Raw genomic sequence first — 41,506 nt, forward strand, 5'->3', positions numbered from 1 at the left:
GACAGGCGATAGGAATACACCGGGCGTTCGGCCTGCTTCGGCACGAAGTAATACATCATCCCCAGGAAGCCTGCGGTGAGGAAAACGCCTACGGCGTTGTGCCCGTACCACCATTGCACCATCGCATCCGTGGCCCCGGCGTACACCGAGTAGGATTTGGTGAAGCTCACCGGCAGTTCCAGGTTGTTGACGATGTGCAGGATCGCCACGGTCAGGATGAACCCGCCGAAGAACCAGTTACCGACATAGATGTGCTTGGTGTTGCGCTTGGCCACGGTGCCGAAGAACACGATGGCGTAGGCGACCCAGACGACGGTGATCAGGATGTCGATCGGCCATTCCAGCTCGGCGTACTCCTTGGAACTGGTGTAGCCCAGCGGCAGGCTGATGGCCGCCAGCAGGATCACCAGTTGCCAGCCCCAGAAGCAGAACGCGGCGATTTTCGGCGCAAACAGCTGGGTCTGGCAGGTGCGTTGCACCGAGTAGAACGAACTGGCAAACAACGCGCAGCCGCCGAAGGCGAAGATCACCGCGTTGGTGTGCAGCGGGCGCAGGCGGCCGAAGCTGGTCCAGGGCAAATCGAAGTTGAGCTGTGGCCAGACCAATTGGGCCGCGAGAAAAACCCCGAGCCCCATGCCGACGATGCCCCACACCACCGTCATAATGGCGAATTGGCGGACCACCTTGTAGTTGTAGGCGGTACTGATAGAAGTGTTCATGGTTCCCCATCCACGGTTCAGCCGAAGTGAGCGCCTGCGCAAGGCAGTGCGGCGTTCTTCGCCTGGAGTTATAGGCAGACTAAAAGCGAGGCAAGCATGGACAAACAGCACAAGGCCAGTATTGACGGGGATCAATGGGCGCGGTGCGTGGAGCAACATGGCTGGTTGTGGACGGCCGCGCGGCCCGGGGTGTGCGCCGAACCACCGACCCTGATCCTGGCCCACGGTGCCGGAGCGCCGATGGACAGCGGCTTCATGGAGGAAATGGCCGCACGCCTTGCCGCACAAGGCGTCAACGTGTTGCGCTTCGAGTTTCCCTACATGGCCCAGCGGCGTCAGGATGGCGGCAAGCGTCCACCGAACCCAGCGCCCAAGCTGCTCGAATGCTGGCGAGAGGTGTACGCCAAGGTGCGGCCTTATGTCGCTGGGCGGCTGGCCATTGGCGGCAAGTCCATGGGGGGGCGCATGGCGAGCCTGCTGGCCGATGAGCTGGGCGCCGATGCGCTGGTATGCCTGGGCTATCCCTTCTACGCGGTGGGCAAGCCGGAGAAACCGCGGGTCGAGCACTTGGCGGCATTGAAGACCCGCACCTTGATCGTCCAGGGCGAGCGGGATGCGTTGGGTAATCGGGAGGCGGTGCAGGGCTACGCCTTGTCACCGAGCATCGAGGTGTTGTGGTTGGGGGCGGGGGATCATGACCTCAAGCCGCTGAAGGTTTCGGGGTTTAGTCATGAGCAGCATCTGGAGGCGGCGGCGCAGGGAGTGGCCAGTTTTCTGTCCCAAGATTGATGGTGCCCGGGCGGGCCTCTTCGCGAGCAGGCTCGCTCCCACAATTGGAATGCATTTCAATGAACAACCTGGAACTCCTGTGGGAGCGAGCCTGCTCGCGAAGGCGATCTTCCAGGCAATAAAAAACCCGGAAGCTTTCACTGTCCGGGTTTTTAGTTTGCCAATCGAAGTCAGCGGTTGAACCGCTCCACCAACGAATACTGCGTATTGGCCGTGCGGGTCAGCTCTTCGCTGAGCAGCGCCGAGCTGTGGGCCTGTCCCGAAGTCTGATCGGCCAGTTCCGAGATATTGCTGATGTTGCGGCTGATCTCCTCGGCCACTGAGCTTTGTTCCTCGGTGGCGGCGGCGATCTGGGTGGTCATGTCCGTGATATGCGCCACGGCTTCGCTGATGCCCACCAGCGCCTGGTCCGCTTCCATGACCCGCGCCACGCCTTCTTCGGCCTGGCGGTGGCCGGCGTCCATGGTTTGCACGGCGTTGGTGGCGGTCTGCTGGAGCTTGGCGATCAGCGCGTGGATCTGCCCGGTGGATTCGCTGGTGCGTTGCGCCAGTTGCCTTACCTCGTCGGCCACCACGGCAAAGCCGCGGCCCATCTCGCCGGCACGGGCCGCTTCGATGGCCGCGTTGAGGGCTAGCAGGTTGGTCTGGTCGGCGATGCCTTTGATCACGTCGACCACGCCACCGATCTCGTCGCTGTCCTTGGCCAGTTGGGTGACGGTTTGACCGGTCTCACCCACCACCACCGATAGCCGCTCGATGGCATCGCGGGTTTCCCCGGCGATGTCGCGGCCGCGGCTGGTCAGGCGATTGGCTTCCTGGGTGGCATCGGCGGTGCGCTGCACGTGGCTGGCGACCTCCTGGGTCGTTGCTGCCATCTGGTTGACGGCCGTGGCGACCTGTTCGGTCTCCACCCGCTGACGTTCCAGGCCGCTGGAGCTGTCGTGGGCCAGGGTATTGGACTGGCGAGCCTGGTCGTTGAGGTGCTCGGCGGTGTCCTGCAGGCGGGTCAGGCAGGTTTTCAGGCGCGCTTGCTGGCTGAGGATCGACATCTCCAGGCGTGCCTGGACGCCGCGGCTGTCGGTGTACATCCGGGCGATCAGCGGGTCGGAGGTGGTTTGTTCAGCCAGGCGCAGGAGGCGCTTGATCCCGCGTTGCTGCCATTGCAGTCCCATCAGCCCCAAGGGCACCGACAGCAGGGCGGCCAGGGCAAAGCCCCAGGAAGAATTCAGAAACGCGCCGACGACGAAGCCCAGCTGGCTGACCAGGATGAACGGCAGCCAGTCCTGCAGTATCGGCAACCACTTGTCGCTGCCCGGCACTGCGGACTTGCCCTGGTTGATGCGTTGATAGAGGGCTTCGGCGCGGCCGATCTGCTCAGCGGTGGGCTTGACCCGCACCGACTCGTAGCCGACCACCTGATTGCCCTCGAACACGGGCGTGACATAGGCGTTGACCCAGTAATGGTCACCGTTCTTGCAGCGATTCTTGACGATGCCCATCCATGGCAAGCCTTGTTTCAGTGTGCCCCACATGTGCGCGAACACGGCGGAGGGGACATCGGGATGGCGCACGAGATTGTGCGGCGCACGAATCAGTTCTTCCTTCGAATACCCGCTGACTTCAACGAAAGCATCGTTGCAGTAAGTGATCACACCTTTGGTGTCGGTGGTGGAAATCAATCGTTGCTGGGCCGGGAAGGTCCTTTCGCGGTGTGTGACGGGGTGGTTGTTACGCATGGTGTGTAGATCCGCAAGGCTTTGAAAGGTTGTCGGCGTTGTCAGGTTTTAGTTGAAGTTATTTTTGCCTGTCGCTATCACGCCAGCATCGGGTAGGTAAAGAGGGCGAAATGAAGCAGGTTGAGCAGAAAATGCGTGGCGACCGCCGCGCCCAGGCCACCAAAACGATACGCCAGGCCGTAACCGACGCCCGCCAGGCCTGACAACAGCACCCATTGCCAGCCCGCGCCGGCGTGCACCAGGCCGAACAGCAGCGAGGCCAGGAGCAGCGCCAGGTTGTCGCCCTGGGCCAGATGTTTGAAGCGTCGACTCAAGCCCCCCTGAATGTAGCCACGAAACAGCGCTTCCTCCACGATCGTGACCAATAAAAGATTATTAGCGGTCCACAACCAGGCGTGATCCGGCCACTTCGGCGCCCAATGGACCATGCCCAGCAGCACGGCCCCGCCGAGGGCCAGCACCGCGCTCAGCCCCAGGCCCAGCGCCGTGGCCTGGACGGACAGGCGCAGTGAGCGCCGGCCGACGATCCAGGGGCAGGCCAGCAATAGCCAGAAACCGATCAGCGGCTTGTCCTGGTTCAGGTACATGGCAAACGGCACGGCGTCATCAGTCAAACGCTGGGGTGCGATGGCCCGGCCGTTGAAGAAGCCAGGCATCCAGTGCAGGGCCAATGCCAGGGCCATGACAATGAACAGCGCATGCCCGAGAAACTGGCCAACCGGTGTTTGTTGCTGGCGAACCGCATACCCGGCGAACAGCAGCAGCGCCACCGAGATGACCGCGGTCCAGGCCAACTGGCCGTAGAGCAGCGCCAAGCCATAGCCGGTGGAAAGAAGGGCCAGGTGAAGCCAGGATAGAGCGGGCATACAACATCCTTTTAGCGGGAGAACTCTGGGCGAGGGCGGCCGTCGGGTCTTCGACGCCACTGTGTCGCGCAAAGAGCACATTTGTGTCCATGCAGATTCATGCGCAGGAAGGGCTGGCGGTTGGCTGGCGCGGTTGTGTGGGTGCTGGCGGGATTATAGGCGGGCTGATCCAAAAACAGTGCCTGTTAAATAGCAGTCAGTCAGTTATAAAACCTGTGGGAGCGAGCTTGCTCGCGATGGCGGTGGATCAGCCAACATCAATGTTGACTGAACTGCCCCTATCGCGAGCAAGCTCGCTCCCACAGGTCCTTGTCCAGGCTTGTATTCGCCATGGAGGCGGTTTTTTCAAGCAGCAATCAATTGTCGCAAGACATAGTGAAGAATCCCGCCGGCCTTGAAATATTCCACTTCATTCAAGGTATCGATCCGACACAACACTTCGATTCGCTCCTGGCTGCCATCCTCCCGGGTGATGACCAGGGGCAGGTTCATGCGCGGCGTCAGTTCGACGTCATTGAGGCCGAGGATGTCCAGGGTTTCCTTGCCCGTGAGGTTCAGGCTCTTGCGGTTCTGGTCGAGCTTGAACTGCAACGGCAGCACGCCCATGCCCACCAGGTTGGAGCGATGGATGCGCTCGAAACTCTCTGCGATCACCGCCTTGACCCCCAGCAGGTTGGTGCCCTTGGCCGCCCAGTCCCGGCTCGAACCGGTGCCATATTCCTGGCCGGCTATCACCACCAGCGGCGTGCCCGCGGCCTGGTACAGCATGGCGGCGTCGTAGATCGGCATGCGTTCGCCATTGGGAATGTAGATCGTATTGCCGCCTTCTTCGCCGTCGAGCATTTCGTTGCGGATGCGGATGTTGGCGAAGGTGCCACGCATCATCACCTGATGGTTGCCACGCCGTGAACCGTAGGAGTTGAAGTCCCGTGGCTCCACGCCCTGTTCGCGCAGGTAACGACCGGCCGGGCTGTCGGCCTTGATGTTACCGGCCGGGGAGATGTGGTCGGTGGTCACCGAGTCCCCCAGCAGGGCGAGCACTCGGGCGCCCTCGACGTTCCTGACCGCCGGTGGCGGCCCGCCGATGTCGTCGAAGAACGGTGGATGCTGGATATAGGTCGAGTCGTCCTGCCAGACATAGGTGGCCGCTTGCGGCACCTCGATGGCCTGCCATTGCTCGTCACCGGCAAACACGGCGGCGTATTCCTTGTGGAACATGCTGGTGTTGACCTGGGCCACGGCGGCGGCGACTTCCTGGCTGCTGGGCCAGATGTCCCGCAGGTACACCGGTTTGCCGTCCCGGTCGTTGCCCAGCGGCTCGCTACTGATGTCGATGCGCACCGTGCCGGCCAGGGCATAGGCGACCACCAATGGCGGTGAGGCCAGCCAGTTGGTCTTCACCAGTGGATGCACTCGACCTTCGAAGTTGCGGTTGCCCGACAAGACCGAGGCCACGGTGAGATCGGCTTTCTGAATGGCTTTTTCGATGGGGTCCGGCAACGGCCCGGAGTTGCCGATGCAGGTGGTGCAACCATAGCCCACCAGGTCGAAACCGAGTTTATCCAAGTATTCGGTCAGGCCGGCCGCGTTGTAGTAATCGGTGACCACCTTGGAGCCCGGCGCCAGGGAGCTCTTGACCCAAGGCTTGCGAACCAAGCCTTTTTCCACGGCTTTTTTCGCCAGCAGCCCGGCGGCCATCATGACGCTGGGGTTGGAGGTGTTGGTGCACGAGGTGATCGCAGCAATCACCACCGCGCCGTTTTTCAGGCGATGGGTGTGGCCTTCGTATTCGTACTCGGCTTCGCCTACCTGGTCGGCGTTGCCCACCGCGACGCCACCGCCGCCTTCCCTTTCCAGGCGGCCTTCTTCCTTACTGGTGGGTTTGACCTGCAACCCCAGGAAGTCGCTGACGGCCTGGCCGACATTCGGCAGCGAGACCCGGGCCGGAGGGCGTTTAGGGCCGGCGAGGCTGGCCTAGACGCTGCCGATGTCCAGTTCCAGCGTGTCGGTGAACACCGGTTCCTGGCCGGGCAGACGCCACAGGCCCTGGGCCTTGCAATAGGCCTCCACCAGCTTCACGGTGTCAGCCGGACGCCCGGACAGGCGCAGGTAGTCCAGGGTCACCTCGTCCACCGGGAAGAACCCGCAGGTGGCGCCGTATTCCGGGGCCATGTTGGCGATGGTGGCGCGGTCGGCCAAGGGCAGGTCGGCCAGACCGTCGCCATAGAACTCGACGAATTTGCCCACCACGCCTTTCTTGCGCAGCATCTGCGTGACGGTCAGCACCAGGTCGGTGGCGGTGATGCCTTCGCGCAGCTTGCCGACGAGTTTGAAGCCAACGACTTCGGGAATCAGCATCGACACCGGTTGACCCAGCATCGCTGCTTCCGCCTCGATCCCCCCGACGCCCCAGCCCAGTACGCCGAGGCCATTGATCATGGTGGTGTGGGAGGCGGTGCCCACCAGGGTGTCCGGGAAGGCGTAGGTGCGGCCGTCCTCTTCTTTGGTCCACACGGTGCGCCCCAGGTATTCGAGGTTGACCTGGTGACAGATGCCGGTGCCCGGCGGCACCACGCTGAAGTTGTCGAAGGCGCTCTGGCCCCAGCGCAGGAAGGCGTAGCGTTCGCCGTTGCGCTGCATTTCGATGTCGACGTTCTGCTCGAACGCCTGGCTGCTGGCGAACTTGTCCACCATCACCGAGTGGTCGATCACCAAGTCCACGGGGGACAGCGGGTTGATCCGCTGGGGGTCGCCGCCGGCCTTTTCCACAGCGGCGCGCATGGCGGCCAGGTCGACTACGGCGGGCACGCCGGTGAAATCTTGCATCAGCACCCGTGCGGGGCGGTATTGGATCTCGCGGTCGGAGCGGCGCTCCTTGAGCCAACCGGCCAGGGCCTTGAGGTCGGCGCCGGTGACGGTTTTTTCATCTTCCCAGCGCAGCAGGTTTTCCAGCAGCACCTTCAAGGACATGGGCAGTTTGTCGAGGTCGCCCAGGCTTCGGGCGGCATCCGGCAGGCTGAAATAGTGGTAGGTCCTGGCGTCGACTTGCAGTGTTTTAAGGGTTTTCAGGCTATCGAGGGACGGCATTGAAATCACTCCTTTGAGTCCGCACGGCTACGGACTGACGGAACGGACAGAGCCTTTAACCTAGCCCTGTTTTAAGCGTATGACTAATCACTGGACTCTATTGCAAGGTTCGCGGTTCCGAACTCCGCTATCATGCGGCGGTTTTCGTGACAGGCTTTGCTACGGAGTTTCAATGAACACGCTTTTTATGCACTGCCGGCCGGGCTTCGAAGGCGAGGTCTGTTCCGAGATCGCCGAACATGCGGCTCGGCTCAACGTGGCCGGCTATGCCAAGGCCAAGCCGGCCAGCGCCTGCGCCGAATTTGTCTGCACGCAAGAGGACGGCGCCGAACGGCTGATGCGTGGGCAGCGTTTTGCCGAGCTGATTTTCCCGCGCCAGTGGGCGCGGGGCACGTTCATTGACTTGCCGGAAACCGACCGTATCAGCGTCATCCTGGCCCACATGAGCGGCTTCCCGGTCTGTGGCAGCTTGTGGCTGGAGGTGGTCGACACCAATGACGGCAAGGAACTGTCGAACTTCTGCAAGAAATTCGAAGGCCCGCTGCGCAAGGCGTTGAGCGGGGCCGGCAAGTTGGTGGACGATCCGCGCAAGCCGCGCCTGCTGCTGACCTTCAAGAGTGGCCGCGAAGTCTTCCTGGGCCTGGCGGACGCGGATAACTCGGCAATGTGGCCGATGGGCATCCCGCGCCTCAAGTTCCCCCGGGAGGCGCCAAGCCGCTCCACCCTCAAGCTCGAAGAAGCCTGGCACCATTTCATCCCCCGGGACCAGTGGGACGAGCGCCTGCACAGTGACATGCCGGGCGTGGACCTCGGCGCCGCGCCGGGCGGTTGGACCTGGCAACTGGTCAACCGCGGCATGCTGGTGACGGCCATCGACAACGGCCCGATGGCCGAAAGCCTGATGGATACCGGCCTGGTGCAGCACTTGATGGCGGACGGCTTCACGTTCAAGCCCAAGCAGCCGGTGGATTGGATGGTCTGCGACATCGTCGAAAAGCCCGCGCGCAACGCGGCGATGCTGGAGGAGTGGATTGGCGAAGGGCATTGCCGCGAGGCTGTGGTCAACCTCAAGCTGCCTATGAAACAGCGTTATGCCGAGGTGAAACGCCTGCTCGAGCGCATTGTCGAGGGTTTCAAGGCCCGGGGTATCCAGGTCGAGATCGGTTGCAAGCAGCTGTACCACGACCGCGAGGAAGTGACGTGCCATCTGCGGCGGCTGGATACCAAAAAGCCGAAGTCCCGCTGAAACATGTAGCGAGCTTTTGTGGCGAGGGAGCTTGCTCCCGCTGGGTTGCGAAGCAACCCCAATGCCTTGTTGGGCTCCAAAGAGCGACGACTGCTTCGCAGCCGAGCGGGAGCAAGCTCCCTCGCCACAGGGCTGATGTACATTTGTTAAGAGCGCCGGCATTGCGCGACAATACCGGCCAGTTTCAGGAGTAGAACATGAGTGAAATGAACGACACGCCGGTCGACGGCACACTGGATGCCACGGGCCTCAATTGCCCGGAACCGGTGATGATGCTGCACCAGCACATCCGTGACCTGGCCCCCGGTGGCCTGTTGAAAGTCATCGCCACCGATCCCTCGACTCGCCGCGACATCCCCAAGTTTTGCGTGTTCCTGGATCACGAACTGGTGGCCCAGCAGGAAGCGGCTGGCACCTACCTCTACTGGATCCGCAAGAAACTCGCTTAATCCGTCGAGCGGTTGACGCGGATCTGCTTGCGCGCGCTGCGTGTCAGGCGGATCGACAACATCAGCGCCGCGCAGCTCAGGCCTACGATCAGGCCTTGCCACAACCCGCTCGGGCCGCTGGCCGCGCCGAGCCAGTCGGTCAGGCCCAGCGCGTAGCCCACCGGCAGACCGATGCCCCAATAGGCGAACAGGGTCAGGATCATCGTCACCCGGGTGTCCTGGTAGCCGCGCAACGCGCCTGCCGCCGTGACCTGGATCGCATCGGAAAACTGGAACAGCGCCGCGTAGACGATCAGCATCGACGCCACTTCGATCACCACCGGGTCGGCGGTATAGATCGCCGCGATAGGCCCGCGCAGTGCGAACATCAGGCTCGCCGACAGGCAGGCGTACGCCAGGGCCGTGCCCATGCCCACCCCGGCGGCAAAGCGCGCTTCACGGGGCTGGCGACGGCCCAAGGCCTGGCCGACCCGCACCGTGACAGCCATACCCAGGGAGTAGGGGATCATGAACACCAGGGAGCTGAAGTTCAGCGCGATCTGGTGCCCGGCAACCACCGTGGCCCCGAGGCTGCCGATCAGCAGCGCGATCACCGCGAAAATACTCGACTCGGCGAACACCGCGATGCCAATCGGCAGGCCGATGCCCAGCAGGCGCTTGATCACTGTCCATTGCGGCCAGTCGAAACGGCTGAACAACCGACTCGACTGATAGGCCGGTGCCCAACGGGCCCAACCGGCCATGCCCAGGGCCATGAACCACATCACGATGGCCGTGGCCCAGCCGCAACCGACGCCGCCCATGGCGGGTACGCCCAGGTGCCCGTAGATGAAGATGTAATTGAGCGGAATGTTCAATGCCAGCCCGCACAGCCCCAGCACCATTGCCGGTCGCGTGCGGCCCAGGCCATCGCTGAAGCAGCGCAGCACGTGATACAGCGCCACGGCCGGCAGGCCCGTGCCGATGCCGCGCAGGTATTCCATGCAGGGGCCGATCAATTCGGGATCGACCTTCATGATGTGCAGGATTGGTTCGGCGCTGAACAGCGCCAGGGTCGCGAGCAACCCCACAACCAGCGCCAGCCACAGTGCCTGGCGCACCAGCGGCCCGATTTCGTCGAACGTGCCGGCACCGAAGCGCTGGGCCACTTTTGGCGTGGTCGCCAGCAACGTGCCGGTCATCAGCAGGAACACCGGTACCCAGATCGAGTTGCCCAGGGCTACTGCCGCCAAGTCCCGTGGGCCGACCCGACCGGCCATCACCGCGTCGACAAAGCCCATGGCGGTGGTTGCCAGTTGCGCCACCATGATCGGCACGGCCAAGGCCAGCAGGGTCTTGAATTCCAGACGCACCCGGGCCGGGCGGGAAAGGGTGGCAGGAGAGTCGATGACAGGATTCACAGGCGAAGCGTCCGAGAGAAATTAGCGCAAGGCGGCGAATTCTACGCCTTGACGCTGTGGTCAGGAAAAAAGCTGTGTTGTGGATTTGTAATCGCTTTCTCAGTCGTGCGGATGCTGTTGTGGCGAGGGAGCTTGCTCCCGCTCGACTGCGCTGTAGGAGCTGTCGAGCGAAGCGAGGCTGCGATCTTTCCTAGGTCAGTTGAGTATCAAGCGAAAGAACAAAAGATCGCAGGCTTCGCCAGCTCCTACGCAGCCGAGCGGGAGCAAGCTCCCTCGCCACAATTTAGTTCACTGAGGCAAGGACTGGCCCATCGAGGCGAGGAACGCCTACACTGCCCCTCCCGCCAAAGGAGCTCTGCCATGCTGATCGTCGCCGACGAAAACATCCCCCTGCTTGATGCGTTTTTCCAAGGGTTCGGCGAAATCCGCCGGGTGCCGGGCCGGGGAATCGACCGGACGATGGTCGAGCAAGCCGATGTGCTGCTGGTGCGTTCGGTCAGCCAAGTCAATCGGGCGCTGCTGGAGGGTAGCAAGGTACGCTTCGTCGGCACATGCACCATCGGCACCGATCACCTGGACCTGGATTATCTGGCCGAGGCCGGTATCCACTGGGCCAGCGCACCCGGTGGCAACGCCCGTGGCGTGGTGGACTACGTGCTGGGCAGCCTGATGACCCTGGCGGAAATCGAAGGCTTGGCGCTCGCGCAGCGGACCTTCGGCGTGGTCGGCGCAGGGCAGGTGGGCGGGCGGTTGATCGAACTGCTCAAGGGCCTGGGCTGGACCGTCAAGGTCTGCGATCCGCCGCGTCAGGCCGTTGAGGGCGGCGATTATGTGAGCCTGGAACAGATCATCGAGCAGTGCGATGTGATCAGCCTGCACACCCCGTTGACCCGCGACGGCGAGCAACCGACCTGGCACCTGTTCGACGAAGCGCGCCTGAACCAGCTCAAGCCCGGCACCTGGCTGATCAATGCGGCCCGCGGTCCGGTGATCGACAATGCCGCGTTGCGCGAGGTGTTGTTGGAGCGCGAAGACCTGCAAGCGGTGCTGGATGTCTGGGAGCAGGAGCCCACCGTGGACGTGGACCTGGCAGACTGATGCGTGATCGCCACCCCGCACATTGCCGGGTACAGTCTTGATGGCCGCCAGCGTGGCACGGCCCAGATCTACCAGGCTTTATGCGCGTTCCTGGAACAGCCGGTTGAAGTCCGCCTCAGCGACCTGTTGCCTCGGCCGTGGCTGGGGGGCATCATCCTGGACGCCGAAGCCGACCCGGCCTGGGCCTTGGCGGCGCTGTGCCGGAGCGTGTACGACCCCCGTGGCGACGATGCGAACTTCCGTCGCAGCCTGGTGGGCACCGTCGACGAGCAACGCAGTGCGTTCGATGCCTTGCGCAAGCACTACCCGCCACGCCGGGAAATCGATAGCTTGAAGGTGCGTATCGAAGGGTCGTCGGCGGCCTTGCAACAGATCGTGACTGCGCTGGGTGCCACCACCCTTTAAGGGCGGTGCGTTCTTGTGGCGAGGGAGCTTGCTCCCGCTCGGCTGCGCTGTAGGAGCTGTCGAGCGAAGCGAGGCTGCGATCTTTTCATCGGCCGCTTGAGTTCCAAGTAAAAGATCAAAGGATCGCAGGCTTCGCCAGCTCCTACACCGCCCAACGGGAGCAAGCTCCCTCGCCACAAGAGCCTGGTCACAGAAGCCTGCAAAATCAACCGGCATAAAAAACCCGACATCAAGGTCGGGTTCAATCGAGACGGGCTGTATCACTTTTGTTCGGCAGGCTTGACCAGTCGTTTTTCCAGCTCGCCGCAGGCTTTGCGGATCATGTCTTCGGTGATCGGTACTTCGCGCCCTTGTTCATCGATGAACGAGCAGCCCAGAGACTGGTCCGGTTGCGTGCGGATTACTTGAATCTTGTCGTCGCTGCTGTGTTGCAAGGACATGGCCTGTCTCCTCATCAGGTTGTGTGCCTACTTTAATGTCGCCAGGTGACCGAGCCATGACACTCCTTGTAGGTTCATGGCGACACCTCCACTCAATCAGAAATACGGTTGCGTTTCCAGCCAGACTTTAGACCGATAACATCTAGCTGCTAGTCGTGGTGGTCATATTTAACCTGACTCATTCTGATTCAACCGGGTTCCGCTGCGTTTCGACCGCGCGGGCCGGCCTTTTCCCGCTGCATTATCGGACGCCTTTGATGCTTTCTTCCCGACATCGCCGTGCCATACGCCTGGCCAGCGGCTTCATCGCCCCTTATCGCAAACAAGTCGCCGGCGCGTTGCTGGCCTTGATTGTTACCGCCGGCATTACCTTGTCCATGGGCCAAGGCATCCGCTTGCTGGTGGACCAGGGCTTCATGACCCGCTCGCCACACTTGCTCAATCAATCCATCGGCCTGTTCATGGTGCTGGTGGTGGGGCTGGCGATCGGTACGTTTGCACGTTTTTACTGGGTGTCCTGGATCGGTGAGCGGGTGGTGGCCGATATCCGGCGGCAGGTCTTCAACCATCTGGTGTACTTGCACCCAGGCTTTTACGAAAACAACCGCAGTTCGGAAATCCAGTCACGGCTGACCACTGACACGACGTTGCTGCAATCGGTGATCGGTTCGTCGCTGTCGTTGTTTTTGCGCAAGGCCCTGATGGTGGTGGGCGGTATCGTGTTGCTGTTTATCACTAATCCCAAGCTGACCAGCATCGTGGTGATTGCCTTGCCGCTGGTATTGGCGCCCATCCTGATCTTCGGTCGACGAGTGCGCAGCTTGTCACGTGAGAGCCAGGACCGTGTTGCCGACGTCGGCAGCTATGTCTCCGAAACCCTCGGCCAGATCAAGACCGTGCAGGCCTACAACCATCAGGTCCAGGACGAACAACGTTTTTCCGTGACGGTGGAGCAGGCCTTCGACACCGCTCGCAAGCGCATCGCCCAGCGGGCCTGGCTGATCACCTTGGTGATCGTGCTCGTGCTGGGGGCCGTGGGGGTGATGCTCTGGGTCGGTGGCATGGATGTGATCGCCGGGCGGATTTCCGGTGGCGAGCTGGCGGCGTTCGTGTTCTACAGCCTGATCGTCGGCAGTGCCTTCGGGACCCTGAGCGAAGTGATCGGCGAGTTGCAGCGGGCGGCCGGTGCGGCAGAGCGTATAGCCGAGCTGCTGCGTTCGGAGAACATCATCCAGCCGCCGGCCACGGGCCTGGTGACCTTGCCGGTGCGGGTCCGCGGCGATCTGCGCCTTGATGGCGTGCGTTTTTCCTATCCGTCCCGGCCGGACAGTTATGCGGTCGACGGTCTCGACCTGAGCGTCAAGGCCGGCGAGACCCTGGCCCTTGTCGGGCCTGCCGGTGCGGGCAAGTCGACTGTCTACGACTTGCTGTTGCGTTTCTATGATCCGGTGCAAGGGCAGATCCTGATCGACGACGTGCCGTTGACCCAACTCGCTCCGCTGGACCTGCGCCGGCACTTTGCCTTGGTTTCACAGAATCCGGCGCTGTTTTTCGGCACGGTCGAAGAGAACATTCGTTACGGCAATCCCCAGGCGACGCCCGAGCAGGTGCGCGAGGCGGCGCAGATCGCCCATGCCCATGACTTCATCGAAAAAATGCCTGATGGCTACCAGACTCACCTGGGCGACGGCGGCCTGGGCTTGTCCGGCGGCCAGTGCCAACGCCTGGCCATCGCCCGCGCCTTGCTGGTGGACGCACCGATCCTGCTGCTGGACGAAGCCACCAGCGCCCTCGATGCGCAAAGCGAACACCTTATCCAGCAAGCCTTGCCGAGCTTGATGAAAAACCGCACCACCCTGGTCATTGCCCATCGCCTGGCCACGGTGAAAAACGCCGACCGGATCGCGGTGATGGACCAGGGTAAGGTGGTTGCTGTGGGCACTCATCAGGAGCTTGTCGCCAGCAATGCGCTGTATGCGCGGTTGGCGGCGTTGCAGTTCAATCAGCACGGCGAGGATGTTTAGTGAGTTTGATGTGTTGAGATCAATGTGGGAGCGAGCCTGCTCGCGATAGCGGCTGATCAGCAACAAAGATGCTGACTGTCACACCGCTATCGCGAGCAGGCTCGCTCCCACAGGGATCAGCAACCGACCCAGTAACCGAGCAAAAAAATGCCCGCTTCCTTCGAGGCGGGCATTTTTTCTTCTCAAGAACAGCTTGCGCTAATACTCACTGATCATCGAAATACCGCTCATGCCAGTCCACCAGCGGTTGCGGTGAGTTGAGCTTCTGGCCGTAGATCACCGAATATGACAACACGTTCTGCACGTATTGGCGGGTTTCGTCGAATGGAATACTTTCCACCCAGACGTCGAAGCTCAGGTGATCGGCACCGCGCAACCATTGGCGCACGCGACCGGGGCCGGCGTTGTAGGCCGCCGAGGCGAGGACTCGGTTGCCGTTGAACTGGCTGTGAACCTGGCTCAGGTAGGCCGCGCCCAACTGGATGTTCTTGTCCGGGTTCAAGACTTGTTGAGGGGAGGCCAGGGGAATGCTGAACTTGCGCGCGGTTTCCTTGGCGGTGCCAGGCATCAGTTGCATCAGACCGGCGGCGCCGACGCTGGAGCGGGCGTCGTCCATGAAGGCGCGTTCCTGGCGAGTGATTGCGAACACCCAGCTCGAATGCAGGCCACGCACCTTGGCTTCGCGCACCAGGGTGTCGCGGTGGGCCATCGGGAAACGGATGTCCAGGTCGTCCCAGTACTTGGCCTGGCTGATGGTGCGAATGGCCGGGAAATACCATTTCAGGTCATAGGCCAGTTTCGCCTGGGCGACCATTTCGTCCCGGTTGAAATGCCGGCTGACGTGATACCACTCGCGGCGTCCGTCCACGATGTCCCCACGGGCATGAAACTCCAGCGCCCGGCGCACGCCCGGTGTGTTGCGCACCTTATTGATCAGCGCCTGGCTCATCACCAGTGGCTTGTTGACGAGGGAATACGGCGACTGGGAGCGGTCGGCGGCCAGGAACCCATAGAAGTCCCGCTCACGGGCCAGGTGCTTGTAGAGCGCCAGGGCCTCGGGGTTTTGCGGCTGCGCCAGCTCCAGCGTACGGGCTTGCCAGTAGCGCCAGCGGTTGGTGCTGGCCAGCGACTCGGGCAGGCGGCGGGTCAGTTGGTAGGCATCGTCCCAACGGGCCAGGCGCAGCAGCAGGCGCAAGCGCCACTCCGAAACGGTGTCGTCGCGCAGTTCCGGGTCGTATTTGGTCATCACGTCCAAGGCGCGGCTGTCGAAGCGCTTGGCCAGGGTCAAGCCGATTTCCCGGGCAATCGCGACTTTTTCATCCCGGGAAAAATGCATGGTGCTGGCGTAGCCATCCAGCAGCGTCATGGCTTTTTCCGGATCCTGGCGGGCCAGGCGACGCAGGCCGAGGCTGACGATATCGGACATCGGTTCATCGGCCGGGCTGAAACGCGAGGGTTGGTTGAGCAGCTCAGGTTTCTGCGCCACGTCCACCAGCAACTTGCCACGGGGGGCGAGGGTGGTCAGGCCGCTGACCAGGCTGTTGGCCAGCGGATAATTGCGCGCCTGGGCAGCCAGCTTGGTGCGCTCCCAGCGTTTCTGCTCGGTCAACTGGCCTTGGGATGCCCATAGGCCGAACAACGCGTCGCAGGCCTGGGGCTGTGACTTGCCGGTGAGCCAGAGCTTTTCGGCATTGGCATAGCCTTCGGCCTTAAGGCCATGGCTGAGCTGGTACTGAGCGTTGAGGCAGTCCAGTTCGGTGAAGTTGAGCTTGGGGTCGTAATACTTGACGAAGGTCGCCCAATCGCCGCGCTCGGCCAGCCAGCGTAACCAACGCAGCTTCATCCAGTTGGCCTGGGGCAGGTCACCGTGCTCGGCGAGGAATTTTTCGATTTCGGCGTTGCTGGCGCTCTTGAGGCGAGCGGTCAGTTCGTCGTAGGCCAGGTACGGCTCCAGCGGGTAATCGCGCAAGGCCTGGCTGTAGCGAAAGTAAGGGCCGGAATCACCCTTGGCCAAGGCCCGCTTGGCCTCGTTGTAATACTGGCGCTGAGTGGAAATATCCACCGCCTGAGCGGATTGAACGGCAGTGGCACATACAAAAAGACACGATAAAACACTGAAAAGGCGACTGCGCATGAGACGTCCGGGCAGAAAAAACATGACAAGCCCAAGGGTTAACCCAGGGTAACTGTCTGTAGCTTAGCCTTTTGCCAGCAGCCGGCGAAAGCTTTGCAGGGCTGTCGGTGCAAGTTCGCAACATTTGTCGTGCAGAGTGCTTCAGTGGCGAAATTGGCGGACCCTTGAGGCCTCATCTCAGGTAGAATGCGCGCCCGGTTTTTGGAGAAGCTCATGACCCTGCTCAAATTCAGCGATGTGTCCCTTGCTTTCGGCGCTATGCCGTTGTTGGACAAGGTGTCCTGGCAGATCGCCCGTGGTGAGCGGGTGTGCATCATCGGCCGCAACGGCACTGGCAAGTCCAGCATGATGAAGCTGGTCAAGGGCGATCAAAAGCCTGACGACGGCTCGGTCTGGCGTGCGCCGGGCCTGAAGATCGGCGAATTGCCCCAGGAATTGCCGGTGGCCGACGAGCGGACCGTGTTCGACGTGGTTGCCGAAGGCCTGGACGGTGTCGGCGCGCTGTTGGCCGAGTATCACCATCTGAGCCAGAACATCGTCACCGACGCCGACCTGGACAAGTTGATGCACGTGCAGCACGACCTCGAGGCCCGCGACGGCTGGCGTCTGCAGCAACTGGTCGACAGCACCCTGAGCCGCCTGCAATTGCCGGCCGACAAGACCCTCGCCGAGTTGTCCGGCGGTTGGCGTCGCCGCGTCCTGCTGGCCCAGGCCCTGGTCTCCGAGCCCGACCTGCTGCTGCTCGACGAACCGACCAACCACCTGGACATCGGCGCCATCGCCTGGCTTGAAGAAGCCCTGAAGGACTTCCAGGGGGCGGTGCTGTTCATCACCCACGACCGTTCCTTCCTGCAGAACCTGGCGACGCGCATCCTTGAACTGGACCGCGGCGGCCTGATCGATTGGAACGGCGACTACGCCAGCTTCCTGGTGCACAAGGAAGCGGCGCTGGCGGCGGAAGAAACCGCCAATGCCCTGTTCGATAAGAAACTGGCCCAGGAAGAAGTCTGGATTCGCCAGGGCATCAAGGCTCGTCGCACCCGCAACGAAGGCCGAGTGCGGGCCCTCAAGGCCTTGCGCGTTGAGCGCAGCGAGCGCCGTGAACGTACCGGCAAGGCCAATATCCAGTTGGATACTGCCGACAAGTCCGGCAAGCAGGTGATGGTCCTTGAGAACGTGAGCTTTGCCCACCCTGGCGGCCCGTTCCTGATCAAGGACTTCTCCATGGTCCTGCAGCGTGGCGATCGCATCGGTTTGCTAGGGGCCAACGGCACCGGCAAGACGACTTTGCTCAAGCTGATGCTTGGCGGCCTGGTGCCGACCAATGGCAAGGTGGAGGAGGGTACGAAGATCGACGTTGCCTACTTCGACCAGTTGCGTCATCAGTTGGACCTGGAAAAGACCGTGATCGACAACGTGGCCGAAGGCCGCGATTTCATCGACATCGATGGCCAGAGCCGTCACGTGTTGAGCTACCTCGGCGATTTCCTGTTCAGTCCACAGCGTGCCCGTACGCCGGTCAAGGCGCTGTCGGGCGGTGAGCGCGCCCGTCTGTTGCTGGCCAAGCTGTTCAGCAAGCCAGCGAACCTGCTGGTGCTCGACGAACCGACCAACGACCTGGACGTGGAAACCCTGGAGTTGCTGGAAGAAGTGCTGTTGACCTTCAACGGCACCGTCCTGATGGTCAGTCACGACCGGGCATTCCTCGACAACGTGGTCACCAGCACCCTGGTGTTCGAAGGCGAAGGCCTGGTGCGTGAATACGTCGGTGGTTATCAGGACTGGCTGCGCCAGGGCGGCTCGCCGCGTCTGCTTGGGGTCACCGAGAGCAAGTCCGGCAAGGCCGACCTGAATTCGGCGGTGGTCAAGGCCGAGCCCGCGCCGGTTGCCGCCGCAGCTCCGGCCCCCGCGAAGAAAAAGCTCAGCTACAAACTGCAGCGCGAGCTGGAGGCTCTGCCGGGCGATATCGATGCGAAGGAGCAGCAGATCGCCGCGGTGGAAGCCGAAATGGCCGACGCCGGGTTCTACCAGCGGCCTGCTGCCGAAACCGCCAAGGTTATCGCGCAGTTGGAACAACTGCAGGCCGAGCTGGATGCATTGGTCGAGCGCTGGGCCGAGCTGGACGCTTGATCCATTGAGATAAGAAACCAATCCCTGTGGGAGCGAGCCTGCTCGCGATAGCGGTCGATCAGCGCCATTGGGCTTGGCTGACACACCGCTTTCGCGCGCAGGCTCGCTCCCACAGGGGTATATGGCTCAGGTGCGCTTGACCAAGTGCACCGCCAGCACATCGCAAGGCGCGCCATGCAGCACATCGTTGGCAGTCGAGCCCAGCAGCAACGCCAGGCCATGGCGACCATGGCTGCCGACGACAATCAGGTCGCAACCCTGTTCCTTGGCCAGGTGATGGATCTCCTGGCGTGGCTGGCCGTAGGTCAAGTGGCTGAACTCCTTCTTCAGGGCCGGGTATTTCACGATCAGTCGGTCAAGGCGTTCCTTGGCCTGGTCGAATTGCTGCTGCTGCAACTGGGAAAGGTCCATCGGCACGTCGCCGCCGAAGGCCATGGCCATTGGTTCGACGATATGCACCAGCGACAGCTGGGTGTCTCGGCCTTCGCAAAGGGCGAGGGCGCGCTTGACGACCGGATCGCATTCTTCAGTGAGGTCAACGGCGACCAGAACGTGGTTGTAGTACATGGAAGGCACTCCAGAGAATTGCGATACGGTAAGTATGGCTGGTTTCAAGCGCATTGACGGCGACCTGGGTCAATGGCTCATCAGAATCGGGGAGTACGAATATGACGGTCTGGATAGTGCTGTCAATCCTGTTGGTGGTGTTAAGTCCATTGGCATGGTTGCGTCCGTCCCGTGTACAGAGCGGTCGCATGGCCCTGCGCATGGAAGCGCGACGCCTGGGCCTGGCCATGCAACTGGCGCCACAGGAGTGGCCGCACTGGCTCGGCCAGCAGCCGCCAAACCCCTGTGCCCAGTACTATCGGCCTCGGCGAGGCAACCAGCCGGCCTGTTGGAGCTATTGGCAAACGGCACCGGGCGTCTGGGCCAATCAGTGGCGGGAAGTCTGCCAGGATGAGTCCTTGCTCAATCATTTCGAAAAATTGCCGGCCAACGTCTACAAAGTCGAAGCCGACCGGCAAATGATTGCGGTGTACGGGGGCGAAAAAGGCGAAGCCAGTGTTTTGCAAGACATTGCCAGCACGCTCAAGGCGCTGGCCTGAGCGACTTTGGCTGCGTAGGAGCTGTCGAGCGAAGCGAGGCTGCGATCTTTGCCCTGGCCATTGGGTCTCAAGTGAAAGATCAAAAGATCGTCCGAACGCGGCCCGAGCCTTCGGCAGCTCCTACTGGCATAAAAAAGCCCGACAGTTTCATCGGGCGGTTGGCCAGGCAGGCCGGTAATCCATCTCGTGTCGGGGCGTGCGTTCGCAGCGCCCTTCGTTCCTGAAATTTCAATCGCGCTCCCGACAGCGTAGTCGGCTGGACCCGATATGTCTGGAATTAGGGCGATTTTTCTAATGATTGATCCTATGAATAGCTGCACATGCGGCGCCGTGTTGCGGATCCGTACGGTACGGAAATGACCGTAAAGTCGCGTTCTCGCCCGTGTTTAGGGCGATTGACAATTGTCGGAAATTCCGTGAAGGTGACGTACCCAAATCAAACGGGCGTATGAATTGAGCGTTTGTATTTTCAGAACGCTCCTACAGACCCCGACTATCGCGTTGACGGGTGTGCCTGGCGGATTGGCGTAGCATCGACGGTAACGTCAGTGTCGAACCAGTGGCCAGCGTCCAACGTGTACTGTTCAGCTTCCATATCGTGGAGATCAGTTGATGATTTACGAAGGTAAAGCCATCACGGTTAAGGCTCTTGAAAGTGGCATCGTCGAACTGAAATTCGACCTCAAGGGTGAGTCCGTCAACAAGTTCAACCGTCTAACCCTGAATGAATTGCGTCAGGCCGTAGACACTATCAAGGCAGATGCTTCGATCAAGGGTGTGATCGTCAGCAGCGGCAAGGACGTGTTCATCGTCGGTGCCGACATCACCGAATTCGTCGACAACTTCAAGCTGCCCGATGCCGAACTGATCGCTGGCAACCTCGAAGCCAACCGTATTTTCAGCGACTTCGAAGACCTCAACGTACCGACCGTCGCGGCCATCAACGGCATCGCCCTGGGTGGCGGCCTGGAGATGTGCCTGGCGGCGGATTACCGCGTCATGGCCACCACGGCCAAGATCGGCCTGCCGGAAGTCAAGCTGGGTATCTACCCGGGCTTCGGCGGTACCGTGCGCCTGCCGCGCCTGATCGGTGCCGACAATGCCATCGAGTGGATTGCCGCCGGCAAGGAAAACCGTGCCGAAGACGCACTGAAAGTCGGCGCCGTGGATGCGGTGGTCGAACCTGGCAAGCTCCAGGAAGCGGCCCTTGAAACCATCAAGCGCGCCATCAGCGGCGAGTTCGACTACAAGGCCAAGCGCCAGCCGAAGCTGGAAAAGCTCAAGCTCAACGCCATCGAACAAATGATGGCCTTCGAAACCGCCAAGGGTTTCGTGGCCGGACAAGCTGGCCCGAACTACCCGGCGCCGGTCGAAGCGATCAAGACTATCCAGAAAGCCGCAAGCTTCGGTCGCGACAAGGCCTTGGAAGTCGAGGCCGCCGGCTTCGTCAAGCTGGCCAAGACCTCGGCTGCGCAAAGCCTGATCGGCCTGTTCCTCAACGACCAGGAACTGAAGAAAAAGGCCAAGGCCTACGACGAAATCGCCCGTGACGTGAAGCAGGCCGCCGTGCTCGGCGCCGGCATCATGGGCGGCGGCATCGCCTACCAGTCGGCGTCCAAGGGCACGCCGATCCTGATGAAGGACATCAACGAACACGGGATCGAGCAGGGCCTGGCCGAAGCCGCCAAGCTGCTGGTCGGTCGCGTCGACAAGGGGCGCATGACCGCCGCGAAGATGGCCGAAGTGCTCAACGGCATTCGTCCGACGCTGTCCTATGGCGATTTCGGCCATGTCGACCTGGTGGTCGAAGCGGTTGGCGAGAACCCGAAGGTCAAGCAGGCGGTACTGGCTGAAGTCGAAGACAAGGTCAAGGAGGACACCATCCACGCCTCGAACACCTCAACCATCTCCATCTCGCTGCTGGCCAAGGCCCTCAAGCGTCCGGAGAACTTCGTCGGCATGCACTTCTTCAACCCGGTGCACATGATGCCGCTGGTGGAAGTGATCCGTGGCGAGAAGTCCAGTGAGCTGGCTGTTGCCACCACCGTGGCCTACGCCAAGAAAATGGGCAAGAACCCGATCGTCGTCAACGATTGCCCGGGTTTCCTGGTCAACCGCGTGCTGTTCCCATACTTCGGCGGTTTCGCCAAGCTGGTCAGCGCCGGTGTGGACTTCGTGCGCATCGACAAGATCATGGAAAAATTCGGCTGGCCGATGGGCCCGGCGTACCTGATGGACGTGGTCGGCATCGACACCGGCCACCACGGTCGCGACGTCATGGCTGAAGGCTTCCCGGACCGCATGAAAGACGACCGTCGTTCGGCTGTCGACGTGCTCTACGAAGCCAAGCGCCTGGGCCAGAAGAATGGTAAGGGCTTCTACGCCTACGAGACCGACAAGCGCGGCAAGCAGAAGAAAGTCGCCGATGCGTCGGTGCTGGAAGTGCTCAAGCCGATCGTCTACGAGCAGCGCGACGTCACCGACGAGGACATCATCAACTGGATGATGATCCCGCTGTGCCTCGAAACCGTGCGTTGCCTGGAAGACGGCATTGTCGAAACCGCCGCCGAAGCCGACATGGGTCTGGTCTACGGTATCGGTTTCCCTCCATTCCGTGGCGGTGCGCTGCGTTACATCGATTCGATCGGTGTGGCCGAGTTCGTTGCCCTGGCTGACCAGTACGCTGATCTGGGCGCGCTGTACCACCCGACCGCGAAGCTGCGTGAAATGGCCAAGAACGGCCAACGCTTCTTCGGTTAAGCGCCCAACGACTAGAGCGAGAGAACATTTTATGAGCTTGAATCCTAGAGACGTCGTGATCGTCGACTTCGGTCGTACGCCGATGGGCCGCTCCAAGGGCGGCATGCACCGCAACACCCGCGCCGAAGACATGTCGGCGCACCTGATCAGCAAGCTGCTGGAGCGCAACGTCAAGGTCGACCCCAACGAAGTCGAAGACGTGATCTGGGGCTGTGTGAACCAGACCCTGGAGCAGGGCTGGAACATCGCCCGCATGGCCTCGCTGATGACCCAGATTCCTCACACCGCGGCCGGCCAGACCGTCAGTCGCCTGTGTGGTTCGTCCATGAGCGCGCTGCACACCGCCGCCCAGGCGATCATGACCGGCAACGGCGATGTGTTCGTCGTCGGTGGTGTCGAGCACATGGGCCACGTGAGCATGATGCACGGCGTCGATCCGAACCCGCACATGTCGCTGTACGCGGCCAAGGCCTCGGGCATGATGGGCCTGACTGCGGAAATGCTGGGCAAGATGCACGGCATCAGCCGCGAACAGCAGGACGCCTTTGGCGTGCGTTCCCACCAGCTCGCCCACAAGGCGACCGTGGAAGGCAAGTTCAAGGACGAGATCATCCCGATGCAGGGCTATGACGAGAATGGCTTCCTGAAGCTGTTCGACTACGACGAAACCATTCGTCCGGAAACCACCCTGGAAAGCCTGGCGGCCCTGAAGCCGGCCTTCAATCCGAAGGGTGGCACCGTGACAGCTGGCACTTCATCGCAGATCACCGACGGTGCCTCGTGCATGATCGTGATGTCGGCCCAGCGTGCCCAGGACCTGGGTATCCAGCCGATGGCAGTGATTCGTTCGATGGCCGTGGCGGGTGTGGACCCGGCGATCATGGGCTATGGTCCAGTACCGGCCACGCAGAAAGCCTTGAAGCGTGCAGGCCTGAGTATCGCCGATATCGACTTCTTCGAGCTCAACGAAGCTTTCGCCGCACAGGCCCTGCCGGTGCTGAAAGATTTGAAAGTGCTCGACAAGATGAACGAGAAGGTTAACCTGCACGGCGGTGCGATCGCCCTGGGTCATCCGTTCGGTTGCTCCGGTGCGCGTATCTCCGGCACGCTGCTCAACGTCATGAAGCAGAATGGCGGCACCTTCGGTGTCTCGACCATGTGCATTGGCCTCGGCCAAGGCATCGCCACTGTCTTCGAACGCGTCTAAGCGTTGCGTCGATGGAAGCCGGGGCCAAGTGCCCCGGTTTTTGTTTTTTCGGGGTTAGTAGACAAAGATTTGTTTTTATTTTGAAAAGATTTGAGTGAGGGCCAAAGCATGCCGATACAACCTGGGCTCTACCAGCATTACAAAGGTCCTCAGTACCGCGTATTCAGCATTGCGCGGCATTCCGAGACCGAGGAAGAAGTGGTCTTCTATCAAGCCCTGTATGGCGATTACGGCTTTTGGGTGCGTCCCTTGAGCATGTTCGAGGAGTCCGTCGAGGTTGACGGCGAACAGGTGCCACGCTTTGCTTTGGTGCAGGCCGAGGAGAGCATTTTTTCCAAGCCTTGAGGCCGGCATGCGGGCAACCCTGCGCTTGACCTCACCTTGCAGCCACTATATATAGCGGTGCCGCGTCAGGCGCCAACCGCCTTTCACTTTTTAGAATTCAGGAATTTTCTGATCCATGGGCAAATCGCTGGTCATTGTGGAATCCCCGGCTAAGGCCAAGACCATCAACAAGTATCTGGGCAACCAATACGTGGTGAAGTCGAGTATCGGCCATATCCGAGACCTGCCCACCAGCGGTTCGGCTAGCGCCAGTAAGGAGCCAGCCGCCAAGCGCGGCAAGGCTGCTGCCGGTGAAGCGCCGGCGCTGTCGCCGAAAGACAAGGCGCGCAAGCAGCTGGTCTCACGCATGGGGGTCGATCCGGAACACGGCTGGAAAGCCAAGTACGAGATCCTCCCAGGCAAGGAAAAGGTCATCGAAGAACTGCGTCGGCTCGCCAAGGATGCCGCCACCATCTATCTCGCGACGGACTTGGACCGCGAAGGGGAAGCCATTGCCTGGCACCTGCGCGAAGCCATTGGTGGGGATGACAGCCGCTACAAGCGCGTGGTGTTCAACGAAATCACCAAGAAGGCCATCCAGGAAGCCTTCTCCCAGCCGGGCGAGCTGGATATCGATCGGGTCAACGCCCAACAGGCGCGGCGTTTCCTCGACCGTGTGGTGGGCTACATGGTTTCGCCGCTGCTGTGGGCCAAGATCGCCCGCGGCCTGTCGGCTGGTCGCGTGCAGTCGGTCGCCGTGAAGCTGGTGGTGGAGCGCGAGCGGGAAATCCGGGCGTTCATCCCTGAAGAGTACTGGGAAATCCACGCCGACCTCGGCACTGCCAAAGGCGCGACTGTGCGCTTCGACGTGGCCCGCGAGAAGGGTGAAGCCTTCAAGCCGCTCAATGAAGCCCAGGCCATGGCGGCGCTGGAGAAGCTCAAGGCGTCCAGCTACAGCATCGTCAAGCGCGAGGACAAGCCGACCAGCAGCAAGCCGTCCGCGCCGTTCATCACTTCCACGCTGCAACAGGCCGCGAGCAATCGCCTGGGCTTTGGCGTGAAGAAAACCATGATGATGGCCCAGCGTTTGTACGAAGCCGGCTACATCACTTACATGCGTACCGACTCGACGAACCTGTCGGCCGATGCCGTGGCGATGGCGCGCACTTATATAGAAAGCGAGTTCGGCAAGAAGTACCTGCCGGACACGCCGAACGTCTACAGCAGCAAGGAAGGCGCACAGGAGGCTCACGAAGCGATTCGTCCGTCCGATGCCAACACCGAGCCAAGCAAGCTGTCGGGCATGGAGCGCGATGCCGAGCGTCTCTACGAGCTGATCTGGCGCCAGTTCCTGGCCTGCCAGATGCTGCCGGCGCAATACCTGTCCACCACGGTCAGCGTCGGTGCTGGCGACTTCGAGCTGCGCGCCAAGGGGCGCATCCTGAAGTTCGACGGCTACACCCGCGTCATGCCGCAGATCACCAAGCCTGGGGATGACGATGTCCTGCCGGACATGGCCCAGGGCGACGTGATGAAGCTGATCAAGCTCGATCCGACCCAGCACTTCACCAAGCCGCCGGCCCGTTACTCCGAAGCCAGCCTGGTCAAGGAAATGGAAAAACGCGGCATCGGCCGTCCTTCGACCTATGCCGCGATCATTTCCACCATCCAGGACCGCGGTTATGTGGCGCTGCACAACCGTCGTTTCTATTCGGAAAAGATGGGGGACATCGTCACCGAACGTCTGTCCGAGAGCTTCTCGAACCTGATGGACTACGGCTTCACCGCCGGCATGGAAGAAAACCTCGACGACGTGGCTCAGGGCGAACGGGACTGGAAAAATGTCCTCGACGAATTCTATGGCGACTTCAAGAAAAAACTCGAAGTAGCCGAAAGCCCTGACAGCGGCATGCGCGCCAACCAGCCGGTCATGACCGACATCCCGTGCCTGACCTGCGGGCGTCCGATGCAAATCCGTACCGCCTCGACTGGCGTGTTTCTCGGTTGCTCGGGCTACAGCCTGCCGCCCAAGGAGCGCTGCAAGGCTACCGTCAACCTGGTGCCGGGCGACGAAATCGCTGCGGACGACGAGGGCGAGTCGGAATCCCTGGTACTGCGCGGCAAGCATCGCTGCCCGATCTGCAGCACGGCGATGGATGCCTACCTGCTGGATGAAAAGCGCAAGCTGCACATCTGCGGTAACAACCCGGACTGTGCCGGATACGAGATTGAAGAGGGCACTTATCGCATCAAGGGCTACGAAGGCCCGAGCCTGGAATGCGACAAGTGTGGCAGCGAGATGCAGCTCAAGACCGGCCGTTTCGGCAAGTTCTTCGGTTGCACCAACCCGACCTGCAAGAACACCCGCAAACTGCTCAAGAGCGGTGACGCGGCGCCGCCGAAGATGGACCCGGTGAAGATGCCTGAGCTCAAATGCGAGAAGGTCAACGACACCTACATCCTGCGTGACGGCGCCTCCGGCCTGTTCCTGGCAGCCAGCCAGTTCCCGAAAAACCGCGAGACCCGTGCGCCATTGGTGATGGAGATCGTGCCGCACAAGGACGAGATCGATCCGAAGTACCATTTCCTCTGTGAAGCACCGCAGAAGGATCCGGAAGGGCGTCCAGCGGTCATTCGCTACAGCCGCAAGACCAAGGAGCAGTACGTGCAAACTGAAGTCGATGGCAAGCCGACCGGCTGGAAGGCCTATTACGACGGCGGTAAGTGGACGGTTGAAGACAAGCGTTGATTGAACGCCTGTTTAGGCGAGACCCCCATGGCGATGGAGCTTGCTCCCGCTGGGCGGCACAGCCATCCTCGATAGGGCCCGACTGAACAAAAAGGCCACATGACAACCATAGGTTTTCATGTGGCCTTTTTGTTTTTGGCTTGCAGTGGCCTTGGTTGATCCACGACACTGTCGCACTTGCGTGAAGCTTTCATTTCGTTGGGGAGATGCCGCCATGGCCCACGAACTCTATACCCGCACCAATCAGAAAATCTATTTCGCCGGTCTGTCGCTCGAAGCGCTCACCCGGGCCGAAGACGGGCGTGCGATGAATTCCCCGGCGCTGCTCCAGGCAGGGCGTGAGTCCGCGCTGTTTCACCTATACGGTGCGTTGTTGGGGTTATGCCATGAAATCGCGGGTTTCTATCGCCTGCCACACGCGAATGCGCCGCGGGCCGAGCTGCTGTTGACCCGCGAAGTGCTGGAAACCCTCGCCATCCCGGAAATCGCCGAAATGGTCGAGCTGGCACACAACCCGGAACCCTGGCTGGCAAAGCTGTTGGCGGCCCCTGCGGCGCTGATCGAGCCGCCCCGAGCCCCGCGCAAGCCCAAGGGGGACGTGACCCAGCCGTTGATCGTGGCGGTCAATCTGGACGAGCAGGATCCCGAGCAGGAGCTGAGCCGGGAAGAGCTGGAGAGCTGGCGCCAGAACCTCAAGAGCTTGGCGATACGCTTTCGTGAAGGGTTGAACGAGTGCTGAGTTTCCCTTCGGCCCTTTACGTCCATTGATAACGCTTGGTCAAGATCCCGAGCGGAGCCTGGCCGATGACTATATAATCCTCGCCTTTCGTGGAGAACAGACTTTTATGCCTACGTCCTTTCTAGAAATTGTCGAACTTCCTGATGGCCGCATCGAGCTGCGCAGGGCCGAGGACGAGGGTTCTCTGGTTACCCTGAACTTCTCCGAAGATGCCAAGGTGTTCCTCCAAGGCCAACACGTCGAAGTCGCCAAGGCGATGCTGAGCGTGGGCGTCCAGATGGCCGGTCGCCTGGTTGAAGGCGAATTCAACAAGGACGAGGGGCCGCGGGTCCTTCATTAATCCCGCCTGTCGGCTTTTTTGAATAATGTGACTGACCGGCTTCTCTGTCTTGGAGAAGCCCAGCGTTTGTCTTAGCCCAATCGAATATTCAGGCTTTGTGCGTCCCCGGTGCGGGCGGCGCTGATCAACTGTTGCCGTGCGGTCGCGGTCAATGGGTTGAGCCAACTGACCACGGTGTGGCTACGGCCCAGGCGCAAGGCTTCGCAGGTCAACTGTTGGGCGCTCTGGGTGCCCCGTGGCTGCAGCAACAGGATGCGTTCACGGTTCAGGCCGGCATCCCGCAGCCAGGCCTGGGTAACGCTGGCCGGTGGCGCGATCAGCGTCAACCAGCGAGCATCCTGGTCCTGGCTGAGTTCTCGCAGAATCGGCGCCAGCAGGTTCAGGCAGTTTCCGGCCGCACCACGTAACGACAGTTCGCTGAAAGCCTCGGGTTCGACGCCCCAGGGCGACTCGATGACCTCTTTCAGGACTGGAACCAGCGGTTGGGCCATGAATGCCTCGAACAGCGGAAGTTGTGTGTGTTGTGGTGTGTGAGGGAACTGCATAAAGCCTCCTTTAGCGGCGAATGACGCCGACGCTCAAGCCTTCGATGACCAAGTCCTGGTCTTTCAGGTTCACTTCGATGGGGGCGAACTCCGGGTTCTCGGCAATGAGCCAGACCTTGCTGCCGTCGCGCTTGAAGCGCTTGACGGTCACCTCGTCGCCGATTCGCGCCACCACGATCTGGCCATTGCGGGCTTCGCGGGTGGTGTGGACGGCCAGGAGGTCACCGTCGAAGATACCGATGTCCTTCATGCTCATGCCGTGTACACGAAGCAGGTAATCGGCCCGTGGATGGAAGAACGAAGGGTTGATGTTGCAGGATTCCTCGACATGCTGCTCGGCGAGGATCGGTGCGCCTGCCGCGACCCGGCCAATGATCGGCAGGGTGGGTTCGTCGGCCTTGGCTTCGAAGCCAGGGATGCGAATGCCACGGGATGCGCCCGGGGTCATTTCGATCGCGCCCTTGCGCGCCAGCGCCTTGAGGTGTTCTTCAGCCGCGTTGGGCGACTTGAAACCCAGTTCCTGGGCGATTTCCGCGCGGGTCGGCGGGTAGCCGTTGTCTTCGAGGCAGCGTTTGATGAAGGCCAGAATCTCTGCTTGGCGTGGCGTCAGCTTTAGCATATTGATCGCTCTGTCTTTTTATACAGTGACTGGGATTATATACAGTGGACGCCGCTTGGCAATCCTCCTTTTTTCGCGGGCCGCTGGACGGTCGGTCGGCTTGTTGGTTGGGGCAGGGCTACCACCTGTGAAAAGGTGTGGTTAAATACGTGACCGACCGTTCGCAAAACGCCCCGGCAGGCTTGACAACCCCCTAGGCTGAAACGTATGTTTCAAACAAGTGTTTGTCAGGCGGAGTAACCATGGCCCAGTCGGAAACCGTTGAACGCATTCTCGATGCTGCCGAGCAGTTGTTCGCGGAAAAAGGTTTCGCCGAAACCTCGTTGCGTCTGATCACCAGCAAGGCCGGGGTGAACCTGGCGTCGGTGAATTATCACTTCGGCTCGAAAAAAGCCTTGATCCAGGCGGTTTTCTCGCGGTTCCTCGGGCCTTTCTGCCTCAGCCTCGATCGTGAACTGGAGCGGCGCCAGGCCAAGCCCGACGTCAAGCCAACCCTGGAAGACCTGCTGGAAATCCTGGTCGAACAAGCCCTCGTCGTGCAACCGCGCAGCGGTAACGATCTGTCCATTTTCATGCGCCTGTTGGGCCTTGCGTTCAGCCAAAGCCAGGGCCACCTGCGGCGTTACTTGGAAGACATGTACGGCAAGGTCTTTCGTCGCTACATGCTGCTGGTCAACGAAGCCGCGCCGCGCATTCCACCCATCGAGCTGTTCTGGCGGGTGCACTTCATGCTCGGCGCCGCCGCGTTCAGCATGTCCGGTATCAAAGCGCTGCGGGCCATCGCTGAAACCGATTTTGGCGTGAACACCTCGATCGAGCAGGTGATGCGCCTGATGGTGCCGTTCCTGGCAGCCGGCATGCGTGCCGAAAGTGGCGTCACCGATGAGGCCATGGCGGCCGCGCAACTGCGTCCACGCAGCAAATCGACGCCAGCGCTGGCCAAGGCTTGAGCGCACGGGTGGGCGCGGCTGCCTACATCCGCTAAGCTAGCCGCCCATGTCGACTCTCGTTTCGAACCCGTTCCATTCTTTATTGCATGACCGCGACCTGCCGGGCCTTGGGCCTGGCGGTGTGGTCGTGTCTGTGTCACCGCACGGGTTCATCGTTATTAAGGAAATGCTATGACTGCTGGCCTGCAAGGCTCGTTGATGGTGGACGTCGCCGGTACCTGGCTGACGGCCGAAGATCGCCACCTGTTGCGCCAGCCCGAGGTAGGCGGCCTGATCATTTTTGCCCGCAATATCGAGCATCCACGTCAGGTGCGCGAATTGAGTGCGTCGATCCGCGCCATCCGCCCCGACCTTCTATTGGCGGTGGACCAGGAAGGCGGTCGTGTTCAACGGTTGCGCCAAGGATTTGTGCGGTTGCCGGCGATGCGGGCGATCGCCGACAACCCGAACGCCGAATACCTGGCCGAGCAGTGCGGCTGGATCATGGCCACCGAAGTGCTGGCGGTGGGTCTCGACCTGAGTTTTGCGCCGGTGCTGGACCTCGATTACCAGCGCAGCGCCGTCGTCGGCAGTCGTGCCTTCGAAGGTGACCCCGAACGCGCAGCGTTGCTGGCCGGTGCCTTCATCCGTGGCATGAGCGCGGCCGGGATGGGGGCCACTGGCAAGCACTTCCCGGGTCATGGTTGGGCCGAGGCTGATTCCCATGTGGCGATCCCGAACGATGAACGCAGCCTGGAACAGATTCGCGCCAACGACCTGGTACCGTTCGCCAAGCTGAGCAAGCAACTGGCCGCGGTCATGCCGGCCCACGTCATCTACCCGCAGGTTGACGCCAATCCAGCTGGTTTTTCTCGCCGTTGGTTGCAGGACATCCTGCGCGGCGAGTTGCAGTTTGACGGTGTGATCTTCAGCGATGATTTGTCGATGGCCGGGGCTCATGTGGTCGGTGATGCCGCCAGTCGTATCGAGGCGGCCTTGACGGCGGGCTGCGACATGGGCCTGGTGTGTAACGATCGCGCCGCCGCGGAGCTGGCCCTGAGCGCTGCCCAACGCCTGAAGGTCAAGCCTTCGGCGCGGATCGCCCGCATGCGCGGACAGGCCTGTGCCTCCACGGAGTACCGCCAGGACCCACGCTGGCTGGCGGCGCTCGGCGCGCTGAGAGCTGCGCAGCTGATTGATTAGTAGGGGATTCTGGTTGTGTGAACATTGCAACACCCCCCTGTGGGAGCGAGCCTGCTCGCGATGACGGCAACACAGTCAGCATCTAGGCCGGCTGAACCACTGCTATCGCGAGCAAGCTCGCTCCCACATTGGAAGTGTGGTGGACTCAGATTATGTGAACGCCACAACTTCCTGTGGGAGCGAGCTTGCTCGCGATGACGGCAACACAGTCAGCATCTAGGCCGGCTGAACCACTGCTATCGCGAGCAAGCTCGCTCCCACATTGGAAGTGTGGTGGACTCAGATTATGTGAACGCCACAACTTCCTGTGGGAGCCGAGCTTGCTCGCGATGATGGCTGCACAGTCAATATCTGCATCAACTGAACCACTGCTATCGCGAGCAAGCTCGCTCCCACGGTGGCTCTGCGGTGAACACCAGACTCATGGACACCCAGGATGAGTTCAGGGAGTGTCAGCGCTTCTCGAGCTTGTCCGGCAGCGGCGCGAACAGCGCCTCGATATCGTCGCTCTGCAATTTCCAATCGCCGGCCACGCGTCCATCCAGCACGCCAGCGGCGAGGTCGGATTTTTCCTTTTGCAGCAGCTGGATCTTCTCTTCCACCGTGCCTCGGGCTATCAGCTTGTAGACGAACACCGGTTTTTCCTGGCCGATGCGGTAGGCACGGTCGGTGGCCTGGTTTTCGGTGGCCGGGTTCCACCACGGGTCGTAGTGAATCACGGTGTCGGCCTCGGTCAGGTTCAGGCCTACACCACCGGCCTTCAGGCTGATCAAAAAGATCTGACGCTTGCCACTCTGGAATTCCTTGACGGGCGTGCGTCGATCCCGGGTCTGGCCGGTCAGGATGGCGTAGTCGACGCCGCGTTTCTTCAGTTCATCCTCAATCAGCGCCAGCATGGACGTGAACTGCGAAAACAGCAGTACCCGGCGCCCTTCTTCAAACAACTCTTCGAGCATTTCCATCAGGCTGTCGAGCTTGCCCGAGGTGCTGCCTCGGGCGGGCAGGGTGGCGTCGTTGATCAGGCGCAGGTCGCAGCACACCTGGCGCAGCTTGAGCAGTGCTTCGAGGATGATGATCTGGCTGCGAGCCACGCCTTTGCGGGTGATCTCGTCGCGGACTTTCTTGTCCATCGCCAGGCGCATGGTTTCGTAGACGTCCCGCTGGGCGTCGCTGAGTTCGACCCAATGGATGATCTCGGTCTTGGGTGGCAACTCCGTCGCCACTTGTTCCTTGGTCCTGCGCAGCAGGAAGGGTTTTATCCGACCGTTGAGGTGCTGCAGTCGTACATCGCTGCCGCGCTTTTCGATCGGTACACGGTAATCGCGGTTGAAACTCTTGACGTCCCCGAGCCAGCCCGGCAACAGGAAGTGAAACAGCGACCACAATTCGCCAAGGTGATTTTCCAGGGGCGTACCGGACAGGCACAGCCGCTGGCGGGCGTTGAGTTCCCGGGCGGCCTGGGCGGCTTTGCTGGTGGGGTTCTTGATGTACTGGGCTTCATCAAGGATCAGCACGTGAAGTGGCTGCGCTTTCAGGCGCTCGACATCCTTGGGGAGCAGGGCATAAGTGGTGAGGATCAGGTCGTAATCCACCAGCCGTTCGAAATGTTTTTTGCGTCCCGCACCGTAAAGCGCCAGGACCTTGAGCTGCGGCGTGAAGTGGGACGCTTCGTCGAGCCAGTTGGGAATCAGGCTGGTCGGCATCACCACCATGCACGGCCGGTCGAGGCGACCGGCGTGTTTTTCGCTGAGAATGTGCGCCAGGGTTTGTAGGGTTTTGCCCAGGCCCATGTCGTCCGCGAGGATGCCGCCGACTTCCAGCTGTCGCAGCGACTGCATCCAGCTCAGGCCTTCAAGTTGATAAGGCCGCAGCGTCGCGTTCAGGCCCTCTGGCGCGGTGGCGGTGTAATCCTTGATGTCCCGCAGGCGTTGGGCCAGGCCGCGAATGTGTTCGCCGCCCTCCCAGGTCAACGGCATGTCTTGCAGCGGGTTCAGGCGCAAGGCGTCCGCGCTGTTGAGGCGCAGTTTGGTGGTGCCGGGCTCTTGCAGGTAAAACTCGCCCAGGGTCGCCAGCACCGGTTTCAGCCGGCCATAGGGCAGGGCCACTTGCTGCGGGCCGAACTCCGAGTTCGGGCGGTGGGGCAGGTTGACCAGGATCACTTCATCATCTCGGCGCCGGGCCAGGCGTTCCGGATTGAACAATTCGATGTGCGAGCGCATCAGGTTCAACAGGATCGGCAGCAGGCTCAGGCGTTCGCCATTGACGATGATCCCCAGTTCCAGGTCGAACCAGTCCCGCTCCGGCGTCTCCTCGACCGTGGCGTACCACTCGTCCACGGCCGTCAGGTCGAAGCCGAAGTCCTCGTCGATCTGCAACTCCCAGCCCTGGGTGCGTAGTTTCGGCAGGTCGTTGAGGGTGAAGGTCAGCCAGGCGCTGTCGTTGACCATTTCGTACAGTTCGCCGGCGCTTTCCGGCAGGGCCTTGCTTTGTCGGGTCGCGACCTTGAAGCCGAGGATTCGTAGTTGTTCGCGGTAGGACTGTTCCACATCGGTGTGGCGTTTTATCCGCAACGTCTGGGTTTCCTGGCGAATCAGCACGTCGGTGTTGCGCTGGCCGCTGACGTATTCATCCAGATAACTGAAGGACAGGGCGGCGCGGTGCTGGATGTAGCGCTGCATCTTGCCGTTGCGTGGCTCGAAGGCGCTGAACTCGATACTGGCCAGCCACAGGCGCGGCACCGGCTGCACGTTGTCCACCAGCACTTGTGGCGGGGCCTTGGGGCTGCGGTTGTCCAGCACCGCCTGGAGTTTCTCCAGCAGGTGGGCGTCCTTTTCGGCGGCCGGGTAGGCCAGGGTTTCCTGGACTTGCAGCAACACGGCCGCGCAGTGCTTGCAGTTGATGCGCACCGGGCATGAGCACGCGGCTTCGAGCAGAATCAGCGTGCCCTTGGCTGACTCTTTAAGGCGAATGGTCTGACGGTAGACGCTGCCGCCAGAGCCTTCGCAACTGGCGATGATGGTGCTATCGCCAGCCTCGACGATCCTGACGCGGTTTTCCAGCGCGTAACGGCGCCCACGCTCCAGGCTCTGTTCCTTGAATCGATTGACCCAGGAGGGTGCCAGGGGTTTGCTCAGGGGCGAGGGCATAGGCGCGCCAATCAGTCCGGAATGACTTCAGGTGCCTGCCGAGGTGCGGGCGCAGTCAGCGAAGTGATCTTGATCAACAGGCCGAGGTGACCGTTGTCGAGGAAGTTCAGTTGGCCATTCTTGGTATGGCTCTGCTGTTTGAGGCGCTCGCTGGCGGTGACCAGGCCATTGGCGTCGATCTGGTTGACCCAGAAATCGGCATCCACGTCGGTGAAGCGCCCCAGTTTCAGTTCCAGGGTGCCCTCGATAGGGAACTGGCCGAACTGTTCAGTACCGTCGCTGATGGCAACTTTTCGGCCCTGTTCGCCGAGGGTCTGCTGCCAGGCCTTGTGCATCAATACGGTGTATTGGCCGCTGGCGGTGAGTTTCTCGACGACGTTGCCCAAGGCCGGCGTGCGCTGGCTGTCCGCGCCCAGGCGTTGCGCGCCGGCGTCCCAGTCTTCCGGTGCGGCGCGGCTGACAATCGCCGGCTCGGCGTTCTGGCGCACCAGGATCATTTCAACCTGATACAGGTCGTCGGCGAACGCCAGGGGAGCGACCAGGGTCAACAACAAGGTCAATGAGCGAAACAGGCGCATGGGGCGTCCTTCAAGCAGTGGTCGGAGTGAGGCGCTCGAACAGCGCCTCTACGGTATTGAAACGCTCTTCCGCGCGTTCCATGGGCACCATGAACTTGAACATCGTGGCGCCTTCGAACTTGTAGCGTTTGGGCTGGCCCTGGATCAACTTGATCAGCACCAGTGGGTCGACCGGCGTCTGGGCCTCGAACTCGATCCGGCCGCCATTGGGGCCGCCATCGACTTTCTTGATGCCCAGTTGCTCGGCCTTGAGCTTGAGCAGCGTGGTGCGCACCAGGTTCTTGGTCGGTTCCGGCAGCAGGCCGAAGCGGTCGATCATCTCCACTTGCAGGTCCTTGAGGCCTTCCTCGTCGCTGGCCGAGGCGATGCGTTTGTAGAGGATCAGCCGTGCGTGGACGTCCGGCAGGTAGTCTTCCGGGATCAGTGCCGGTACTCGCAGGTTGATTTCCGGCCCGCCGCCCAGGGGTTGGTCGAGGTTCGGCTGCTCGCCCTTGCGGATCGACTTGACCGCGCGTTCGAGCATCTCCATGTACAGCGTGAAGCCGACGGCCTGGATCTGGCAGCTCTGGCCGTCGCCGAGTAATTCGCCGGCGCCACGGATTTCCAGGTCGTTGGTGGCCAGCACGAAGCCGGCGCCGAGGTCCTGGGTGTTGGCGATGGCTTCCAGGCGTTTTTCCGCATCCGGGGTGATTTGCTGGCGCGGTGGCGTCAACAGGTAGGCATAGGCCTGGTGGTGGCTACGCCCGACCCGGCCGCGCAACTGGTGCAGTTGGGCCAGGCCGAATTTGTCGGCGCGCTCGAGGATGATGGCGTTGGCGCTCGGCACGTCGATGCCGGTCTCGATGATGGTCGAGGCGATCAGCACGTTGAAGCGCTTGTGGTAGAAGTCGCTCATCACCTGTTCGAGTTCACGCTCGCGCATCTGCCCGTGGCCGATTCCGATGCGCGCTTCCGGCACCAGCTCGGCCAGGTCGGCGGCACATTTCTCGATGGTCTTCACGTCATTGTGCAGGTAATAGACCTGGCCGCCGCGCAGCAGCTCACGCAGCAGGGCTTCCTTGACCGTGCTTTTGTTCTGCTCCATGACAAAGGTGCGCACCGACAGGCGCCGGGCCGGCGGCGTGGCGATGATCGACAGGTCGCGCATGCCCGACACCGCCATGTTCAACGTGCGCGGGATCGGCGTGGCGGTCAGGGTCAGGATGTCGACTTCGCTGCGCAGGGCCTTGAGCTGTGCCTTCTGGCGCACGCCAAAACGGTGTTCTTCGTCGATGATCACCAGCCCCAGGTTCTTGATCTTCACGTCGTCCTGCAGCAGCTTGTGCGTGCCGATGACGATGTCGATCTTGCCCTCGGCCAGGTCGGCCACGGCGGCGTTCACTTCCTTGGTGGATTTGAAACGGCTCATCACTTCCACGGTCACCGGCCAGTCGGCGAAGCGGTCGCGGAAACTGTTGTAGTGCTGCTGGGCCAGCAGGGTGGTCGGGACCAGGATCGCCACCTGTTTGCCGCCATGCACGGCAATGAAGGCGGCGCGCATCGCCACTTCGGTCTTGCCGAAGCCCACGTCGCCACACACCAGTCGATCCATGGGCTTGGGGGCGAGCATGTCGGCGCGCACGGCTTCGATGGTGGTCTGTTGGTCGACGGTTTCTTCGAAGGGGAAGCCGGCACTGAAGGTTTCGTAGTCGGCTTTCGGATCGGCGAAGGCGTAGCCCTCGCGAGCCGCGCGACGGGCGTAGATGTCCAGCAGTGCGGCAGCGACGTCGCGCACCTGTTCGGCCGCCTTGCGCTTGGCTTTCTGCCAGGTTTCCGAGCCCAGGCGATGCAGCGGGGCCAGGGCATCGTCGCTGCCGGTGTAGCGAGCGATCAGGTGCAGGTTCGCCACTGGCACGTAGAGCTTGGCGCCCTCGGCGTACTCAAGGGTTAGGAACTCGGCGGCCTGGTTGTCGATTTCCAGTGTCGCCAGGCCCAGGTAGCGACCCACGCCGTGATCGATGTGTACCACCGGCGCGCCTTCACGCAGCTCGGTGAGGTTCTTGATGACGGCGTCGTTGGCGGCGTCGGCACGTTTCTCGCGACGGCGGCGCTGCATGCCCCGCTGGCCGAACAACGGACTTTCGGCCACCAGCGCCAAGGCTGGCTCATCCAGGACCAGGCCGTCGTTCAGCGGCGCGATGGTGATCGCCAGGCGATCCTTGCCGGCGACGAAGTCCGGCCAGCTGTCGACAGTCTTCGGTCGCAGCTTCAAACGTTCGAGCAGTTCCAGCAGCACTTCGCGACGTCCCGCGGATTCGGCGGTGAACAGTACGCGGCCGGGGAATGCATCGAGAAAACCCGCCAGCGCCGCCAGCGGTTGCGTGGCCTTGGCTTCGATGGCCAGGTCCGGCAATGCCTTGGCCGGGAAGCGCTCACGGCCGACGCCGGTTTCCACGTCCTGCTGGCTCGCCACCACGCGCGGCCAACTCTTGAGACGGGCAAAACAATCTTCCACCGGCAGGAACAACTCGGCTGGCGGCAATAGAGGCCGGGACGGATCGACGCGACGCTCTTCGTAGCGGTTGCGCACATCGTTCCAGAAATTTTCCGCCGCTTGCTCGATGCCCGGCAGGGAAAACACCTGGGTGTCCTGGGGCAAGTAATCGAACAGGGTGGAGGTTTCTTCGAAAAACAGCGGCAGGTAGTACTCGATACCGGCGGGCGTGATCCCGCTGCTCAGGTCCTGGAAGATCGGGCAACGGCGGAAATCCACATCGAAGCGTTCGCGAAAGCGCGCCTTGAAGCGGGTCACGGCGTCTTTCTGCAACGGGAATTCCTTGGCCGGCCACAGGCGGATCGACTGCACCTTGTCGATGGAGCGCTGGTTTTCCGGGTCGAAGGTGCGCAGCGTCTCGATTTCGTCATCGAACAGGTCGATGCGATACGGCAGTTTGCTGCCCATCGGGAACAGGTCGATCAAGGCGCCGCGCACCGCGAACTCGCCGTGCTCATACACCGTGTCGACGCAACGATAGCCACTGGCCTCGAGGCGGGTGCGCATTTGCTCGACGTCGAGCTTCTGGCCGATGTCCAGCACCAGGCTGCTGCCGAGCAGAAATTGGGTCGGGGCCAGGCGATGTAGGGCTGTGGTGATCGGCACTACCAAAACGCCATGACTGAGCTCCGGCAGCCGATAAAGGCTGGCGATTCGCTGGGAAATGATGTCCTGGTGCGGTGAATACAGGTCGTAGGGCAGCGTTTCCCAGTCCGGAAAATGCAAGACCGGCAAATCCGGCGCGAAGAAACTCAGCTCCTGTTCCAGCCGTTCGGCGCTTTGGCTGTCGGCGGTCAGTAGCAGGGTGAAACGCTTTGCAGCGCTGGCAGCCTCGGCGATGGCCAGGCTCAGGGCGGCACCGGGCAGGTTGCCCCCGTGCTGTTTACCTGCCGCGGCAGGGAGAAGCGGAAGACGCAGAACGGGCACGGAAGATTGAGCTCCAGCATTGCGACAAAGTCGACAATTGTAGCGGGGGAAGGGGGCTGCTGTCAGTCGCAGACTACCCAGGCAGGCAGGAAAACCACGGCGCGACGGGCGCGCATTGCTCCGCAGAGGACTCGGCGGCATAATGTAGCCCCTTTTTTCAGCCCCTACATGTGGAAGGTTACCGTGACTCAGAAGCCCGACCAGTGTCTTGGTGAATGGATTGATCGTGAAGCGCTCGCCGAAGCGATGATCCCTCTCATCGGTCAGCTCTACCGCAATAACAACGTGGTGAGCTCGATCTATGGCCGCAGCCTGATCAACCAGTCTGTCATCGCGATCCTCAAAGCCCACCGCTTTGCGCGCCACCGTTCTTCCGACGACAGCGAACTCTCCGTCCACGAAACATTCCCCCTGCTCAAGGCCATGAGCGAGCTCAAGCTCGGCGCGGCTTCGGTGGACCTGGGCAAGTTGGCATTCAAATTCCGCAACGAAGGCAATGGCCGCAGCGCCGAGCAATTCGTGCGTGAAGAGATGGCTGATGTGGTTGGCCAGCAGAACGTTTCGGCTCGCAAAGGCACTGACGTGGTCCTGTACGGCTTCGGTCGTATCGGCCGTCTGCTGGCGCGCATCCTGATCGAAAAAACCGGTGGTGGCGACGGCCTGCGCCTGCGGGCCATCGTGGTGCGCAAGGGCGCCGAGAACGACCTGACCAAGCGCGCCAGCCTGCTGCGTCGCGATTCGGTCCATGGCTCGTTCAACGGCACCATCACCATCGACGAAGAAAACAACACCATCACCGCCAACGGTAACCTGATCCAGGTGATCTACGCGAAGAACCCGACCGAGGTGGATTACACCCAGTACGGCATCAAGGACGCACTGCTGGTGGACAACACCGGCGTATGGCGTGACGCCGACGGCCTGGGCCAGCACTTGGCCTGCCCGGGTGTCGACCGCGTTGTCCTGACCGCGCCTGGCAAGGGCAAGCTGAAGAACATCGTTCACGGCATCAACCACGGCGAAATCACTGCTGACGACAAGATCGTCTCCGCCGCTTCTTGCACCACCAACGCCATCGTGCCGGTGCTCAAGGCCGTGAACGACAAGTTTGGCATCGTCAACGGTCACGTCGAAACGGTTCACTCGTACACCAACGACCAGAACCTGATCGACAACTTCCACAAGGGCGATCGCCGTGGCCGCAGCGCAGCGCTGAACATGGTCATCACCGAGACCGGTGCCGCCACCGCCGCCGCCAAGGCCCTGCCTGAACTGGCCGGCAAGCTGACCGGCAACGCGATCCGCGTGCCGACGCCGAACGTGTCGATGGCCATTCTCAACCTGAACCTTGAGACAGCCGCCCCCCGTGAAGAGATGAACGAGTACTTGCGCTATATGGCGCTGCACTCCGAGCTGCACAAGCAGATCGACTTCGTCAATTCCCAGGAAGTGGTGTCCACCGACTTCGTGGGCTCGCGCCACGCCGGTGTGGTGGATGCTGAAGCCACCATCAGCCAAGATAACCGCGTTGTGTTGTACGTCTGGTACGACAACGAATTCGGTTACAGCTGCCAGGTGGTTCGCGTGATGGAAGACATGGCCGGGGTAAACCCGCCAGCGTTCCCGCGCTAAGCGTTAGCCGCTTGTGGAAACGCCCCGACTTTCGGGGCGTTTTTTTGTCTGGAGTTTGTGGTGCCTGGGCTGGCCTCATCGTCGGATCGCCGCCCGGAGCAAGCTCGCTCCCACATTGGACCGCATACATCAGCAACAACTCGGTCAACTGTGGGAGCGAGCTTGCTCGCGATGACGATTTATCAGGCGCCGCCCACTACGGAAGCCTGCGCCGTGCGCAGTTCATGCCGATTACCCTTGAACAGTACCAGGGTGGCAATCAGCCCCAGCACTGCCGCCCCAGTGAGCCATATCCCCGGTGCGGCCTTGTTGTCGAGCACATGGATCAGGTAGGTACAGGCTGCCGGGGTAAACCCGCCGAACGTTGCCGTCGCCAGGCTGTAGGCCAGGGAGAACCCGGTGGTGCGCACCTCGACCGGCATGATTTCCGTCAAGGCGACGACCATTGCACCGTTGTAGGATCCATATAGGAACGACAGCCACAGCTCGACGATCAGCAAATGGCTGAAACTGGGGTTCGCCACCAGCCAGGACAGGGCCGGATAAGCGGTCAGGATCGCCAGGACAGTCGCACCGAGCAGCAGGGGTTTGCGTCCGATCTTGTCGGAAAACGCCCCCATCACTGGCAGCCAGAAAAAATTCGACAAGCCGATGCACACCGTGACCAGCAGCGCGTCCAGGTCCGACAGGTTCAACTCGGCCTTGCCAAAGGTCGGTGTGTAGGCGGTGATCAGGTAGAACGACACGGTGGTCATCACCACCAACGCCATGCCGGCCAGGACGATGCCGAAATTCTGACCGATTGAGCGGACGATTTCCGACAGGGTAGGGCGATGTTTTCTTGCCTGGAACTCGGGCGTTTCCTCCAGCGAGCGACGGATCATGAAGATTGCCGGGACAATCATGCAACCCACCAGGAACGGTACGCGCCAGCCCCAATCCCCCATCTCCTGGGGACTCAACCAGTGATTGAGGCCAACCCCCAGCAGACCGGCAAACACCACGGCGGCCTGTTGGCTGGCCGATTGCCAACTGACAAAGAAGCCCTTGCGCCCCGGCGTGGAGATTTCCGCCAGGTAAACCGACACGCCACCCAGTTCCACGCCGGCGGAGAAACCTTGCAGCAAGCGGCCGAGCAGCACCAGCAAGGGCGCCGCCACGCCGAGGACGGCGTAGCCCGGCACGCAGGCGATCAGTATGGTGCCCATGGCCATCAGCACTAGGGTGATGATCAAGCCTTTGCGACGGCCATGGCGGTCGATGTAGGCACCGAGAAAAATCGCTCCCAGGGGGCGCATCAGGAACCCGGCACCGAACGTGGCCAGGGACAGCATCAGCGAGGCAAACGCACTGTCGGCGGGGAAGAACGTCTTGGCGATGGCCGTGGCGTAGAAGCCATAGACCATGAAGTCGAACATCTCCAGGAAGTTGCCGCTGACAACGCGAAAAATCGCCTTGCCGTTGCTCGTGTTGGAAGACATGGGTAGGTACTCACTTTCACATTTTTTTGGAAACGCAGGACCTGTGGGAGATTCTATGTTGCAGGGCAACCCTGCAACATAGGCTTCGGCTGGTATTCGCTCTGATTTTTCATCAAGGCAAATGCCACCCGGCAGAGCTTGCGAGCAAGCACCACCAATGCCTGG

General features: G+C 61.6%; 28 protein-coding genes and 3 pseudogenes (1 of these 31 running past the window's edge). 16 read left to right on the forward strand and 15 right to left on the reverse strand.

Going from position 1 to position 41,506, the window contains the following annotated elements; genetic code table 11:
* Window positions 1-719, reverse strand: the 5' portion of a protein-coding gene (gene ccoN, locus HGO40_RS08875; RefSeq protein ID WP_250962685.1) for a cytochrome-c oxidase, cbb3-type subunit I. 706 nt of this gene lie to the left of the window's left edge; the window shows 719 of its 1,425 coding nt (coding positions 1-719); the start codon lies at window positions 717-719; its stop codon lies off the left edge, out of view.
* Between the two features lie 96 nt (window positions 720-815).
* On the opposite strand from ccoN, the gene HGO40_RS08880 reads away from it, so the two are divergent.
* Entirely contained in the window at window positions 816-1,508 is a 693-nt protein-coding gene (locus HGO40_RS08880) for an alpha/beta family hydrolase (RefSeq protein ID WP_250962686.1), read from the forward strand.
* A gap of 170 nt (window positions 1,509-1,678) precedes the next feature.
* Here HGO40_RS08880 and HGO40_RS08885 read toward each other — a convergent pair whose 3' ends face one another.
* From HGO40_RS08885 to acnA, 3 genes and pseudogenes are all read right to left on the reverse strand, one after another.
* Window positions 1,679-3,244, reverse strand: a complete 1,566-nt coding sequence (locus HGO40_RS08885) for a methyl-accepting chemotaxis protein (protein ID WP_250962687.1) — start codon at window positions 3,242-3,244, stop codon at window positions 1,679-1,681.
* 77 nt (window positions 3,245-3,321) lie between these two features.
* Window positions 3,322-4,110, reverse strand: a complete 789-nt coding sequence (locus tag HGO40_RS08890; RefSeq protein ID WP_250962688.1) for a CPBP family intramembrane glutamic endopeptidase — start codon at window positions 4,108-4,110, stop codon at window positions 3,322-3,324.
* A 345-nt stretch (window positions 4,111-4,455) separates the two neighbouring features.
* Window positions 4,456-7,197: pseudogene (acnA, locus tag HGO40_RS08895) on the reverse strand (aconitate hydratase AcnA).
* 172 nt (window positions 7,198-7,369) lie between these two features.
* Between acnA and rlmM the strand changes: the two are divergent.
* Entirely contained in the window at window positions 7,370-8,443 is a 1,074-nt protein-coding gene (rlmM, locus tag HGO40_RS08900) for a 23S rRNA (cytidine(2498)-2'-O)-methyltransferase RlmM (RefSeq protein WP_250962689.1), read from the forward strand.
* Between the two features lie 197 nt (window positions 8,444-8,640).
* Complete coding sequence (gene tusA, locus HGO40_RS08905; protein ID WP_250962690.1) at window positions 8,641-8,892, forward strand: sulfurtransferase TusA; 252 nt, start codon at window positions 8,641-8,643, stop codon at window positions 8,890-8,892.
* Here tusA and HGO40_RS08910 read toward each other — a convergent pair.
* Window positions 8,889-10,292 (reverse strand): MATE family efflux transporter, encoded by a 1,404-nt coding sequence (locus HGO40_RS08910; protein WP_353050717.1) that lies wholly within the window; start codon window positions 10,290-10,292, stop codon window positions 8,889-8,891. The two genes, tusA and HGO40_RS08910, sit on opposite strands and share 4 nt — an antisense overlap.
* A 360-nt stretch (window positions 10,293-10,652) precedes the next feature.
* On the opposite strand from HGO40_RS08910, the pseudogene pdxB reads away from it, so the two are divergent.
* Window positions 10,653-11,795: pseudogene (gene pdxB, locus HGO40_RS08915) on the forward strand (4-phosphoerythronate dehydrogenase PdxB).
* 260 nt (window positions 11,796-12,055) lie between these two features.
* On the opposite strand, the gene HGO40_RS08920 reads toward pdxB, so the two are convergent.
* Complete coding sequence (locus tag HGO40_RS08920; RefSeq protein ID WP_186705236.1) at window positions 12,056-12,235, reverse strand: PA1571 family protein; 180 nt, start codon at window positions 12,233-12,235, stop codon at window positions 12,056-12,058.
* A gap of 257 nt (window positions 12,236-12,492) precedes the next feature.
* Here HGO40_RS08920 and HGO40_RS08925 point away from each other — a divergent pair, with 257 nt between their 5' ends.
* Window positions 12,493-14,259, forward strand: coding sequence for an ABC transporter transmembrane domain-containing protein (locus HGO40_RS08925; protein ID WP_250962691.1), 1,767 nt, complete (start codon window positions 12,493-12,495; stop codon window positions 14,257-14,259).
* A 205-nt stretch (window positions 14,260-14,464) separates the two neighbouring features.
* On the opposite strand, the gene HGO40_RS08930 is transcribed toward HGO40_RS08925, so the two are convergent.
* Window positions 14,465-16,393 (reverse strand): transglycosylase SLT domain-containing protein, encoded by a 1,929-nt coding sequence (locus tag HGO40_RS08930; RefSeq protein WP_250962692.1) that lies wholly within the window; start codon window positions 16,391-16,393, stop codon window positions 14,465-14,467.
* Between the two features lie 213 nt (window positions 16,394-16,606).
* On the opposite strand from HGO40_RS08930, the gene HGO40_RS08935 reads away from it, so the two are divergent.
* A complete protein-coding gene (locus HGO40_RS08935) occupies window positions 16,607-18,523 on the forward strand; it encodes an ATP-binding cassette domain-containing protein (protein ID WP_186705233.1) in 1,917 nt (638 codons plus the stop codon).
* Between the two features lie 126 nt (window positions 18,524-18,649).
* Here the strand turns inward: HGO40_RS08935 and HGO40_RS08940 are convergent, their stop codons facing one another.
* The gene (locus HGO40_RS08940; protein WP_060738415.1) at window positions 18,650-19,090 is read right to left on the reverse strand and encodes a universal stress protein; all 441 of its coding nucleotides are present in this window, start codon (window positions 19,088-19,090) and stop codon (window positions 18,650-18,652) included.
* A gap of 101 nt (window positions 19,091-19,191) precedes the next feature.
* Between HGO40_RS08940 and HGO40_RS08945 the strand changes: the two genes are divergently transcribed.
* The 7 genes from HGO40_RS08945 (at window position 19,192) to HGO40_RS08975 (ending at window position 27,748) form a co-directional block, all read left to right on the forward strand.
* On the forward strand, window positions 19,192-19,629 hold the full coding sequence (locus HGO40_RS08945) for a hypothetical protein (protein ID WP_250962693.1): 438 nt from the start codon (window positions 19,192-19,194) through the stop codon (window positions 19,627-19,629).
* A gap of 612 nt (window positions 19,630-20,241) precedes the next feature.
* On the forward strand, window positions 20,242-22,389 hold the full coding sequence (gene fadB / locus HGO40_RS08950) for a fatty acid oxidation complex subunit alpha FadB (RefSeq protein WP_250962694.1): 2,148 nt from the start codon (window positions 20,242-20,244) through the stop codon (window positions 22,387-22,389).
* A 31-nt stretch (window positions 22,390-22,420) separates the two neighbouring features.
* Window positions 22,421-23,596, forward strand: coding sequence for an acetyl-CoA C-acyltransferase FadA (gene fadA, locus HGO40_RS08955; protein WP_053120718.1), 1,176 nt, complete (start codon window positions 22,421-22,423; stop codon window positions 23,594-23,596).
* A gap of 108 nt (window positions 23,597-23,704) precedes the next feature.
* Entirely contained in the window at window positions 23,705-23,941 is a 237-nt protein-coding gene (locus HGO40_RS08960; RefSeq protein ID WP_003199644.1) for a DUF1653 domain-containing protein, read from the forward strand.
* Window positions 23,942-24,056: 115 nt separating this feature from the next.
* Window positions 24,057-26,669, forward strand: a complete 2,613-nt coding sequence (topA, locus tag HGO40_RS08965) for a type I DNA topoisomerase (RefSeq protein ID WP_250962695.1) — start codon at window positions 24,057-24,059, stop codon at window positions 26,667-26,669.
* Between the two features lie 214 nt (window positions 26,670-26,883).
* Window positions 26,884-27,408: a DUF6586 family protein gene (locus HGO40_RS08970; RefSeq protein ID WP_250962696.1), complete on the forward strand. Its 525-nt coding sequence runs from the start codon at window positions 26,884-26,886 to the stop codon at window positions 27,406-27,408.
* Between the two features lie 106 nt (window positions 27,409-27,514).
* Complete coding sequence (locus tag HGO40_RS08975; protein WP_250962697.1) at window positions 27,515-27,748, forward strand: hypothetical protein; 234 nt, start codon at window positions 27,515-27,517, stop codon at window positions 27,746-27,748.
* A 71-nt stretch (window positions 27,749-27,819) separates the two neighbouring features.
* Here HGO40_RS08975 and sulA read toward each other — a convergent pair whose 3' ends face one another.
* Complete coding sequence (gene sulA, locus HGO40_RS08980) at window positions 27,820-28,293, reverse strand: SOS-induced cell division inhibitor SulA (protein WP_003199648.1); 474 nt, start codon at window positions 28,291-28,293, stop codon at window positions 27,820-27,822.
* A gap of 10 nt (window positions 28,294-28,303) precedes the next feature.
* Window positions 28,304-28,912 (reverse strand): transcriptional repressor LexA, encoded by a 609-nt coding sequence (gene lexA / locus HGO40_RS08985; protein WP_250962698.1) that lies wholly within the window; start codon window positions 28,910-28,912, stop codon window positions 28,304-28,306.
* A gap of 242 nt (window positions 28,913-29,154) precedes the next feature.
* Between lexA and HGO40_RS08990 the strand changes: the two genes are divergently transcribed.
* A complete protein-coding gene (locus HGO40_RS08990) occupies window positions 29,155-29,862 on the forward strand; it encodes a TetR/AcrR family transcriptional regulator (RefSeq protein ID WP_250962699.1) in 708 nt (235 codons plus the stop codon).
* A 183-nt stretch (window positions 29,863-30,045) separates the two neighbouring features.
* Entirely contained in the window at window positions 30,046-31,044 is a 999-nt protein-coding gene (gene nagZ, locus HGO40_RS08995) for a beta-N-acetylhexosaminidase (RefSeq protein WP_250962705.1), read from the forward strand.
* Window positions 31,045-31,496: 452 nt separating this feature from the next.
* On the opposite strand, the gene HGO40_RS09000 is transcribed toward nagZ, so the two are convergent.
* From HGO40_RS09000 to mfd, 3 genes are read right to left on the reverse strand one after another with little or no spacing between them, the layout of a single operon-like run.
* Complete coding sequence (locus tag HGO40_RS09000; RefSeq protein WP_250962700.1) at window positions 31,497-34,190, reverse strand: DEAD/DEAH box helicase; 2,694 nt, start codon at window positions 34,188-34,190, stop codon at window positions 31,497-31,499.
* A gap of 11 nt (window positions 34,191-34,201) precedes the next feature.
* Entirely contained in the window at window positions 34,202-34,768 is a 567-nt protein-coding gene (locus tag HGO40_RS09005; RefSeq protein ID WP_186705225.1) for a CsiV family protein, read from the reverse strand.
* A gap of 10 nt (window positions 34,769-34,778) precedes the next feature.
* The gene (mfd, locus tag HGO40_RS09010) at window positions 34,779-38,228 is read right to left on the reverse strand and encodes a transcription-repair coupling factor (protein ID WP_250962701.1); all 3,450 of its coding nucleotides are present in this window, start codon (window positions 38,226-38,228) and stop codon (window positions 34,779-34,781) included.
* A 168-nt stretch (window positions 38,229-38,396) separates the two neighbouring features.
* On the opposite strand from mfd, the gene HGO40_RS09015 reads away from it, so the two are divergent.
* The gene (locus HGO40_RS09015) at window positions 38,397-39,860 is read left to right on the forward strand and encodes a glyceraldehyde-3-phosphate dehydrogenase (RefSeq protein WP_250962702.1); all 1,464 of its coding nucleotides are present in this window, start codon (window positions 38,397-38,399) and stop codon (window positions 39,858-39,860) included.
* A 182-nt stretch (window positions 39,861-40,042) separates the two neighbouring features.
* Here the strand turns inward: HGO40_RS09015 and HGO40_RS09020 are convergent, their stop codons facing one another.
* A complete protein-coding gene (locus tag HGO40_RS09020; RefSeq protein WP_250962703.1) occupies window positions 40,043-41,341 on the reverse strand; it encodes an MFS transporter in 1,299 nt (432 codons plus the stop codon).
* A gap of 53 nt (window positions 41,342-41,394) precedes the next feature.
* Window positions 41,395-41,506, reverse strand: a pseudogene (locus tag HGO40_RS09025) (IS110 family transposase); the annotation flags it as partial.

It is taken from the genome of Pseudomonas sp. CG7, from assembly GCF_023701885.1.
In the GTDB taxonomy this organism is placed as follows: Bacteria; Pseudomonadota; Gammaproteobacteria; order Pseudomonadales; family Pseudomonadaceae; genus Aquipseudomonas; species Aquipseudomonas zanjanensis.

Excerpts from the sequence above, each read along its gene's own strand:
- HGO40_RS08920 (WP_186705236.1), bottom strand. The coding sequence starts at position 12,235 with ATGTCCTTGCAACACAGCAGCGACGACAAGATTCAAGTAATCCGCACG.
- HGO40_RS08935 (WP_186705233.1), top strand. The coding sequence starts at position 16,607 with ATGACCCTGCTCAAATTCAGCGATGTGTCCCTTGCTTTCGGCGCTATG.
- HGO40_RS09000 (WP_250962700.1), bottom strand. The coding sequence starts at position 34,190 with ATGCCCTCGCCCCTGAGCAAACCCCTGGCACCCTCCTGGGTCAATCGA.
- topA (WP_250962695.1), top strand. The coding sequence starts at position 24,057 with ATGGGCAAATCGCTGGTCATTGTGGAATCCCCGGCTAAGGCCAAGACC.
- HGO40_RS09005 (WP_186705225.1), bottom strand. The coding sequence starts at position 34,768 with ATGCGCCTGTTTCGCTCATTGACCTTGTTGTTGACCCTGGTCGCTCCC.
- HGO40_RS08880 (WP_250962686.1), top strand. The coding sequence starts at position 816 with ATGGACAAACAGCACAAGGCCAGTATTGACGGGGATCAATGGGCGCGG.
- tusA (WP_250962690.1), top strand. The coding sequence starts at position 8,641 with ATGAGTGAAATGAACGACACGCCGGTCGACGGCACACTGGATGCCACG.
- HGO40_RS08890 (WP_250962688.1), bottom strand. The coding sequence starts at position 4,110 with ATGCCCGCTCTATCCTGGCTTCACCTGGCCCTTCTTTCCACCGGCTAT.
- HGO40_RS08970 (WP_250962696.1), top strand. The coding sequence starts at position 26,884 with ATGGCCCACGAACTCTATACCCGCACCAATCAGAAAATCTATTTCGCC.
- sulA (WP_003199648.1), bottom strand. The coding sequence starts at position 28,293 with ATGCAGTTCCCTCACACACCACAACACACACAACTTCCGCTGTTCGAG.
- HGO40_RS08945 (WP_250962693.1), top strand. The coding sequence starts at position 19,192 with ATGACGGTCTGGATAGTGCTGTCAATCCTGTTGGTGGTGTTAAGTCCA.
- HGO40_RS08925 (WP_250962691.1), top strand. The coding sequence starts at position 12,493 with ATGCTTTCTTCCCGACATCGCCGTGCCATACGCCTGGCCAGCGGCTTC.
- HGO40_RS09020 (WP_250962703.1), bottom strand. The coding sequence starts at position 41,341 with ATGTCTTCCAACACGAGCAACGGCAAGGCGATTTTTCGCGTTGTCAGC.
- fadA (WP_053120718.1), top strand. The coding sequence starts at position 22,421 with ATGAGCTTGAATCCTAGAGACGTCGTGATCGTCGACTTCGGTCGTACG.
- HGO40_RS08885 (WP_250962687.1), bottom strand. The coding sequence starts at position 3,244 with ATGCGTAACAACCACCCCGTCACACACCGCGAAAGGACCTTCCCGGCC.
- HGO40_RS09015 (WP_250962702.1), top strand. The coding sequence starts at position 38,397 with ATGTGGAAGGTTACCGTGACTCAGAAGCCCGACCAGTGTCTTGGTGAA.
- HGO40_RS08940 (WP_060738415.1), bottom strand. The coding sequence starts at position 19,090 with ATGTACTACAACCACGTTCTGGTCGCCGTTGACCTCACTGAAGAATGC.
- HGO40_RS08990 (WP_250962699.1), top strand. The coding sequence starts at position 29,155 with ATGGCCCAGTCGGAAACCGTTGAACGCATTCTCGATGCTGCCGAGCAG.
- HGO40_RS08975 (WP_250962697.1), top strand. The coding sequence starts at position 27,515 with ATGCCTACGTCCTTTCTAGAAATTGTCGAACTTCCTGATGGCCGCATC.
- lexA (WP_250962698.1), bottom strand. The coding sequence starts at position 28,912 with ATGCTAAAGCTGACGCCACGCCAAGCAGAGATTCTGGCCTTCATCAAA.
- HGO40_RS08930 (WP_250962692.1), bottom strand. The coding sequence starts at position 16,393 with ATGCGCAGTCGCCTTTTCAGTGTTTTATCGTGTCTTTTTGTATGTGCC.
- fadB (WP_250962694.1), top strand. The coding sequence starts at position 20,242 with ATGATTTACGAAGGTAAAGCCATCACGGTTAAGGCTCTTGAAAGTGGC.
- rlmM (WP_250962689.1), top strand. The coding sequence starts at position 7,370 with ATGAACACGCTTTTTATGCACTGCCGGCCGGGCTTCGAAGGCGAGGTC.
- HGO40_RS08960 (WP_003199644.1), top strand. The coding sequence starts at position 23,705 with ATGCCGATACAACCTGGGCTCTACCAGCATTACAAAGGTCCTCAGTAC.